Below are 53711 nucleotides of genomic sequence, written 5' to 3' on the forward strand. Positions count from 1 at the left end.
GGACTACCAATCCGACCACACCTTGCTTCAACGCATCGAACACGTCCTAATCCGAATCGGAAAAAATTATACGGTTACTTTTGCGTGACTACTTAACAGCCATTGCGAGGGCTTAGGCCCCACAAAAAAAGCGCCCTTTTGGAGCGCTTTTTTTGTGGGGCCTAAGTTGTCAATCAATTGTCAGCCTAATCGTAATTTGTTGGCTAACAACTGACAATGAACAACCCACTTACTTTCGCCCGGCTACCCGTGGCCCTATTTGTGCCGCCAGTTATAAAATTGCAGCGTGCGGATGGTATCGGGCCGCTTGCGAAAATTATTGGTCAGGCTGTCGAGCGTGGCCTCGCCGTAGAGCAGGAAGTTATAGAGGCGGTTGGCCCGCGTGGCGGTGGCCTGCTTAATGGTGGCCTTGGCGGCCCAGCTGGCAAACAGCAGGCGGCCGACGGTGTTGCCGTACTGGTTTTGCAGCACCCGGCGCTGGTTGCGCACGGCGTAGTACTGCTTCCAGGCGGCCGGCCACGGAATGCCGTCGCGGTCGAACGAGGCGGGGTGGTAAAACACGCTGCTGGGCACGGTCACGATGGGAAAGCCGTTTTTCTGGGCCCGGGTCATGTACTCCACCTCGTCGCCCCAAATGAATAGGTTTTTGTCGGGGATGCCGATGGTTTTTATCACATCGGCGTGCACCAATGTGCCGTTGAAAAACGACGCCACGTCGTACACCAGGTCCACGCCGGTCATGTCGCTCACCTTGCGGTAGGCGCGGTGGGGGCGGTCCACAAAAAACGCCAGCTCTTCGCGGCTGTTCACGCTCACCGACATCGAGTTTTTGATGCAGGGCCCCAGGTTCGGCGAAGCCAGCAGCGCGGCCAAAGCGTCGGGGGCGGCCAGGCAGTCGTCGTCCATGCACCACACCCAGGTGTGGCCGGCACGGTACGCCGTGTCGATGCCCGTGGCAAAGCCGCCCGCCCCGCCCAGGTTGGCCTGGGTGGTCACGGCCAGGCCGGGTTGGGTGGCCAGCCACTCAGCCGTGCCATCGGTGCTGCCGTTGTTCACCACAAAAATAGCGTCGAGCGGCCGGGTCTGCTGGCGCAACGTGTCAAGGCATTTTTTTAGGTCGGCCAAGCGGTTGTAGGTAACGACCAATGCAGCAACGGTTTCCATAATTTTTTTGATAGTCGGTATTGAGCAGCCAGTAGTCCGGGTTTTACGGCAATCAGCGTTGGGCAGTTAATACGGAAAACAGTAGATTGGAATAACCAGCAGGCAAACAGCCGCTTAATTACCAGCCGCGGCTTACCTGGTTCCGGGGTTCCTAAGCGCCAGCACCCGCGACTTGGTGAACGCAATGGCCTCGCGCAGGTGCGAAACCTTGATGACCTCGATGCCTTTCCAGCGCAGGTACACGTACATAGCCACCGTGATGTACAACTCGGTGATGACCAGCGCGTAGGCGGCTCCTACGTGCGCAAAGCGCCGAATCAGGAGCAGGTTCAGGGCCAGGCCCAGCACCGAGCCCACGGCCGTAACCGTGAAAAAGGCGCGGTCCATGCGCAGGTTGAGCATGGTGTGCAGGCCCAGCAGGTTGCTCATGCCGATGATGAGCGGCAGCACCGCCACCACCCGCAAAATGGTGACGGCCCCCGCGAACTTGGCCCCGTAGAGCAGCGTGATGACGAAGGGCCCCACCAGCCACAGCCCCGCCGAGACGCAGGCCATTACCAGAAACAGCGGGAAAAAGGTGGTGCGCACCATGCGTAGCCCCTGCTCGCGCCCCTGCCCAAAGGCCTGGGCCACAATGGGAAAGAACGCCTGGTTGAGCGCCAGGCCGACGAACGACTCGGCCATGCCCTCGAGCCGCGTGCCGGCCGCGTAAATGCCCACGTTGTAGGGCACACTGAGCAGGCCCAGGATGAACACGTTCGAGCTGGCGTAAATCGTAATCATCACCGACGAGAAAAACAGCGTGCGGTCTTCCCTGAAGCGGTTGCGCAGCTCGGCCCCCGTGGGCCAGGCGAAGGCGACCTTGAAGCGGCGCAGGGCCACGTACAACGCCGCCACGCTCACCAAAATCTGCGACACGCTGATGGCCAGGTTTTGGTACACGTAGTCGTCGGCCTTGCGGATGAGCAGCAGCACCGACAGCGAAAAGACGAGCTTCACGGCCAGGTTGAACATGGCCACCCGCCCGAGGTCTTCCATGGCCTGATAAAGCCAGAACGGCGAGAGCACCGTGCCGATGCACACCAGGTAGGTGCACAGGTGCAGCACGAGGTGCGCCCGAAACTCGGGGTTGGCGAGCGAGATGGTTAGGAAAATGGCCGTGGACAGCCCCCAGAGCAGGGTTTTGCCGACCATGACCTGGCTGAAGATGCGGTTGGTGTTCTCTTTGTCTTCGCGGCGGGCGGCAATGGAGCGCACGGCCGCCATGTCGAAGCCGTAGTTGATGAGCAGGCTGAAGTACAGCACGTAGGCCTGCGAGAAGTTGAGCAGGCCCAGCTTGGCCGGCCCGATGATGCGCACCACGTAGGGCACGGTGAGCAGCGGCAGCAGGAAGTTGGCAATCTGCACGCTGAACAGCGACGCCACGTTGAGGGCGAACCGCTTCATCACGGGCTTAGCCATGCCGGCCTCGTCTTTTACAATGGTAATCTCGTTATTCACCAAGAACGTGGCTAATGCATGAAATGGCCGGCCGGCGCTGCCCCGGGCCGGCAAGCGCCCTACATACGGCGTCAACCCGCTTTACGTCAGCCGCTTTCCAGTAAAGTTCTTTCCCTCTACCAAACCCGGCCCGTAGCCACACGCCTGCCCAAACGATTGCGCCTAACCGTAGAAGCCGCTAATCGTTACAGGGCAAGCCTTTTGCGAACCGCATCCCGCGCCCAATAAAATTTTGCGCTTTGTTTTTAAAACCCTTAAAAAAAGCGTGGCCCGGGCCCAAGTCTGCACGCGGCTGGCTCCGGCCCGGCCCGGGGATTGCGCCCAGGCCGTTACTTTACGGTCCTGAATTACCCTTATCCCCTTTCTATTATCTCTGTATGAAAAAGGTATTCCTCGTGTTGCTGTGCATCTTGCTGGGCCTGGCCGACTGCCCGGCCACGGTGGCGGCCGGCTTCCCCGCCGCCGACCACCACCCGCGCTACAAGTCCTACAAGTACCGGGGCCAGTCGCGCAAGCGCAACCAACGCCGGGGCCTGTTCAGTGCCTTCCGCCACAAAACGCACAAGCCGAAGCCCAAGCGCCACCGCGGCGTCATCAAAGTGGGCGACTTGAACGGCACCATGCCGGCGCAATAACTCCCTGCCCGGCCCACTGCCGCCAGGGCACATAAAAAACCGCCGCCCATCACTGGGCGGCGGTTTTTGCGTTTGCTCGGCCCGGGGCCAGGCCTCACCACGAAGCGCTGTTGTCGTCGGTGCTGTCGAAACCGCCCCCGCCGGTGTCGTCCGAGGAGGTATCGTCGTAAGACGAATTGTCGTCCGATGAGAAATAGTCGCCCGACGTGTCGCCACCCGCCGCGTCGTTATCGGAGAAGTAGTCGGGGGTGGTCTGGTCGCTCCCGGCGCTGCGTGAGGCGAAATAGTCGCTGGCCGCGCCCGTGCCGGCGGCCCCGGCAGCGGCGCCCGTCCCGAGCCCCGCATTGTTCGTGTCCAGGTTGCGGGCGTCGCCGGTTTCGTGGCCCGAGGCCATGCGGTTGCCGATATACGCCCCAGCGGCGGCGGCGGCCCCGGTGGCCAAAATGCCGCCCATGCCCATACCGCCACCCTGGTTGGGGGCCTGGCCGCCGTAGTTGGCCGGGCCGGGGCCGTAGTTGCCAGCTTGGGGCGAGTTAGGCAGGAAGTTGGGCGGGCCGCCTGGCTGGTTGGGGTAAAAGGCAGGGTTGTTGGACGCCTGGGGCCCGGCTGCGGCGTTGTCCGCGGCTTTACGCCGGAACACGCGAATTATTAAATACAACAGGCCGCCCATCACCAGCGCGCCGACGAGCAGCACGCCCGTGCCGATGCCCGGCGAAGACGGCTCTTCCGGGGGCACGTCGCTCAGGGGCCGCATGCCGGTGAGCGGCGGCGGCGTGGTGGTAGCGTTGTCAAGGGGCGTGGCGTTGTCGTTCGGGCTGGCATTGGCCAGGCTGCCGGCCCCCGCCCCGGCCCCCGCCGGTGCGGCAGCGGCCCCCAGGGCCGGCTTGCCCTGGGCCGAGCCAGGGTTGGCGGTGGCCATCAGCTTGTCGAGGCCCAGGCGCAGGCCGGCGAAGTAGTTGCCCTGCTTGAAGTTGGGCCGCATCTGCTCGCTGAGGATGCGGCTGGTGACGGCGGGCGTGACGATGCCGCGCAGCCCCGAGCCGGGCTGGATGGCCACGATGCGCTCCTTGGCCCCGATGAGCACCACGATGCCGTTGTTTTTGCCGCGCTGGCCCACGCCCCAGGCGTTGCCCAGGGCCCGGCTGTACTCGGCCACGTCGCGCCCGCCCAGGTCGGGCATGGTCACCACCACCACCTGGGTGCCGGTGTTGTCGGCGTAGCGGCGCAGGCCGCCTTCGAGCTTTTTGGCGTCGGCCGGGGCCAGCAGGCCGGCCTGGTCGTTCACGAACCTGAACGGCTTGGGGCGGGGGGGCAGGCCGTTGGCGGGGGCGGCCCCGGCGGGGGCCCGCAGCCCGGCCAGCAGCAGCAGGCAAGCAACAACGAAACGGTACATGGCGCGGCGGAATGAGGTGGGGAAACCAAGGGTTTCGCCCGCCTTTTACGGCCCCCGGCGGCCGGCGGCCACATTGCCGCGCCGGGGCCCGGCCGCTACGGGTTTTTGATGGCCCGCAGCATCGCCGCCAGCGCCGGGGCCGGGTAGGCGCGGCCGCGGAGCACCACGGCCGCAATCCGCTTCACGTTGGCGATGTCGGCCAGCGGGTTGGCGGCCAGCAGCAGCAGGTCCGCGTCCTTGCCCACCGCCACGGTGCCGGTGCGGCCCGCCACGCCCATGAACCGGGCCCCGTTGACGGTGGCCGCCCGCAGGGCCTGCGCGGGCGTGAGGCCGGCTTGCACCAGCAGCCCCAGCTCGGCTTGCAGCGAGGCCCCGGGGTAAACAAACGAGTTGTACGCCCCGCAGTCGGAGCCCGCCAGCAGGGTGACGCCGGCGGCCTGCATTTGCGGCACCAGCGTCATGAACTTGGCTTCCAGCTTTTGGGTGAAGGCCCGGGCGGCGGGCGGCTGCTGGCGGGCGCTGGCCAGCCGCCGGGCGTAGGTGGCCTGAATTTTCGGGTCGATGTAGGCCCGCAGGGTGTCGCGGGCGTGGTCGTGGTCGGGCAGCTCGGCCAGGGTTTTGCCGACGTAGAGCGTGGGCACCGCCGCCGTGTGGTGGGCGGCCATCAGCCGGAAGATGCGGTCGGCGGCGGCCGGGCGGTAGGTGTCGTACACGGCCGGCAGCAGGGCAAACAGGCCCAGCGGCTTGGGCGTGGCCAGGCTGGCCCGCACCAGCGCCGTGAGGCTGTCTTCCTTGCCCGAGCAGGCCTTAAACACGTAATACAGGTGCTCGGTGGCGTCGAGGCCGCGGGCCACGGCGTCGCCCAGCGTCACGGAGTAGGGCATGTGGCCGGTGGTTTTCAGGCCCCGCTGCTCGGCTTGCGAAATAGTATTTAGGTAAGCCTCGCCGGAAATCTTGCTGTCGTAAATCTTCACGAAGTCCACCCCCAGCCGTTGCAGCGAATCCAGCGCCCGGCCGATTTGGGCGGGCGTCTCCACTTCCAGCGAGCCCGGCCAGTAGGCCCCGGGCCCGTCAATCTTGGGCCCCGAGGTGAAGATGCGGGGCCCCGCCAGGGTGCCCGTGTCCTCGGCCCGCCGCCAGGCCAGCACGCTGGGCGTGAGGTCGCCGCCGCAGTCGCGCACCGTCGTGATGCCGTGGGCCAGGAACAGCGCCAGGCTCTTTTTATTGGCCGCCGCCAGGCTGTCGCCGCCCCGGAAGTGCACGTGCATGTCCCACAGGCCCGGCAGCAGGTAGCGGCCCCGCCCGTCGAGGGTGCGGCGGGCGGTGTAGCGGGCCGGGCCGGCGGGGCCCACCCGCACGATTTTGCCCGCCACCACGGCCACCAGCTGGTCGGCCCGCACCTGTCCGCGCTCCACGTCCACCACATTTACGTGGCTGATGACCAGGTCGTACACCGCCGGCTTAGCGGGCGGCCGACCGGCACCGAGCAGCAGCGCGGCCACGGGCAGCCCCAGGAGGAATCGGTATAATTTCATGCGCGAAGCGGGGCGAGGGCGAGCGGCAAATGTAGGCGGGCCCGGGCCGGACTTTAAAGAAAATCACGGGAAAGTACCCACCTGCCGCTACGCCGCGCCCGGGGCCGCGTCGGCGGCCGGCTCCACGGCCCGCTCGAAGCGCAGGTGGCCGTCGGCCCCGGGGCCCGTCACGTCGAAGCCGTTGCGGCGCAGCACCTGCTGCGAGGCGGGGTTGTCGGCGCGGGCGTGGGCCACCAGGCGGCGCACCAGGCCGGTAGCGGCGGCCTGCTGCACCAGCCCGCCCACCAGCTCGGTGGCCAGGCCCTGCCCGCGCCACTCGGCGGCAACGGAGTAGCCGATTTCGGCCGTGCCCGCCGCGTCCGGGGGCCCCATGAAGCCGCCCGAGCCCACGAGCGTGCGAGGCGCGTCGCCGGCGGGCTTGCGCAGCGCGTACCAGTTGTACCAGCCGGCGGCCGTGCGGCCCCCGGCCGTGAGCCGCTCCAGGAAGAACTCCATCGCCGCCCGGTCGTACCCGGCGGGGGGCCAGTCGGTGGGCAGGGCCGCGCCCAGCAGCACGGGAAAGTACCGGGGCTTGTGCAGCTCGGCCGTGAGCAGGGCCCGGCTGGCGGCCAGCAGCAGCAGGCGGGGCGTGTGGGTAATCAGCGGAATCATGGGTGCATTATACAAAAAACGCCCGAACGGCGGGGTTCAGCAATGGCAACCGCCCTGCGCTTGGCTGGTTGCGTAGCCGCCACCGCCGGGCAAGCGCCCTACAGGCCCAGCTCCGTCAGTCCCGGGTAGTCGGCTGGGCGCGGGCCCCCCTGGGGCCAGTGGAATTTCCGGTCGGCCTCGCTGATGGCCACGTCGTTGATGCTGGCTTCGCGGCGCTGCATGAGGCCCCGGGCGTCGAACTCCCACTGCTCGTTGCCGTAGGCGCGGAACCACTGGCCCTGGGCGTCGCGGTACTCGTACTGGAAGCGCACGGCGATGCGGTGCTCGTGGAAGCCCCACAGCTCCTTGATGAGGCGGTACTCGTGCTCCTGGGCCCACTTGCGGGCGAGGAAGGCCTGGATGGCGGCGCGGCCGGCGAAAAACTCGCCGCGGTTGCGCCACTGGCTGGCCTCGGTGTAGGCCAGGGCCACGCGGGCGGGGTCGCAGCAGTTCCAGGCGTCTTCGGCGAGGCGGGCTTTCTGGGTGGCCGTGGCGAAGGTGAACGGGGGCAGGGGCGGACGGGGGGCGTCGGACATGCGGGCGGGAAGGAATTATTTATTGAAAATGCTTTTCCTGCGCCTGGTGGCGCATTTTGCCTTTTTTATTGCTTCGTTGCTACCAGACTTGGTCCCATGAAAGACGACGAGCATTCGGCCAGGTAATTTTACGCTCAAGCTGCGGGTGGGCTTCGCGATTTCGCGTCCATTCACCGCTGCACCGGCTTAGTGCGTCAGCTTGACTGTCCGTTTGCCTTGGGCAGTGCTGATTTGTAGCAAGTACAGGCCGGCGGGCAGCGCAATTAAGTCGTGCAGTACTACTTCTTTGGTGACGGGCAGCCCGTACGTTTCGCTCTTGACGCACTGGCCCAGCGTAGTGTAGAGGGCCAGGGCTATCGGCCCGGAAGCGCTGGCGGGTAGCCCGACCCGAACAACATCTTCGAAAGGGTTAGGGGCAGCCGTTGCCGGCGCCGCGGGTGTGGCTGGCGTAGTTGCCAGGGCATTGTTGCAGGTGGGGCCAAAATGGTTAGTATCCTGCATGTTGCCGTTGCCCAACTGGCCGCTGTAGTTATGGCCCGTGCCGTACACTTGGCCATCCGCGGCCAGGGCCAGGGAGTGGTAAGCGCCCGCCGCTGCCTGAAGCCACTGCTGAGCCGGGGCGATGCGCACGGGCGTCGGCCGGGAGGTAGTAGTTCCGTCGCCCAATTCACCGTAGTAATTGTCGCCCCAGCCGTAAAGCGACCCATCGGAGCCAATGGCCAGCATGTGGGCATCGCCGACCGTTACTTGCTGCCACCGCTGGCCCACCGGCGGGGCCAGGCGCACCGGTGCCGGCTGGTCGGTGGTGTTGCCGTTGCCCAGCTGGCCACCGTTGTTGCGGCCCCACGTGTACAGAGAGCCGTCGGAGCACAGCGCCGCGGTGGACCAGAACCCCCCGGCCGCCTGCGTCCACGATTGGCCCGAGGGGGCGGCCACGCGCACCGGCGTGGGGCGCGCCGTGCGGGTGCCGTCGCCGAGTTGGCCGCTGTCGTTGTTGCCCCACGTGTACAGAGAACCGTCGTCGCACAGGGCCAGCGAAAAGTTGTAGCCGGCGGCCACCTGCACCCAGCTCCGCCCCGAAGGCGAGCGCAGCAGTTGGTGCGCCAGGGTGCCGGCGGTGCTGCCGATGCCGAGTTGCCCGTAGGAATTGTCGCCCCAGGCGTAGAGGGTGCCGTCGGCGCACAGGGCCAGGGTGTGGCCGAAGCCCGCGGCCACCCCCGCCCAGGAAGTGCCGGCCGGGGCCGCGATGCGGAACGGTACGCCGTGGTCGTTGCGGGTGCCGTCGCCGAGCTGCCCGTAGCCGTTGCTGCCCCAGGAGTACATTTCGCCGGCCGTGGTCAGGGCCGTTGAACGGAAGTCGCCGGTTGTTACCTGCGCCCATTGCTGGCCGGCCGGGGGCGGCAAGTACACGGGGCAAAGGCGCGCCGTGGTGGTGCCGTCGCCGATTTCGCCGCCGCGGTTTTCGCCGTGCGCGGCGATGGCCCCGCTCCGCACAAGGGCGATGCTGTGGCTGTAGCCGGCCGCAATACGCAGGGCCGAAAGCGACTGCGCCACCAACGGCAACGTACTGCCAAGTCCAAGTAATAAGTTGATAAATAATGCTTTGCTTCGTAAGGTAACGGTTGTTGTCATGGATGTGAGGTTTAACAGCTCTTCGCTTGCAAACGAATAAATAAGCCGCGAGAGGGGAAGGGCGTTGAAAGCGCGGGCTCGCCAGCCGAAGCCTTTGAGCAGATTAGCCGGGGGCGGCAGCAAACGCGAACGGCACGGGAGGTGACCTTTTGCGAAACGCGGTATTCACCGCCAGGCGCAAGCTAGGACTTTCACCTTTTATCCCGTTGGCTTATGACCTCCCCGCTCGAACAATGGCCGCTGCCCGGCCGGGTCGACCCCGCGCTTTCGCCCTGCGCCTTTTGCCGCCGCCGGCTGCTCATTGGCGGCCGGCCGGTTTTTACCTCCTGCGCGTGCAAAGCCTTGGGCCCCCCGGTCACGATTGGGGCGCTGGCGCTGGGCGCGGGGCTGATAGTGAGCGGGCTATGGTGGATTCTTGGCAAAAAGTAGTGCGGATTGCGGTTTGCACAATGCCAATAATTAGCTGACCTATAGTCATTCTTCACCCAACGGTAACATTCGCCGCCCGGCTCGCTTTTTAAAAAGCGGCCGGGCGGCTTCATTTTCGTGGTATGTGGAAAACTTCTAAACTTTTCCTTTGGCCTCGCCTAACCTTCGGAGTAATTTCCGGTCTTGAAACATCCCAATTTCCGGTGGAAATTGACTTCGATAGCCTTTCCCTTTGCTCACCCAAAGCCCTAAACTATGCTGGTAATTAAACGCGACGGCCGCCGCGAGTCCGTGAAATTTGATAAAGTCACGGCCCGGATTGAGAAGCTGTGCTACGGCTTGCACATGGATTTCGTGTCGCCGATTGAGGTGGCCAAGAAGGTGATTGACGGCATCTACGACGGCGTGACGACCGTGGAGCTGGACAACCTCGCCGCCGAAACCGCCGCTTCGCTCACCACCCGCCACCCCGACTACGCCATCCTGGCGGCCCGCATCGCGGTGAGCAACCTGCACAAGGTGACCTCGAAGTCGTTCAGCAGCACCATGAAGCGGCTGTACACCTACGAGGACCCCAAGAACGGCGAAAACGCCTCGCTGCTGGCCAAGGACGTGTGGGAAGTGATTCACAAGCACGCCGCCACGCTGGACTCGGCCATCATCTACGACCGGGACTACAACTACGACTTTTTCGGCTTTAAGACGCTGGAGCGCAGCTACTTGCTGCGCTTGGAGGGCAAAGTGGTGGAGCGGCCCCAGCACATGCTGATGCGCGTGTCGGTGGGCATCCACAAGGAGGACATTGATTCGGCCATCAAAACCTACAACCTGCTGAGCGAGCGGTGGTTTACCCATGCCACGCCCACGCTCTTCAACGCCGGCACGCCGAAGCCGCAGATGTCGTCGTGCTTCCTGCTGACGATGAAGGACGACTCGATTGACGGCATCTACGACACGCTGAAAAACTGCGCGCTGATTTCGCAGAGCGCCGGCGGCATTGGGCTGTCCATCAGCAACGTGCGGGCCACGGGCTCCTACATCAAGGGTACCAACGGCAACTCCAACGGCCTGGTGCCGATGCTGAAGGTGTTCAACGACACGGCCCGCTATGTGGACCAGGGCGGCGGGAAGCGCAAGGGTGCCTTCGCCATTTACCTGGAGCCCTGGCACGCCGATGTGTTCGAGTTCCTCGACCTGAAGAAGAACCACGGCAAGGAGGAGATGCGGGCCCGCGACCTGTTTTACGCCATGTGGACCCCGGATTTGTTCATGAAGCGGGTGGAGGACAACGGCGACTGGACGCTGATGTGCCCCCACGAATGCCCGGGCCTGGAGAATTCCTGGGGCCCCGAGTTCGAGAAGCTGTACCTGAAGTATGAGCGCGACGGCCGCGGCCGCCGCACCATCAAGGCGCAGGAGCTGTGGTTCGCCATCCTGGAAAGCCAGACGGAGACGGGCACGCCCTACATGCTGTTCAAGGACGCGGCCAACCGCAAGAGCAACCAGCAAAACCTGGGCACCATCAAGAGCAGCAACCTGTGCACCGAGATTCTGGAGTACACCGACAAGGACGAGATTGCCGTGTGCAACCTGGCCTCGCTGGCGCTGCCCCGCTACCTGGTGACGGACGCCAAGGGCAACACCACCTTCGACCACGCCAAGCTGTACGAGGTGACCTACCAGGCCACGCTGAACCTGAACAAGGTGATTGACGTGAACTACTACCCGGTGCCCGAAACGCAGCGCAGCAACTTCCGCCACCGGCCCATCGGGCTGGGCGTGCAGGGCCTGGCCGATACGTTCATCGCGCTGCGCATGCCCTTCGAGAGCGACGAGGCCTCGGGCCTGAACGAGGACATCTTCGAAACCATCTACTTCGCCGCCATGACGGCCTCGAAGGACCTGGCCGTGAAAGACGGGGCCTACGAAACCTTCCCGGGCTCGCCCCTGAGCAAGGGCCAGTTCCAGTTCGACCTGTGGGGCGTGACGCCCAAGTCGGGCCGCTGGGACTGGGACACGCTGCGCGCCGAAGTTGTAGCGCACGGCGTGCGCAACTCGCTGCTGGTGGCGCCCATGCCCACGGCCAGCACCGCCCAGATTCTGGGCAACAACGAGTCGTTTGAGCCCTACACGAGCAACATTTACGTGCGGCGCGTGCTGAGCGGCGAGTTCATGGTGGTGAACAAGCACTTGCTGAAGGACCTGGTGGCCCTGGGCCTGTGGAACGACGCGATGAAGCAGGAAATCATCGCCGCCAACGGCTCGGTGCAGGGCATTGCCCGGGTGCCGCAACACATCAAGGACCTGTACAAGACGGTGTGGGAGATTTCGCAGCGCCGCATCATCGACATGTCGGCCGACCGCGGGGCCTACATCTGCCAGAGCCAGAGCCTGAACCTGCACGTGCTGAACGTGAACTTCGGCAAGCTCACCAGCATGCACTTCCACAGCTGGAAGCGCGGCCTGAAAACCGGCATGTACTACCTGCGCACCAAAGCCGCCGCCGACGCCATCAAGTTCACGGTGGAAAAGCAAGCCGCCGAAACCCTGGAGCCGATGCTCGTCGCCGCCCAGAACCAAAGCGACATGAGCTGCTCGCTGGATAATCCGGAGGACTGCGAGGCCTGCGGGTCGTAGATTGATTCAATTAATTCTGCTGTTACATAAAAGAGGAAACCCAAGGGTTTCCTCTTTTATGTAACAGCAATACTACATCTTGATTATGAGTATGAAAGCATCAATCGATACAATAGCTTCCTTTTTAGATGGCAATTTGCTTGAAATGGCAAAGGATGCTAGAGATAAGCTGGGTGAATACGAACATGCTGAACTCACTATTAAGGAAGCCTATTCTACATTAAAACTATTGCTCGACCAACTAAAGGCATCAATTGAAAAAGGGTATTTAGAAAGAGTTAGTCAGAGCAGAAGAGTTGCTATTGGTGCGCAAATGACTATCATTAATCAGGCATTAGATATGCTCAACCAACATAAATACGAATCTAACTACCAGTCTAAGCAGTATCAATCTCAATACATTCAAGGCGTTTATGGATTAAAAGATGCTGTTGATGATGCGAAGCTATTTGAAATGTCAAAAAGTTTTGGTAATTATTATAGTTCTTTAGAAAAGTTATCTATTACAGAGAATCAGTATCAAGAAATATTATCCAAAATATCGGGAACAGAAGAGTTATATGAAAGTTCTTATAGTAGACTTGAGCTATTAAATGAGAAGTTAGAATTAGCAGAAAAAGCGTCGGAGGAATTGGAAATTCTAAAATCTACAGGTGAAAAAAATGAAATTAAAATAGATGGATTTTTAGATAATGCAAAAGAATATGTGCAGGATATGGAAGATAGAAGAGGGAGAATTGAGTCTTTTCATAAAAATATAGAAGATATGGAAGAGGCGGTTGAAAAGCTGAAAGAGGAAAATATAAAAAGTGTTAGCAATACAAAAAAGAATCTCCAAGATTTTTTTGAAAAATCACATGCCAATATTGACAAAGCTATAAAGAAGACTGACGGTATTATTGCAGACAACGAAAGCCTCAAAGAACAAGTAGCAGTTCTGCTGCAAGGTGCTACAGCTGGTCGATTAAATGCAGAGTTTAAAACAGAAAGCACTAAAATAAGTAATGAACTACGCTTTTGGCTTGCTGGAGTAATTATTATTAATATACTATTACTTTGCTTCTCATGTTTGATGATTTTTGGCTCAACCGTAATCAATATTCCAGCGATTGATTTAAAGTCACTAACTGCTGTTGCTTTTGTGAAAATTTTTCTAACAATCCCAATTTTATTACTTGATTGGTTTATGGTACGGCAATATAATATTAGAAGAGAGCTTATGGAAAAATACACTTTTAAGTCTTTGGTATCAATATCTTTAGTGCACTATAATGAATTGATTAAACAGCATATTGAAAATGAAGAGGCAGCAGCATTTATTATAAGTGCTATCGATAAGATATATTCATCGCCCTTTGACCTGCCTGATACTAAGATGGCGGCTGCAATAAACGCTTTCGCAGAAAAAGGAACGGGAATACTTGAAAAAGCTGTGGAGAAAGTGATTGATAAAGTGAAGTGAAACTGCTAAGTCTTCTTGGACGCTCTTGCCCCAGTAGCGGCTGGTTTGCGTTTGGGGTAGGGGCCCCGGGCGGGGTTTGTATCTTCGCCACATGGAAACTCCTATTTCGGCGGCCCACCCGCGCATTACCATTGACCCCACCATTTGCCACGGGCAGCCCACGGTGCGCGGCCTGCGCTACCCGGTGCAAAACGTGCTTGAATACTTGGCATCGGGCATGACCGAGGCCGAAATCCTGGCCGATTACGAGGACTTGGAAGTGGAAGACCTGCGCGCCTGCCAAGCCTACGCGGCTGATATTATGCAGGTGCGCTCCATTTACCGGCTGGCTTCGTGAGTCGTCCGGAGCCGTTGCGGGTAATTGTTGATGCCCAGCTACCGCGGCAATTGGCGCGGTAGCTGGCCTTTCACGCGGGCTATGATAGCTTGCACACGCTCGACTTGCCGGCGGCCAATCGCACGCAGGACGGCAGCATCACTCGCTTGTCGATGGAAGAGCAGCGGGTGGTCATCACCAAAGACGCGGATTTTGTAAACAGCTTTTTGCTGCACGGCCAGCCGCATAAGCTATTACTGGTTTCCACCGGCAACATCAGCACGGTCGATTTGCTGGAGCTATTTCGGAAGTTTCTGCCGCAGTTGACGCAGGTATTGACGCACCACGCCTACGTAGAATTATCTCGAACGCTACTAGTAACTCACCGGTAGTAACAGCAGGCTTCGCCAACCGCTGGGGCCCCGGTAGCGGCTGGTTTGCGTTTGGGTGTAGTTGGAAGTTCAACTCCAATTATATGTTATGGTCGTTAAGGCCGAATGCTGCTGCCAGCCCAAGGCCAAGAGAAGCTGGTTTAGTGTTCCGCGTTGGGTAACATCCTGTTTGAAAAAGGCCAGAGTTTCCTCAAATGCATAATGGGCTTCTGCTTCGGTGTCACCATAGGAGGATAATTCCAGCGCTGGGCAATAAGCAACGTATTGTCCGCTGTCATCACATAAAAGTTGGGTTATTACCTGTATACCTGTGATGGCACCATACTTGTCAGTTGTGAGCGTTTCCATTTCTAAAGGTAATGAGGGTCAAGTTGTAGTATCGCCCAGCCGCCCCAGCCCCGGGCGCGGCTGGTTTGCGTTTAGGGTAGGGTCCCCGGGCGGGGTTGGTCGCTGCGCCACCGGGAAACGCCGGTTTCGGCGGCCCACCCGCGCAGTAGTTTTGCTGGATGACGCTTCACGACAAGCCGCTGTTTGTGGCACCCAACAAGGTGCAGGACTACCTACTCAACCCTGACCATCCTATTGGTGGGGCCAAAGCCCGGTTTTTCCTCGGCATCGGTTATTCGCGGGAGCACTACGAGCAGCTGATTGCCGATTTGATTGAGCACGGCCACACGCGCCCCGTGACCGAGGAGAAAGATTCGCCCTACGGCGTTAAATTCGTGGTAGATGGCCCACTGCTGGCCCCCAACGGCCGGGAGTATCCGCTGCGCACCGTGTGGATGGAACAATCGCCCGGCACGTTCGTTTTGTTAATCACTGCCCACTTACTCGACCGCTGATGAAACCACCCTTTGCTGAATTAGAGATTGTGCAATTGCGGCAGGCGCACCCCGAATGCGGCTTGCCGGCGGGGGCCCCCGGTACCGTCGTGCTGGTGTACCGGCAAGGCGAAGCCTACGAAGTAGAATTTGTGCGCCCTGATGGTTCTACCCAAGCGGTATTGACTTTGCCAGCCGCCGAAGTGGCTGCCCCATCTGCCCATGCGGTGCGGCAAGCGGCTTAGCAGTGTTGTAATTATAGCATCGTCCAGCCGCTGGGGCCCCGGTAGCGGCCGGTTTGCGGTTGGGGGTAGGGGCCCCGGGCGGGGTTGGTAGCTGCGCCACCTGGAAACTGCTGTTTCGGCGGCCCACCCGCGCATTACCATTGACCCGAGCCGGGAAGTAGCTTTGCCGCATGTTTGAAGGCTACGAAATTGACTTTGGCAAGCTTAATCTCAACTGGCTGCACAGCGTCAGTATTGAGTTGGATGAGATAATCGACCTGATAGAAGTGGCCGAGCGGGCGCAAACGTACTTGCAGGCCAACGGGCAAATTGAGCTGGTCGGCTACACGAACCGACGCAAGTTTATTTCCGTTATTTTTACTATCAGCGGGCAGCAGCTCGTGGTCGATGATGTAAACCTTCCCCGTTATGAAACCATCCAGGACGTTATTCTCCGCCGACTTGCCGCCGAATCCGAGTAATCTTTCCATGAACGGCAAAACCGTCGAGGAATGGGAAGCTGGCCGTATCAGTGGGCCGCTCTCGAAGCGGGAGCTATTTGCGTACCTAAAGAAAATAGGCAAGCTGCCCGCCGACGCGCAGTACAAGCAGGCTTCTTAAATTAAAAGCAGCCGTTACGTTAAACAACACCCGCCACGCCTCTGCTTCCTTGGACGCAAGCGCACCAGGGCGGGTTTTTTTGTGTCTCCAGCTTCGCCGGCCGCTGGGGCCCCGGGAGCGGCTGGCCTGCGTTTGGGGTAGGGGCCCCGGACGGGGTTGGTAGCTGCGCCACCGGGAAACGCCGGTTTCGGCGGCCCGGCCTACAACTGGGCCCGCACCCGGCTCAGGCTTTCCGGCTTCACGCCCAAATACGTGGCGATGTGGCGCTGCGGCACCCGCCGAATCAGCTCGGGGTTTTGGCAAAGCAGGGCCAGGTAGCGGGTTTTCAGGTCGTCCATCTGGAACGCCCGCAGCCGCTCCGTCAGGCCGCACACCAGGTCTTCGTTGATGCGGCGGCCCAGCCGCTCGATGGGCGGCACGCGCCGGAACAGGCGGTTGAGGTCGGGCACCAGGATTTCGTGGGCCACCACGTCGGTCAGGCACTCGAAGTACAGCTCGGTGGGCACCTGGGCCACCAGGCTCAGCGTGTCGAAGCAAAACGACTCGGCCCCGTAAAACGCCGACGTGATGTCCTCGCCCCGCACCAGCCGGTAGGCCCGCGCCAGCCCGCTTTCGATGAAGTACAATCGGTCGGGCGGGGGCCCCGGGCGGAACAGCTCGGCGCCCTTGCGAAACGTGCACGGCCGCACCACGGCCAGCGTAAGGGCCAGCTCGGCATCGGTGAGGTGGGCGTGGTGCTGTAAATACGTGCGCATCGGTGGGGGGCCCAGCCCCGGCGGCTATGCCGCGCCGGCGCAATGGCCCCGCGAAGAAACGCTGAGAATGGCGTTGCGGCCGCGCGGCACGACGCCAAGCAACCAGCTGCACCTTTCCTAACCCGTTCGCGGCAGTTGCGTTACGGCACCCACCACTTCTTTGTAACTGATGATGCCTACTCCCGACCATTCCCTGGGCGGGCGGCTGCCGCTGCTCTGGTCCGCCGACCTCGACGCCGACCAAAAAAAGCTCTACCACGCGCTGGTCGATAAAATGGTGGGCTGGGCCAATAAGTCCGGTTTCCGGGCCGACACCGCCGACGGCCGCCTCATCGGGCCCTTCAACCCGATGCTTTTCAGCCCGCTCATCAGCCAGGCCACCCTCGACCTCACCGAGGCCGAAACCGCCCACACCGCCCTCAGCGAGAAAGTGCGCCAAGTGGTCATTCTCTGCGTGGGCGCGGTGTGGAAGGCCGACTACGAGCTGTACGCCCGCCTCGCCGTGGGCCAAAAAGCCGGTTTCGACGAGGCCACGGTGCAGGCGCTGGCGGCCGGCCAGCGCCCCACCGGCCTGTCGGCCGCGGAAGGCGTCGCCTACGATTTCACCCACCAGCTGGTGGCCGCGCACCGCGTGGACCAGCCGCTTTACCAGCGGGCCGTGGAGACGTTCGGGGCCAAGGGCGTGGTGGACATGGTTTACCTGGCCGGCAACTACATGACCGTCAGCGCACTGCTCAACACGTTTGCCGTGCCCGCGCCCGGGGCGGCATAAAATAAAAGCGGCTTGCTCCAGGTGGAGCAAGCCGCTTTTATTTTATGCCGCCCCAAAGACTTACTTTTTTTTCAAACCCAGCTCAATTAGGCGTTCGTTCAGGAATTCGCCGGCCGTGATGTCGGCTTCTTTCTTGGGGTTGTCGGCCGTCACCAAGTGCGGCAGGGCGGCCAGGCTCATTTCGGAGCGCGGGTGCATGAAGAACGGGATGCTGTAGCGCGAGGTGTTCATTTTCTCGCGGGGCGGGTTCACCACCCGGTGGATGGTGCTGCGCAGCACGCCGTTGGTGAGGCGCTGGAGCATGTCGCCCACGTTCACCACAATCTGGTCGGGCAGGGCGGTGATGGGAATCCAGTGGCCGTCGCGGCGCAGCACTTGCAGGCCGTCGGCGCTGGCCCCCATCAGCAGGGTTATCAGGTTGATGTCGCCGTGCTCGGCGGCCCGCACGGCGTCGGCCGGCACCGCGTCGGGGTCTTCGATGGGGAAGTAGTGGATGGGGCGCAGGATGGAGTTGCCGTGGCGCACCTTGTCGTCGAAGTAGTTTTCGGGCAGCTCCAGGTACAGGGCAATGGCGCGGAGCACGTCCTGGCCGGCGGCCTCCAGGGTGCGGTAGGCGGTGAAGGTGCTGTCGTGGAAACCGGGCACCTCCTGGGGCCAGATGTTGTCGGGGTACTCGCCTTTCACGGGGTCGGTGGCGTCTTCCACCTCCTGGCCCACGTGGTAAAACTCCTTGAGGTCGCCGGTGTTGCGGCCCTTGGCGTGCTCCTTGCCCTTGCTGATGTAGCCGCGCTGGCCGGCCAGCTCCGGCTTTTCGTAGGCCTGCTTGGCCGCGTCGGGCAGCTGGAAAAAGGCCTGCACGTTGGCGTATAGCTCCTTGGTTTGGGCATCGCTCAGGCCGTGGTTTTTGAGGGCGACGAAGCCGATGCTTTGGTAAGCTTCGCCGAGCTGCTGCACGAAGTGGGCTTTGCGCTGCGGGTCGCCGGAGCGGAAATCGGCGAGGTCGAGAGACGGAATCTGGTCCAGGAGTTGGTCTTGCATGGCCAAAAAGCAGAGGATGAAACGAGTAGGTAACCGGCCGGCGTGCGGGCACGCCGCCGGGCCGCAAGTTAAGAAACCGCCGGCGGGGCCGGTTGGTTTCCGGCGGCCCGCGCCAACCAATGCCAAAGTATTGCGTTCTTTACGCATTCGTTCTCCCGTCGCGCTTACTTCTTTCGCCTCTTCTCCTTATGAAACACCGCTTCGCTACTTGGTTGCCCACGGGCCTACCGCTGGCCCTGGCCTTGCTCGCCGCCACCGCCTGCGACACCAGCAAATCGACGGCCGACGCCGCTGCCTCCACGGGTAGCTCCGTGCCCATCACCACCCCCACCGACTCGCAGCGCAACTCCCTGGCGGCCGACGGGATGGAGAAAAACGGCATCCGCCTTACGCCCTTCAACGACTCGCCCAAGTTCCCCGAGGCCCAGATGCGCCTCACCTCGCCGGTGGCGGGGGCCACGGTGCCCAGCGGCGACGTGCGCTTCGTTTACCAGGTCAGCAACTTCCTGCTCACTAAGATGAGCGGGGGGCCCGAAATGGCCCAGATGGCCAACTCGGCCAAGGGCCAGCACATCCACAACATCGTGGACAACCAGCCCTACACCGCCCACTACGAAACCACGTTCGCCAAGCCCATTCCCGACGGCCAGCACGTGGTGCTTTCCTTCCTCTCGCGCTCGTACCACGAGAGCCTGAAGCAGCGCGGGGCCTACGACTTGCGCGTCATCAACGTGGGCAACGGCCCTGCACCCGCCACGCCCATCCTCGACGTGACCAAGCCCAACCTGTTCTACAGCCGGCCTAAAGACACGTATACGGGGGCCGACGCCAAAAAAATCATGCTCGATTTTTACCTGGTGAACACCACCCTCGACCCGGCCGGCAACAAGGTGCGGGCCACCATCAACGGCACCGAATTTATGCTCGACAAGTGGGCCCCCTTCCAGATGGAAGGCCTGCCCGCCGGCGAAAACACCGTGAAGCTGGAGCTGGTCGATAACAGCGGAGCCCTCATCCCGGGGCCTTACAACTCCGTGACGCGCACCTTCACGGTGGCCCGGTAGGCCCACGGCATTTACGGTCAATCGTCAGACAAAAGAGTCCCGTGGCCGTTTGGCTGCGGGACTCTTTTGTCTGACGGCCAAATGTCCCGCCTCCCAGCCGCCGCTGCCCTGCCAAGCGCTAAAAGCTATTCGGGTTGCATTTTCGATTCTCAGAACGGCGTAGAAACGCATCCTGGCATTTCGGGGGTGGACATCATACTTGAATAGTGCCCGGGCAAGCCGTGCAGGCTTCAGGCGCCTGGGGCGTCGTTGCCCCTCGCGGCCGCGAACCCCAACAGCTTCTTACTTTGCCGCATGGCCCCTCCCCGCCCCAAACCTGCCGAACCGGCCGCGCCCACCGCGCCGCTCACCCGCGAGCTGGTGCTGCGGGCCCTGCGGCAGATTGACCGGGCCGGGGCGGCGCTGCCGCCCAGCACCGTGTACGAGCTGGTGTACCGCGGCCGGCGCTACCCGCCCCGGGCCGTGGCCGAGTGGGCCCACCGCCTGGCCACCGGCGACGCCGCCGCCCGCTGGCCCCACCCCGCCGGTACGCCCACCAACACCGCCCTTGAAGCCCTCGACTTCACCATCAGCACCAAGCGCCCCGTGTTGGCCCCCGGCCACGCCGCCGACGCCGCCGAATCGGCCGACGGCCTCTACCTCGGGGGCCCCGAGCCCATGCCAGTTGCCGCCGAGCCGAAGGCGAAGTACGCGCCGGCCGGGCCCCCGCCCGCGCCCTACGCCAAAGCAGAGGCGTTGGCCGAGCTGCTGATTTCGGAGGAAGAGCTGGACGCGGCCCTGGCCGGCCTGGCCCGCCGCCGCAACCTGCTGCTGCAAGGCCCGCCCGGCACCGGCAAAACTTTTCTGGCCCGCCGCCTGGCCTGGCTACTGCTCGGGGCCCGCGACGAGAGCCGGCTGGAGCTGGTGCAGTTCCACCCCAGCTACGGCTACGAGGACTTCGTGCTCGGCTTCCGGCCCGATGCGCAGGGGCAATTCCGGCTGGTACCGGGCGTGCTGCCGCTGCTCTGCCAGCGCGCCGCCGCCGACCCCGCCCGGCCCTACGTACTGGTGATTGACGAGCTGAACCGGGGGCAGGTGGCCCGCATCTTCGGCGAGCTGCTGGGCCTGCTGGAGGCCGACAAGCGCGGCCCCGCCCACGCCCTGCGCCTGCCCTACGCCCCGCCCGACGCGCCCCGCTTCTTCGTGCCCGACAACCTGTTCGTCGTCGCCACCCTCAACCTGGCCGACCGCTCCCTCAGTCCGCTCGACTACGCCCTGCGCCGCCGCTTCGCCGTGGTGGAGCTGCGCCCGCAGTTCGGGCCCCGGCTGGGGGCCCTGCTGGCCGCCCACGGCGTGCCCACCGCCCTGGCCGGGCGCCTCACCGCCCGCCTCACGGCCCTCAACCAAACGATAAGCGACGACCCCGGCCTGGGCCCCGAGTTTGCCTTGGGCCACAGCTACTTCGTGCCCCCGCCCGGCCCCCTACCCAACGCAGCAGAGTGGCTACGCCTCGTCATCGACCAGGAAATAGCCCCCCTGCTGGCCGACTACTGGCGCGACGAGCCCGCCACGGCTGCCGCCCAGCTGCGCAAGCTGCGGGGGGTATTGGAGTAGCGGGAAGGGGGGGATGGGCCGCATTGCTGAGCGCGGGGATAGCGTTATGAAAGCTTTCTAGAATATGATTCGCTTTAGGGCCGGAAAGCAGTTGCCGAAATCAACCTTTTACGTACTTAATAAATGACCGTTCACAGTATGTAAAAGGAGTTATCAGCCTATTCTAACCACCGTTTTAATTTGAGCTATGAGAACCCTCACGCATCTACTCGAGTCCATAGAACACTCGTTCACGGCGGAACAGGAGAGGAAGGCTCTGCAGCTTTTTGATGCTCTATCCGAGGCTCAAATCGAGGAATTGACCTCCACCCAGTACGTTAAAAGCTGGCAGGCGGGCCTGGTAATGCGGCACTTGCCTGTGAGCCGGTTGGTGCCGTACGCGGCACCATTGCTGGTGCACTTGCAGGACCTGAATTGGCCTGCTGCGCCCTATGTTGCGGACGTGTTGGTGGCCATGGGTGCACCGATAGTCCCGGCCCTGCGCCGGGTGTTCGCGACCGACCCTAACGATGGCATCTGGATTATTAATCTCATCTACAACGTCATCCAGCGATGGGAGGCGCCGCTGGCCCGATTGCTCGAAGCGGAACTCATCGGCTACGTGCGGTACGCGGCCCCCGAAGGCGAATCTATCGCGGCTTTAGAGGCCTTGCAACGGCTGTTGCCGACGGAAGAACACCGGCAACTCTACGACTTCCTGCGCGAGGCGTACGAGCACAATGCCGCGCTTCTGGGCGAATTACGGGAGGCTTTCGATTGCGAATGACCACGGCCCTTTTTTTGGTCTGCTATTGGTTCGCACTGATTCCAGTCCCGGACAGCCTGCCATAAAGGCCCCCCCGGACCATTCTTTAACGCTCTTTTCTTTAAACGGCAGGAATCAACCGATACCAAATGTTTAGGTGCTCACTACGAGTCGGTACGAGTTTAAGAAACTCGTCTACGATTCAAAGTTCACTAAATGCCTGATGGGGTGAGTTTCGTAAACGCCCAAAATGGAGCTTGGTCTCCACCAAAATACCACGCCGGCCGCGCCCCGGACAGAAGCCAAACCCCGTCCTTGATTCCGCGAAGTGTCCAAGAACGTATGTTATGGTGAGTGCTTTATCTGAGAAGCAAATGGAAAAATTAAATTTCAAATACGCTAGGCAGACCACGCACCCTTTCGTAACCCAGCCGCCTCCCCCACATGGCCCCCACCGTTCCGCTCGCCACGCTCTACTACCTGCTGTGCTACGCCTGGAACCGCCTGCCCGCGCCCGCCGACTGGGCTCCGGGCGGGGCCGCGCCCTTCCACCGGCCGCTGGAGCTACTTACGCAACTGCTGCTGCAAGCCACGCGCCGGCTGCTGCGCACGGGCCTGCCGCTGGCCTTTGAGGAGCGCCAAGAAGTGCTGGGCACTTTGCGCGGGCGCGTCGAGCTGGGGCCCTCGCTGGCCCGGGGGCTGCTGCCGCAGGGCCGGGCCCTGTGCCGCTTCGCCGAGCTGGGGCCCGACGCGCCGTTGGCCCGCTTGCTGGCCGCCACGCTGGCCGCGCTGGCCGCCCGCCCCAGCCTGCCCGTGGCGCTGCGGCGCGAAGTGCAGCACCTGCGGCGGCGCTTACCCGGCGACGTAGCGGGGGCAGCGGCGGCCCCCACGGCGGCGGTATTCGGGGCCCTGCACCGGCAGCGGCCGGGGGGCGAGGCGGCGTTTGCCCTGCACCTGTGCGAGCTGATTTGGCGGCACGCGCTGCCCGCGCCCGGGGCCCCTGGGGCAGGGCGGGTGCTGGATTTTCGGCGTGACGAGGCCCTGATGGCGCGGCTCTTCGAGCAGTTCGTGCGCAACTTCTACCGGCGCGAGCAGCGCCAGTACCGGGTATTTGCCGAAACCATTGCCTGGCAGGTGGCCGACGCCGCCCCCGCCGCCCTGGAACTGCTGCCCACCATGCTCACCGACACGACGCTCGAAAGCCCAACCCGCAAAATCATCCTCGACACCAAGTACTACGCCGCTGCGCTGCGCCCGCGCTACGACCGCCAGCGCCTCGTGGCCCCCCACCTCTACCAGCTCTACGCCTACCTCCAAAACCAGCGCCCCGCCCCCGGCCAGGCCCTGGAGGGCATCCTGCTGTACCCCGCCGCGCCGGCCCCCGCGCCCGCGCTCGACGCCCGCTACACCCTCGGCGGCCACCCCGTGCGCGTGGCCACCCTCGACCTGCACCAGCCCTGGCCCGGCATCGCCGCCGACCTGCTGGCCCTGGTGGCCTGAGGCGGGCGCACAAAAAACCGCCCGGCTCTCCTTGCGGAAAACCGGGCGGCCCGGATGGGTAATTAAGCGGCGGGCGGTGCGGCCCGCCCGCTAATTACTTTTTCACTTCGGTGGTGGTGGTGGTGCCAGCGGCCGGAGCCATAGCGCCGTCCATTTTGGCACCGTCGGCGGGAGCCGCGGCCGGGGCCATGGCGCCGTCAGCGGCAGGAGCGCCAGCAGCAGGAGCGGCCATGGCGGTGGTGTCGGTGGTAGCCGTGGTGCTGGTTTCGGTGGTGGCCGGGGTGGTGGTGGTGGTTTCGGCGGTCTTCGACTCGCACGACGACAGACCAGCGGTGAGGGCGAGGCCCAGGGCAGCAAATTTAACGAGCTTGTTCATGTTGGGGTATTTTTGAAAAGTTTAACGGGTAACTGCCCTTTATCCGCCTTTCCGTAAAAGGTAACCCGCCCGGCAAAACTTTTTTTTCGGCGGGTTACTTCTCCCCCATCCGTGTATTAACCCCCAAAGCGAATGAGCAGAGGCGACTCTTCTTTTTCTTTTTCGACTCCCTTGGTGCCCGCGTCCGACGAAGTTTTAATTGCCGCCATCCGCGGCGGCGACGAGCGGGCGCTGGCGCAGCTCTACCGGCTGCACTGGCCCATGGTGTCGCACTTCGTGCTGCAAAACAGCGGCTCGGACGACGACGCCCAGGACGTGTACCAGGAAGGCGTGCTGGTATTTTACGAGAAGGTGCGCGACGGCTCCCTGGAGCTGAGCTGCCAAATCAAAACTTACCTCTACGCCGTGTGCCGCCGGCTCTGGCTCAAGCGCCTCACCAGCAAAAGCCGCTTCGGCGTGCGCTTGCAGGAAGACGACGACCTGGGCCCCCTGCACCACACCGGGGCCGAGGACGACCTGCTCGCCGCCGAGGAACAGGACCGCCGCTTCGACACCATGAGCGAGGCCCTCGACCACCTCGGCGAGCCCTGCCGGGCGCTGCTCGAAGGCTATTACCTGCGGGAGCGGTCCATGCAGGACCTGACGGCGGAGTTCGGTTACACCAACGCCGACAACGCCAAGAACCAAAAATATAAATGCCTCGTGCGCCTCAAAAAACTCTTTTTTGCCCACTACAAGGAAGCCCCTCTCTAGTCATTTAACAGTTATCAATCAACATTTAACAGGTGGCCGTTGCCCGTTTCCACGCGCTAAACACCGGAATTGTTAAATAATGATTGATAATCGTTAAATGAGCCCCTGTTATGCAAACCGAAGCCGATTACTACGCCTTATTTGACGCCTACGACCGCGGCGAGCTGGCCGCGCCCGCCCGGGCCGGCCTCGAAGCCCGCCTGGCCGCCGACCCCGCCCTGGCCCTGCGCTACGCCGACTTCGGCGAGATGACGGCCACGCTGCGGGCCACCGGCCAGCGCCAGGCCCTGCGCCGGCAGCTCCACGGCCTGCACGCCGCAATGGTGGCCGAAACCGCAGAGAAGCAATCGGTTGCCAAAGCACCTGCGTTGCGGGCCACCGTGAACCCGCTGCTGCGCATTTCGCGCACCGAGCGGGTGCTGCGCGAGTTTTGGAGCGGGCACCGGGCCACGGTGGGCGTGGCGGCCTCGGTGGCCGTGCTGGCCGTGTTCGCCTCGCTACTGGGCCTGGATTTGTGGCGCAACGCCAACACCAAGCCGTCGCTTTATGGCTACGAGGTGCTACGCCTGAAAATAAATCAATTGCAAAGCACCCAGCGGGACTTGACCCGGCAGCTGCGCAGCGTCGACGGTAAGAACGGGGCCACCGCAACGCCCACCAACAGCGGCAAGTTCAGCGGCACGGGCTTCGCCCTCACCGCCGACGGCTACCTGGTGACGAGCTACCACGTAATTCAAGGAGCTGACTCGCTGCTGATTGAAGGCCACGACCAGCAGCGCTACCACGCCGAAACCGTGTACGCCGACCGGGCCCACGACCTGGCCATCCTGCGCATCAAAGACAAAGGCTTCGACGGCTTCGGCCGCCTGCCCTACACCTTTAAGGCCGGGCAGGCCGAGCTGGGCGAGCGGGTGTTCACGCTCGGCTACCCGCGCGACGACGTGGTGTACGGCGAGGGGGCCCTGAGCGCCCGCTCGGGCTTCGGCGGCGACACGGCCTTTTACCAGGTCAGCATTCCGGTGAACCCGGGCAACTCCGGGGGGCCGCTGCTCGACGAGCGCGGCAACCTGATCGGTGTGGTGAGCGGCCGCCAGAGCGACGCCCAGAGCGCGGCCTTCGCCACCAAATCGTCGCTGCTGCTGCGCCTCGTCGATTCGCTGGCCAAGAAGCAGCCCATCGAGCCCTACCGCCTGCCCCGCTACAACCACCTGGCCGGTACCCCGCGCCCCCAGCAAATCAAAAAGCTCCAGGATTTCGTGTTCGTGGTGAAGGTGTTCGAGAAAGATTAAGCATTGGTTTTAAATCAAAAAGGCCCGGCCGCTCATCGAGCAGCCGGGCCTTTTACTTGCTTGTGAGTTCCAGTTACTTGCTGGGCATCAGCACAGCATCAATGGAATGCACGACGCCGTTGGTGGCGATGATGTCGGCTTTTTCCACAGTGGCCGAGCCGCCTTTGACGTCCACGATCATCACGCTTTCGCCTTGTTTCTTCACCGTCAGCATCTCGCCTTCCACGGTTTTGAGCTTCTGCCCGTCCTTGAGGGAAGCGGCTTTGTGGATGCCCGGCACCACGTGGTACGTGAGAATGCCGCTGAGCATTTTCTTGTTCGCGGGCAGTAGCAGGTTGTCCACCGTGCCGGCGGGCAGCTTATCGAAGGCTGCGTTGGTGGGCGCAAACACGGTGTAAGGGCCCTTGTCCTTGGCTTTATCGGCCAGGCCGGCGGCTTGCAGCGCCTTCAGCAGGGTGGTGTGGTCGGGCGAGACGGCGGCGCTGCCGGCCAAGTCTTTGTTGGTGGCCTGGGCAGCGGCCGTCAGCTGGGTGCCCAGCAGCAGCAACAATCCCAGAAAGGCGGTGAACAACGTTTGCTTGCGCATGAGGAAACGGGGGGTTGTGTGGAAGTACGAGACCAAAAGCCCGGCGCGGCACTTTTGTTTATTCCTAAAAGCTACTGCTGAGGTTATTAGGGAAGCGGTTATGGTATGAATGGCCAAAACGTACCGGCCCGCTTGGTCGTTCTGAGGCCGCCAGTTTAGGCCCCTTGAGCCCGGGCCGCAACTCAACGGGTACCGGGTGCCCCTCCGCGCGAGCGCTGTCCAACGGGCCGGGCTACCGCTTGAGTAGCCGCCTCAAAACCACTGCGCCGCCCGCTGCATTAGTTGCTCCAGGGCGGCCTGGTCGTCGGCGTCGAAATCGTTGAGCTGGTCGCTGTCCACGTCGAGCACGGCCACTACTTCGCCGTTTTTGAGGACGGGCACCACAATTTCTGACTTCGAATCGGAACTGCAGGCGATGTGGCCGGGAAACTGCTCCACGTCGGGCACGAGCAGGGTGCGGGCCTGGGCCCAGCTGCCGCCGCACACCCCCCGCCCCTTGCGGATGCGGGTGCAGGCAATGGGCCCCTGGAACGGCCCGAGCACCAGCTCGTCGCCTTTCACCAAATAGAAGCCCACCCAGAAAAACCCGAACGCCTGCCGCAGCGCGGCGGCCGTGTTGGCCAGGTTGGCGGTCAGGTCGGACTCGCCGGCGGTGAGGGCGTCGATTTGGGGCAGCAGCTCGGCGTAGCGGGCGGCCTTGGTGGCGGCGGTGAGGGCGAGGGTTTCGGCCATATTTAAGCAGCGCGAACGTTGCCGTTTGCGTTAGAAGCGTTAGGGTACGTTAGTTAGGGCAAGTAATTGGCGGCTAATGGGTGGCGCGGAGCCGCGAGCCGCAAAGTTCGCACGCTACCAATTCACGTAGCGAAACAGCTCGTCGTCGCCAACGTTTTCCACGCTACGCAAGCCGCTGAGGCCCAGGCGCGGGGCGGCCACGCCGGCCCCCAGCTTCTGGGGGCTGCGGAACACCCGGATTTCGTCCCACAGCCCCGCGTTCAGCAGGGCGTTGAGCACCGTGGGGCCCCCTTCTACCAGCACCGACTGCACCTGGCGCTGCCAGAGGTCGGCCAGGATTTGGGGCAGCAGGTCGTCGGCTTCGGAGAGGGTGGCGTAGGCGCGGTTGGGGGCGTCGGGGCGCTGGCGGTAGGTGTAGAAGAGGGTGGGTTGGTGGCCGTCGAGCACGTGGTGGGCGGGCGGCAGGCACAGGTTTTTGTCGAGCACCACGCGCAGCGGGTTGGGGCCGGGCCAGTCGCGCACGTTCAGGTGGGGGTTGTCGTGCAGGGCCGTGCGCGTGCCCACCAGAATGGCCTGCTCCTCGGCCCGCCACTGGTGGGTGAGCAGCCGCGCCTGGGGCCCGCTAATGGCCACCGGTTGAAAGTAGCGGCCGGCCAAAAAGCCGTCGGCCGTTTCGGCCCATTTCAGCACCAGGTAGGGCCGCTTTTTTTCGTGGAAAGTAAAAAAGCGCCGGTTGAGCCAGCGGCCTTCGGGGGCCAGCAGGCCGGTTTCGACTCGGGCCCCGGCGGCCCGCAGCTTGGCGTTGCCGCGCCCGGCCACCAGCGGAAACGGGTCGTCGTTGCACACCACCACCTCGGGCACGCCGTGGGCGATGAGCAAGTCGGCGCAGGGCGGGGTTTTGCCGTGGTGGGCGCAGGGCTCCAGCGTCACGTACACGCGGCTTTCCTTTAGCAACGACTGGTCGGCCACGCTGGCCAGGGCGTTTACTTCGGCGTGGGGCCCCCCGTGCTGCCGGTGCCAGCCCTCGCCGATGATGCGGCCCCGGTGCGTGACCACGCAGCCCACCAGCGGGTTGGGCCGGGCGTAGCCGGTGCCGAGCAGCGCCAAATCCAGGGCGCGGCGCATGAACAAGGAGTCGTCGGGAAGGTCGTCGGCCATGCCGCAAAAGTAACCGCGCCGCCGCCCCGGCCTACTTTTGCCCGATGACCACCCGCGCCCTCACCGACCGCCTCGCCGCCGCCCTGGCCGCCGCCTACCCCGCCCCGGAGGCCGCCGCCATCGCCGCGCTGGTGGCCGAGCACCTGCTGGGCCTCGACGCGCTCCAGCGCCGGATGCGGGCCCAGGAGGCGGTGCCGCCAGGGGTTGAGCAGCAACTGCCGGCCCTGCAAGCCCGCCTGCTGGCCCACGAGCCCGTACAGTACGTGCTGGGCACGGCCCACTTCGCCGGCCTGGACCTGGAAGTGACGCCCGCCACCCTTATCCCGCGCCCCGAAACCGAGGAACTGGCGCGGCTGGTGGTGGCCGCGCAGCCCGGGGCCCGCGCGGTGCTCGACGTGGGCACCGGCTCGGGCTGCCTGGCCCTGGCGCTGGCCCGCGCCCTGCCCCGGGCGCGGGTGCTGGCCGTCGATAGCTCGGAAGCCGCGCTGGCCGTGGCCCGCCGCAACGGGGCCCGCTACGCGCCGCAGGTAGTGTTCGAGCAAGTCGATATCCTGCAAGCCGGCCCCGCCGGCCTGGCCCCCGGGGCCCTGGACGCGCTGGTGAGCAACCCGCCCTACGTGCGCGAAAGCGAGCGGGCCCAGATGCGCGAAAACGTGCTGGACTGGGAGCCCGCCGGGGCCCTGTTCGTGCCCGACGCCGACCCGCTGCTGTTCTACCGCCGCCTGGGGGCCCTGGGCCGCGTGCTGCTGCGCCCCGGCGGCGGCCTCTACCTGGAAATCAACGAGGCACTTTCCGCCGAAACCGAGGCGCTGTTGGTTTCTCAGGGCTACGCGGAGGTGCGCGGGGTGGCGGACATGTTCGGGCGGCCGCGCCTGGTGCGGGCCGTTGCGCCGTAGTAGAAACAGCTTTGCGAAACTTGATTTTCACTTGGCGAAACCTTGTGCGCGAGCCATTAGCGCGGAGTTTTGCCAGGTTAAAAATTAAGTTTCGCAGTTGGTCACCTGCAACGAGGCCGGCGGGTACCGCGTGAATTCTCGGTCTTTTCCTGGCCGGCCCCCAAACTACGACCCTTAAAACTGCGTAGCTGCACAGTCACTCCTCACCCCCCAAACCCCCGCATCATGGTAAAAGTAGGATTATTGGTACGGCTCGAAGCCAAGCCCGGAAAAGAGCAGGCCGTGGCCGATTTCCTGCGCGGCGGCCTGGCCCTCGTGATGGAAGAGCCCGACACCGTGACCTGGTACGGCATTCAGATGGGCCCGTCCACGTTTGGCATTTTCGACACGTTTGCCGAAGATGCCGGCCGCAAAGCCCACCTCGGGGGCAAAGTAGCCGCTGCCCTCATGGCCCACGCGGAGGAGTTGTTTTCGGTGGCTCCAGCCATTGAGATGATTGACATCCTGGCCGCGAAGTAAGCCCCGGTGTAAATAAAACCGGCCCTTTCGGGGGCGAAATCCGGAGTGATTGCACCCGCAGGTTTCGCCCCCGAAAGGGCCGGTTTTTTGCGGTGCCTACCGCAGCAAAAACGCTTTCAGGGCCCCAAAATCCACCCCTATCGGTACGCTCTGCTTCGGGCGGCCCTGTAAGTGGCGCACGGCTTCGGGCAACTCGATTGGCTGGCCGATGATGGGCTCCACCACGTCGGGAAATTTGACGGGGTGGGCCGTGGCCAGCAGGAAGCCGGCTCCTTCGGGGTGCTGGGCCTGGTGGCGAAGCAAAGCGGCGTAGGCCACGGCGGCGTGGGGATCGAGCAGGTAGCCGTTTTCAAACCACACTCGCAAGATGGTGGCCACCGTGTCGGCGTCGCTCACCGTTTCGGCGCTCAGGGCCGCTTGCAGGGCCCCGTGGTCGTGGCCGAACAACTCCAGGACGCGCACAAAGTTGCTGGGGTCGCCCACGTCCATGGCGTTGGAGTGGGTGGCCACGGCCGGCAGCGGCGCGTAGGTGCCCGAGCGCAGGTAGCGCGGCACGGGGTCGTTGGCGTTGCAGGCGGCGATGAAATGGCCCAGCGGCAGGCCCGAGGCCCGCGCCAGCAGCCCGGCGCAGAGGTTGCCGAAGTTGCCGCTCGGCACGCTCACCACGGGCGGCGCGGCCCCGGCCGGCCACTGCTGGGCCGCGAAGCAGTAGTACAGCTGCTGGGGCAGCCACCGCGCTACGTTGATGGAGTTGGCCGAGGTGAGGACGCGATGGGCCGCCAGCTCAGCATCCAGAAACGCCTGCTTCACCAGGGCCTGGCAGTCGTCGAAAGTGCCGCTAACCTCCAGGGCGGTAATGTTTTGGCCCAGCGTGGTGAGCTGCAGCTCCTGCACCGGGCTCACCTTGCCCCGGGGGTAGAGGATGACGACCTCCACGCCCGGCACGCCCAAAAAGCCGCTGGCCACGGCCCCGCCGGTGTCGCCGGAGGTGGCCACCAGCACCGTCATGGGCGGGGCGTCGCCGCGCTGGGCGAAGTAGCCCAGGCAGCGGCTCATGAAGCGGGCCCCCACGTCCTTGAACGCCAGCGTGGGCCCGTGAAACAGCTCCAGTGCCGCGATGCCGGGGCTCACCGGCACCAGCGGAAACGGGAAGTCCACGGCCGCGGCGCAAATCGCGCGCAGGTCCGCGTCGGGGATGGTGCCGCCCACGTAGAGCCGCATCACGGCCAGGGCCAGGTCGGCGCGGTCCAGCCCGGGCAGCTCGCGCAGAAAGTCGGCCCCAAACCGCGGGATGGTTTCCGGAAAATACAACCCGCCGTCGGGGGCCTGGCCGGTGATGGCCGCCGTACGAAAGTCAACCGGGGGGGCCTGGCGGCGGAGGCTGTAGTACTGCATCAGGGGGAGAAGTGGCGCGATAGAAAAACAGTTAAAATCCTGCGTTCAGGGATTTGTCAACCGGCGAATGTACAGCCGAAACACCGGTCATCCCGTTAATTAACAAACTGTTAATTAACGGGATGACCGGGCTACTCGGCCACCACGTGGGCCCCTTTCGCGGCCACCGGCCCCACGTACAGGTTGAACGCAAGGCCCAGTTCGGCAAACACGCTGCCCAGGGCCTCGGCCACGGCGTGGGCAGTGGCCTCGTCGCGGTTCAGCATGAACAGCGAGGGCCCCGAGCCCGAGATGCCGCCGCCCAGGGCCCCCGCCGCCAGGGCCCGCCGCCGCGCCTCGGCCAGCCCGGGGATGAGCGGGGCCCGGGCCGGCTCCACGATGTAGTCGCCGAGCGAGCGGCCAACCAGGGCGTAGTCGGCGGTGAGGAAGCCGGCCACCAGGCCGGCCACGTTGGCCCACTGGCGCACGGCCAGGCCCAGCGGCACGGCGACGGGCAGCACTTGGCGGGCGTCCTTGGTTTTAATCTCAATTTGGGGGTGCACCACGGCCACCCACAGCGCCGGCGCGGGCAGGGCCACGATGTCGGTGGCCGGCTCCAGGGCCCGCACCACCGTGAAGCCCCCGAAAATGGCCGGCGCGATGTTATCGGCGTGGCGGGCCCCGGAGGCCACGGCTTCGCCCGCCATCGCAAACTCCACCAGCTCCAGCTGGCTGAACCGGTTGCCCAGCAAGGCGTTGGCCGCCACCACGGCCCCCGCCGCGCTGGCCGCGCTGCTGCCCACCCCGCTGCCGGGCATAATGCCCTTGGTGATTTCCATGTCGAAGCCCACGGCCTCGGGCACGGCGGCCAGCAGCGCCAGCAGCGCCACGCCGGCCACGTTGCGGGCCGGGTCGGTGGGCAGGCCGTAGCCGTCGAGGTGCCGGATGCGCACGCCCGGGGCCTCGGTGCGGCGCAGGCGGATGGTGTCGTAAGGCGCGGCCAGCGCCAAGCCAAACACGTCAAAGCCGCAGCCTAGGTTGGAGAGCGTAGCAGGCGAGTGAACGAGAACGGAATCGGGGAGGGGCATAAGAAATGTTCGCCAGTTGTTGTTAAAGCTTACCTAGCTGCTTCGGGGCATTTTTCTGGCAAATACGTCTTGCAATACCTCTGGCAACCAGTCGCCTGTTGTGAGATTTTGGCTGTCAGAATAAGAAGAGAAACGGGTTTCTAACGTTTCCTGACCGTCTGGTTTCAGCTCTCCGCCGGTAATTCGTGCCTCAAAAACAGTCATCACGTAGGCCACTTCGTCTCCATTCTGGTACCGTACTCGAAAGGCAGGCCCGCCGTACACCCCAAGTATTCCTAGCAGCTCTACCTCGCAGCCGGTTTCTTCCCGCATTTCTCTTCGAGCAGCCTGCTCCGGTGTCTCATCTACTTCTATCATGCCGCCCGGGGCTACCCATACATTGTTATTGGCGTGTCGCACGAGTAGAACCTGCCCTTCTGTGTTAAAGGCTAAAACGGTCACAGATGGCAATAGCAGAAGGTCATGGCCGACCTTGTTGCGGAGCTGCACTAAGTAAGGAGACATCAGTGTTGAGTAAAAATTAAAGCCGGGCGGCGCGAATAATATCCGCAAATACGCCGGCCGCCGTGACCTCCGCGCCGGCCCCCGCGCCCTTTATCACCAGCGGCTGCTCGCTGTAGCGGTCGGTGTAGAAGAGCACGATGTTGTCTTTGCCGCGCAGCTCGTACACGTCGTGGCTGGGCAGCACGGCTTGCAGGCCCACGGCGGCGGTGCCGTCGGCGTAGCGGGCCACGAACTTGAGGCGCTTGCCGGCGGCGGTAGCCGCGTCGTACAGGGCTCGGAAGTGGGCTTCGTGCACAGCCAGTTGCTCATAAAAAGCTTCTACGTCGCCCTCCAGGCAGGAGGCGGGCAGGAACGACTCGATTTGCACGTCGCTCATTTCCAGCGGGTGGCCGGCTTCGCGGGCCAGAATCAGGATTTTGCGGGCCACGTCGGTACCGCTTAGGTCCAGGCGCGGGTCGGGCTCGGTGTAGCCCTCGGCCTGGGCCTGGCGCACCACCTCGGCGAAGGGCCGGCTGCCGTCGTAGTTGTTGAACACGAAGTTGAGGGTGCCCGAGAGCACGGCTTCCAGGCGGCGCACCACGTCGCCGCTGCGCGTGAGGTCGCCGAGCGTGCCGATGATGGGCAGGCCCGCGCCCACGTTGGTTTCGAACAGGAACCGGGTGTTAAAATCCTGCGCCAGGCCCTTGAGGCGGGCGTAGTTGGCGTAGGCCGAGGAGGCGGCTACTTTATTGCAGGCCACCACGGCCACGCTCTTTTCGAGCAGGGCGGCGTAGTGGTCGGCCGCGGCGGGGTTGGCCGTCACGTCCACCAGAATGGAGTTGCGCAGGTTGCGGCTTAAGATGAGTTGGGTAAACTCGTCCAGGGTGCAGGGCCCGGCGGCGGCCAGGGCGGCGGGCCAGGTGGCCAGGTCCAGGCCGTTTTCGTCCACCACGCAGTGGCGGCGGTTGGCGATGGCCACCACGCGCACCTGCAGGCCCAGCTGCTGCTGCAAGTGCGCCTGCTGCTGCGCCAGCTGCGCCAGCAGTTTGCCGCCCACGTTGCCGGGGCCCAACACGTACAGGTTCACCTGTTTATAAGCCGGCTCGAAGAAGGCCTCGTGCAGCACGTTGATGGCCTTGGGCACGTCTTCCGACCGGATGACGGTGGAGATGTTGCGCTCCGACGAGCCCTGGGCAATGGCCCGGATGTTGACCCCGTTCTGCCCCAGGGCCCCGAACAGGCGGCCGCTGATGCCGGGGTGGTTCTTCATGTTTTCGCCCACCAGCGCCACGATGGCCAGGCCCAGCTCGGGCCGCAGCGGCGCGATGCGCCCGGCCCCGATTTCGGGGGCAAACTCGGCATCGACTACGGCGCGGGCGGCGGGCACGTCGGCGGCGGCCACGCCCACGCAAATCGAGTACTCCGACGAGCTTTGGGTGATGAGCACCACGTTGATGCGCTTGCGGGCCAGGGCCTCGAACAGCCGCTTCGAGAAGCCGGGGATGCCCACCATGCCGCTGCCTTCCAGGTTGAGCAGCGCCAGCTGGCCGATGCTGGAGAGGCCGCGCACCACGTCGGGGCTGTGCGGCGGGTCCACTTCCACCAGCGTGCCGTAGTCGGCCGGGGCGAAGGTATTTTTAATCCAGAGCGGAATACCGCGCTCCATAACGGGCTGAATGGTAGGCGGGTAGAGCACCTTGGCCCCGAAGTACGACAGCTCCATCGCCTCCTGGTACGAGATGCCGGCGATGGGCCGGGCCCGCGCCACGAGGCGCGGGTCGGCGGTCATCATGCCGCTCACGTCGGTCCAGATTTCGAGCTTGTCGGCGTCGAGCGCGGCGGCCAGCAGGGCGGCGGTGTAGTCGGAGCCGCCCCGGCCCAGGGTCGTCGTCGTGCCCTCGGCATCGGCCCCGATGAAGCCCGGCACCACCCACAGTGCATGAGCGTGTTTCTGCCCGAAGGCTTGCACCAGCTGCCGGGTGGCGGCCGGGTCCACTTCGGCCTTCCCGAAGCACGAATTGGTGCGGATGAGCTGGCGGGCGTCGGCCCACGCGGCTGGGGTTTTACCGCCAATGACTGCGCACACCAGCTGTGAAGAAAGCAGCTCGCCGTAGCTCATCAGCCGGTCCAGGGTGCGGGCCGACAGCTCGCCCAGGGCAAATACGCCGTCGCAGAGCTGCGTCAACTCCGAAAAGCCCTGGGTAAGCGTGGCAGTGACGTCGGGCTGGCCGGCCGGGGGCAGCAGGGCCTGGGCGGCGGCCAGGTGCCGCTGTTGCAGCTGGGCCAGGGCCTCGCGGTAGCGGGAATCGCCGCTGGCCGCCGCGCGGCCCGCCCCGATGAGGGCGTCGGTGGTGCCGCCCAGGGCCGATACCACCATCACCACGGGGCCCCCGGCCAGGGCATGGAGCGCAATGGCGCACGATTTTTCGATGTTTTCCGCGGAGGCAACGGACGTGCCTCCGAATTTAAGCACTTGCATTTAAGGTGGCGGTTGGGGATGGGGCCGGGTGGATGGGCCGGCAAAGAGCAGGGCGGCCGACACCGGGCCCGACAGCGCCGGCCGGCTGCGTGCTTTTGCCGCACCGCGGCAAGAAGGAACGCCCGACCCAAACGGCGCTGTTTGAATCCAGTATCTTTGCAAACCTACAGACTATTTTTTTCGACCACCCCAATGCTGGACAAATTAGAAGCCATCCGCCTGCGGTACGAAGACGTGAACCACGAGCTGATGCAGCCCGAGGTCATGTCGGACCTCAAGCGCTACAAGTCGTTGAACAAAGAGTACAAGGACTTGGGCAAAATTGTGGTCGAGTACCGCAATTACCAGCAGGTGCTCAGCAACATTGAAAACGCCCGCCAGGTTATCTCCACCGAAAAAGACGAGGACTTCCGCGAGATGGCCAAGGCCGAGCTGGACGAGCTGATGCCCGAGCAGGACCGCCTGGAGTCGGCCATCAAGGACCTGCTCATCCCCAAAGACCCCAACGACTCGAAGGACGTCATCATGGAAATCCGGGCCGGAGCCGGCGGCGACGAGGCCGCGCTCTTCGCCGGCGACTTGCAGCGCATGTACCTGCGCTTCGCCGAAAAGCAGGGCTGGAAAATGGAGCTGGTGGACGCCATGGAGGGCACCGCCGGCGGCTACAAGGAAATTATCCTGGCCGTGAAGGGCGAGGACGTGTACGGCAAGCTCAAGTTTGAGAGCGGCGTGCACCGCGTGCAGCGCGTGCCGGCCACCGAAACCCAGGGCCGCATCCACACCAGCGTGGCCTCGGTGGTGGTGATGCCCGAAGCCGAAGAGTTCGACATCGAGCTGGACATGAACGACATCCGCAAGGACCTGTTCATGTCGAGCGGCCCCGGCGGCCAGTCGGTGAACACGACCTACTCGGCCGTGCGCCTCACCCACCTGCCCACCGGCCTCGTGGCCCAGTGCCAGGACCAGAAGTCGCAGCTCAAGAACTTCGACAAGGCGCTGCAAGTGCTGCGCTCGCGCATTTTCGAGATTGAGCTGGCCAAGAAGAACGAGGCCGAAGGGGCCATCCGCAAGAGCATGATTGGCAGCGGCGACCGCAGCGACAAGGTGCGCACCTACAACTACCCCCAGGGCCGCGTGACGGACCACCGCATCGGCTACACCGTGCACAACCTGCCCAGCGTGATGGACGGCAACGTGGACGACTTCGTGGAAAACCTGCGCATCGCCGAAAGCGCCGAGCGCCTGAAGGTGGGCGTGTCGTAGAGGAAATAACGGGGCCCCGGGGGAACCTCACGAAACCCCTACGGGGCGGGCCCCTCTCCTGCGGAGAGGGGTGCGTTCAATTTGCTTGTTGAATTTGCCCGTTCAGGTACTGGCACCCCTCTCCGCAGGAGAGGGGCCGGGGGTGAGGTTCCCCCGGGCCAGGGCCCCCACGCACCAACCCCCTTCATGCGCCATTTTTTCCTCGCCTTCATTCTCCTCGGCTGCTTGTCGGCGCTGCTGCCGGGCTGCGAGCCCAAGGAAGACCTGGTGCAAACCTCGGGCAGCCTGAGCTTTGTGCAGGACACCGTACTGTTCGACACCGTGTTCACCACGGTGCGCACGGTGACGAAGCGGCTGTGGGTGTACAACCGCAACCGCGGGGCCCTGAAAACCGACATCAGCCTGGGCGGGCTGGGCACGAGCCCGTACGCGCTGGTTATCAACGGCGACGCGGGGCCCGGGGCCAGCGGCGTGACCGTGCGGGGCAACGACAGCCTGCTGGTGCTGGTGCGGGCCACGGTGGGCGACAACGGCACGGCCACCGCCGCCAAGCAGTTTCTGGTAACGGACCAGCTCAACTTCCTCACCAACGGCAACGCCCAGAACGTGAAGCTGGTGGCCTACGGCCAGAATGCCTACTTCCACTACGGCGAGGTAATCGGCCAGAATACGACCTGGAAGACCGACAAGCCCCACGTCATCGTGAACAGCAGCTTTGTGAGCGGGGGCCAGACGTACATCGGCGGGGTGGTAGTGGCGCAGGGCGTCACGCTGCGCATTCCCCGGGGGGCCCGCGTGTATTCGCACGCCGGGGCCACGCTGCAAGTCGATGGGCAGCTGCTGGTGAACGACTTGACCGAGCCCAACGCCTTCGCGCCCACCGACACCGTGAAGGATACCAACGCCAACATTGTGCGCTTCGCCGGCGACCGGCTCGAACCGTTCTACGCCGATGTGCCGGGGCAGTGGGGCGGCATTTTCTTCACGCCCACCAGCCACGACAACCGCATCCGCTACGCGGAAATTAAAAACGCCACCTACGGGCTGCTGCTGCTCAACCCGAAAAGGACGCTGCCGCGCCCCGGCGTAGCCGTTGACAACACGGTTATCAAGAACATTTCCGGGGCCAACGTCTCGTTTGCCAGCACCGCCCAGTCGGCCGTTTCGCTCGATACCGGGGGCGGCATCATCAGCCTCGGGGGCAACGTGGCGGCCACCAACTGCCTGCTCACCAACTGCGGCGAATACGCCATCCTGGGGTACGGCGGGGTGTACGACGTCAATTTTTGCACCATCGCCAACTACACGCCGGCTTTCCTGCGCAAGACGAATTCGCTGACGTTCACCGATAAATCCACCGACGCCGACGACAAAACCCCGTCGTCTCCGCAAATCACCCTCCGCAACAGCATCATGTGGGGCTCGATTGCCGACGAACTGTTCTTTGACGACAACGACGCCTACCGCGGCTCGCTCACGGTGCGCAACTCGGTGCTACGCACCACCTACTACGCCGGTACCGTGCTGGCCACGCCCGGCAATCCCGGCCTGCTAGACCCCGCGCTGGGCAACTCCCTCGCCGACCCGCTGTTTCTGCGCTCGCCGACCAACGCAGGCGGCAAATACGACTACTCACTGCAAGCCACCTCGCCGGCCCTCAAACTAGGGCCCACGTTCGGCAGCAAGCCCCCCCGCGACCTGCGCAACCTGCCCCGAGCGGCTTATACGGTAGGCGCCTACGAGCACAAGTAGCGCCCCGGGCGTGGGCTGCCGGCTTTTTCGCCGGCTGCCCGCTAATCGCTGAAGAAGTATATGACCCACTGAAAACCGGCCGGCAACGCGCGGCCGCTGCCCGGCCTGGCCTACTGCACCTGCCCGGCCGCCGCGTAGCGCAGCGTGTCGAATAGCACTAGCTTCTGGGTGCCCTGCACGGCGTAGCCGGCCAAGCGGCCCTGGCGCAGGTCGAGGCGCAGGTGCTTGTGGGCCGTGAACAGCGCGTTTTGCTGCTCCACGTCGGCCGTGATTTCCTCGGGGGCGGCCCCGGCGCTGAGCACGTTCAGGCGGGTTACCGGGGCGATGTCGTGGTCCGGCAGGCGGGTGTAGGTGCGGCGCAGCCGCCCGTCGGGCAGCCGGGCCGAATCCACGGCGTAGGCCCCGCGCAAGGCGGCTTTGTTGATGTCGGCCTGGAAAAACAGCTGTAGCTCGTCGGCCCAGCGCACGGCGGGCACGCGCACGGTTTCGGGGGGGCCGCCGCGCAGGCGCACGTACTTGAGGGCCGCGGCGTGGGCCTGGTCGAGCTGCTTAATCTGCTGGTCGAGCAGGCCCTTCACGTCGAAGTACAGGGGCCCGGCGGCGCGGGGCGCGGCCGCTTCGGGGCCCCCGCAGCCGGCCAGCAGCAGCGCCGCGCCGGCCGCCCACCGGGCGCTACGCACCGGCGGGGCGCAGCAGGTTCAGGCCGGTCATCTCGGCGGGCTGGGGCAGGCCCATCAGCGCCAGGATGGTGGGGGCCAGGTCGGCCAGCTTGCCGTCGGCGAGGGTGCCGCGGTAGTCGTCGTCCACCAGAATGCAGGGCACCAGGTTGATGGTGTGGGCCGTGTTGGGCGAGCCGTCGGCATTGCGCATGAACTCGGCGTTGCCGTGGTCGGCGATGATGAGGCTGGCGTAGCCGGCGGCGCGGGCGGCCTCCACCACGGCGCGGGCGCAGGCGTCGGCCGTTTCCACGGCCTTCACCACGGCCCCGAACACGCCGGTGTGGCCCACCATGTCGGGGTTGGCGAAGTTGAGGACCACGAAGTCGGCGGCCTGGGCTTGCAGCTCCGGCACCAGGGCATCGCGCAGGTCGGCGGCGCTCATCTCGGGCTGCAGGTCGTAGGTGGCCACCTTGGGCGAGGGGCACATGATGCGCTTCTCGCCGGCAAACTCCGCCTCGCGGCCCCCCGAAAAGAAGAACGTGACGTGCGGGTACTTCTCGGTTTCGGCGATGCGGATTTGCGTTTTGCCGTGGGCGGCCAGCACCTCGCCCAAGGTGTGGTCCAGGTTGTCTTTCTCGAACACCGGCGTCACGCCCACGAAGCTCTCGTCGTAGTTCGTCATCGTGAGGTAGTGCAGGTTCAGGCGCTGCATCTGGAAGGCGTGGAAGTCCTGCTGCGTCAGGGCTTCCGTAATCTCGCGGCCCCGGTCGGTGCGGAAGTTGAAGCACAGCACCACGTCGCCCTCCTGAATCACGGCCAGCGGCTGGTCGTCGGCCCCCGTCTTCACAATGGGCTTCAAAAACTCGTCGGTGATGCCTTCTTTGTATTGTTCCTGAATGGTTTGAATCAGGTTGTGCGAGGGCGTGCCCACGCCGTTCACCAGCAGGTCGTAGGCCACCTTCACCCGCTCCCAGCGCTGGTCGCGGTCCATGGCGTAGTAGCGGCCCACTACGGAGGCAATCCGGGCCCCGGTGCGCTCCACGTGCTCCTCCAGGTCGTTGATGTAGCGCACGCTGCTCTTGGGGTCGGTGTCGCGCCCGTCGGTGAAGGCGTGCACGAACACCCTGGGCACGCCCGCCTCGTGGGCAATGGTGCAGAGGGCCTTCACGTGGTCGATGTGCGAGTGCACCCCGCCGTCGGACAACAGCCCGATGAGGTGCAGGGGCTTGTTGTTGGTGCGGGCGTACTCGAAGGCTTTCACCAGGGCAGGCATCTGGCCCAGCTTGCGCTCGCGCACGGCCCGGCCGATGCGCACCAGCTCCTGGTCGATGACGCGGCCGGCCCCGATGTTCATGTGGCCCACTTCGGAGTTGCCCATCTGGCCCTCGGGCAGGCCCACGGCTTCGCCCGACGCCTGGAGGGTGCTGTGGGGGTAACGCGCCAGCACTTCGTCGTAGAAGGGCGTCCGGGCCTGGTCCACGGCCGAATCGGTCGTGTTCTGGGTCAGGCCCCACCCGTCCAGAATGACCAATAATACCTGTTTGTTCATGCCCCAAAGATACGGGGGCCCGGGGCAAGGGTTGGCTGGCCGGGGCCCGCTCCCCCGGTTTTCGGCCCAAATACTGCCGCGCCCGGGCCCAACCCCCGCGGGCCGGCGCACGTAAGTCCGCCCCGTTCGGGGCCGACTGGCCCGGTTTTCGCTACTGCCTCCGCCGACCCGATAACCCGTTCTATACCCTTTCTTATGAAACCCTTTTTACTGCGGATGCTGGCCGCCGCGTGGCTGCTGGTGTTGGTGGGCTTTACGGCGCAGGCCCAGGCCGATTTGGGCCCCGTGCGAAGCGCCCTTCGCGGCGGCTCGTCGCACGACCTGGCCCAGTACCTGGCCCCGGCCGTGGAGCTGAGCTTCGACGGCGACAAGCAAAACTTCAGCGCCACCCAGGCCGAGCTGGTGCTGAAAGACTTCTTCGCCAAAAACGCGCCTACCGGCTTCGACTTCATTCACCAGGGGGCCAGCGGCGAGGGCATTCAATACGCCGTGGGCCGCTACGCGAGCCGCACCGGCACCTACCGCGTGTACGTCAAGCTAAAGCCCTCGCGCGGGGCCCCGGTAATTGACAACCTTGATTTTACCAAGGAGTAGCAAGGCTTTGCGGTTAAAAGTGAGGAGTTGAAACCCGATGGTCGGGTTTCAACTCCTCACTTTTAACTTTTAACCCGGCTTCCACTTTGGCGGGGCGTTGCCGTGGCCGCCCGTGGCGCTTTCGCGGCCCGGGCCCCCGGCGTACCTTTGCCGGGTGCAACCGCTTCCCCCTTATTTGACCGACGAGGCCCTGGCCGTGTTCATCCGCGCGGCGCTAGCCGAAGACGTGGGCGACGGCGACCACTCGGCGCTGGCCGCCGTGCCGGCCGACGCGCACAACCGCGCCCGACTGCTGGTGAAAAGCCCCGGCGTGCTGGCCGGCGCGGCGCTGGCCCCGCGCATCTTCGCCGCCGTCGACGCGGGCCTGCACGTGCGCGACGCCCTGCCCGACGGCACCCGCGTGCGGCCCGGCGACGTGGCTTTCGTGGTGGAGGGCCCCGCCCGCAGCATCCTCACCGCCGAGCGGCTGGTGCTCAACTGCATGCAGCGCATGAGCGGCATCGCCACCTACACGGCGCACCTCACCGGCCTGCTGGCCGGCACCCGCGCCCGCCTGCTCGACACCCGCAAGACCACGCCCAACTTCCGCCTCTGCGAGAAGTGGGCCGTGCTGATTGGCGGCGGCGTGAACCACCGTTTCGGCCTCTTCGACATGGTGATGCTGAAGGACAACCACGTGGACTACGCCGGCGGCGTGGCCCCGGCCCTGGCCGCCACACAGGCCTACCTGGCTAGCACCGGCCGCCAGCTGCCCATCGTCATCGAAACCCGCAACCTGGCCGAAGTGCAGCAGGCGGTAGAAGCCGGCGGCTTCCAGCGCCTGATGCTCGACAACATGGCCCCCGCCCTGATGCGCGAGGCCGTGGCCCTGGTGGCCGGCCGCTTCGAAACCGAGGCCAGCGGCAGCATCACCGAGCAAACCCTGGCCGAAGTAGGAGCTACCGGCGTCGACTACATCTCGGTGGGGGCCCTCACCCACTCGGCCGGCATCCTGGACCTAAGCTTGAAAGCGTTTTAAGATTAATTGCTGATGGTCTCATTATTAAATTGTTGAAGGCTAAATTGTTGTTCGCGTCAGACTGCTTTTTTATTCAACGAATTAACCATTGAACGACTCAACAATTTAACCCCCAGCAATTCAACAATTCAATTATGAACCAACCCAACCAACGGGGCGGGGGCGGCGGCTTCCGCCAGCAGCAGCAGGCGTCGCCGCTGGCCATCGTCACCAAAAAAACGCAGTTCGACACCAACGCTTATACCAAGCTGGCGATGGCCGAGGTGTGGCGCAAAGACTGGGTGTACGCCCTCGTGCCGTTCGCCCTCGGCCTGCTGCCGGCCATCGTTTGGCACTCGTGGTGGTGGCTGGCGCTGAGCTTCGTGCTCACGCTGCTGTTCGTGCTGCTGCGCTCGGCCCAGGTCACGGGCGTCACGCAGTTGGAGCAGAGCAAGCCCTTGTTCGAGCGCATGAACTTTGAGATGGACCAGAAGCAGCTGCTGCTGCGCGTGAGCAAGGAAAAAGCCATGCAGCTGACCTGGGACATGATTGGCAAGGTGCGCCGCGACGACGACGCCTACCTGCTCTACCTCAAGCCCGGGGCCCCGCCCGCCGACACGGCCGGCTGGCGCTTGTGGATTGCCAAGACGTTCGACGTGCCCGTGTTTTTGCACCTGCCCCTGCGCGTGTTCAACTCCGACAACGACCGCAAGCTGTTCGAGGCCCTGCTGCGCCGCAAAAGCCTGCTGGCCTAGACTGGCCCGGCCGGGCCAAAAAGTACCGCTAGCGCCACCCAACCGCCCGGCCTTACGTACCGCTTCTCAATTGCTATTGCTTAACCACCGACCCATGAAATTCTGCACCCCCCGCCTGCTGGCCCTGGCGGCCGCCGCCCTGGCCCTGAACGCTTGCAGCAGCGAGCCCTCCGACTGGCGCCCCGACGAAAAAGTATCGGTGGACATGGTGGCCCCCGGCACCCGGTCCGACGAAGTGTTCCGCACCGACTCGGCCGACATGCCCAACGCGGCCAAAAGCGCGGCCATCCCGCGGCCCATCAACTCGTCGGAAAAGCTGGACGAGCGGGCCATGCCCGACGCGAACGAAACCACGTCGGCCGACGCCGCGAGCCTGAAGGGCGAAGAAAAGATGAACGACGCCAGCCAGGCCAAAGAAGCGGCCGACGACCGCTCGGCCGGCGGCAAGCCGAAGCGCTAAGCCGCGCCGCCCGGTCCTTTTTGCCGCGGCCGCCTGCCCCGCCGGATGGCGCGGGGCAGGCGGCCGCTTTTATTTTGCGCCCTCGCGGATGTGGATTGCCATTTTTGTATTGCTGGGCACGGTGCTGGCGGCGGGCTGGGCCGCCGGCCGGGTGCCCGCCGCGCTGGGCCAGGCGGCGCTCGTGCCGCTGCTGGCCTTCAGCGGGGCCTACTTGTTCACGCTCACCGTCACCCACTTGCTGCCCGAAGCCTGGCAGCTGGTGCCGGGCCAGGGGCCCCGGGTGGGGTACTGGGTGCTGGCGGGCTTTTTTGGGCAGGTGCTGCTGGAGGTCTTCTCGCAGGGCGTGGAGCACGGCCACGTGCACCCGGCCGGGGCCCGCGCCGGCCGGGTGCCGCTGCTGCTGCTGGCGGCGCTGGCTGTGCACTCGTTTTTGGAGGGTAGCATCTTGGTGCCGGCGGCGGGTGGGGCGATAGGGTCGGCGTACTACGCCGTGGTGGCCGGGGTGGCGCTGCACCACATTCCGGCGGCGTTTGCGCTGGCCACGCTGCTGCACCAGCGCCCGGGCCCCGCGCGGGCGGCGTGGCCCGGGCTACTACTGTTCGCGCTGGCCGGCCCGGCCGGCATCCTGAGCAGCAACTACCTGGTGCTGCACGAACGCCTCGGGGCGGGGGCCTACGCCGCCCTGCTGGGCCTGGTGGCCGGCAATTTCCTGCACGTTTCCACCACCATCCTCTTCGAAAACAGCCCCGGGCACCGCCTCAACTGGGCCAAGCTGGGGGCCACGGCCGTGGGGGCCACATTGGCGCTGGCCATTGCCTGAATTCAATGAGGAATTAGCAATGAGGAATAAGCAATAAACAGTGAGCAATAAGTGGTCATCGACTCGGTTGCTAATTCCTCATTGCTCATTGCCAATTGAAATTCATCCGTCCAGCAGGGGGCCCCGGCCGTGCAGGAACTGCTCGAGCTGGCGGGCCCGGGCGGTTTCGTGGGCCAGGGCGGCCTGCAGGCCCAGCAGGCGCTGGCGCATGGCCAGCACCAGGTCGAGGGCTTCGGTGGGCACGCCCAGGCCGTGGTGCAGGCGGGCCAGGCGGGGCAGCAGCTCGTCGGGCTCGTCGTCGATTTCTACCGCGTCGGGCGCGGGGGCGGGGCGCAACAGCCCGAACGACACAAAGCTGCGCAGCTCCTCGGCGTTCAGGCCGTAGCGAACGGAGCATTCCTGGAAGGTGAGGACGAACATAAGCGGGAGGGAAAAAACCGAAGTCGAAAGGAAAGAAACGCTACGCCTGGGGGGCCCGGAGGGCCGCCAGCTGCTGGATAAGCCCTTTTTCCTCGTCGGTGAGGTGCTGGGGCAAGGCCACGGTGAGGCGCAGGTAAAGGTCACCGAACTGGCCGGGCTGGTCGTACACGGGGAAGCCCTTGCCGCGCAGCCGCAGGCGGGTGCCGGTTTGGGTTTCGGGCTTGATTTTGATTTTCACCGGGCTGCCCAGCGTGGCCACGGTCTGCTCGCCGCCGAGCAGGGCGGTGTACAGGTCCACGGGCACGTCCTGGGTGAGGTCGTTGCCGGTGCGGGCGTAGCGCGGGTCGGGCGCGAGGCGAAATGTGAGGAGCAGCGCCCCGTCGGGCCCGCCGTTGCGGCCGGGCCCGCCCTGGCCGCGCAGGCGAATGGTTTGGCCGTCGGCCACGCCCGGCTTCACGGTCAGGCGCAGGTTTTTGCCGTTCACCGTGATGGTGCGGGGGCCCCCGGCGTAGGCGTCTTCGAGGCTCAGCTCCAGCTCGGCCTGGTAGTCCTGGCCCGCGCCGGGGCGGGTGCCGCGCCCCGCGCCGCCGCCGGTATTGCCAAATATGGAACCGAAGAAATCCGAGAAATCGCCGCCTTCATTGCCAAACGGGCTGCCACCCCCGCCGCCCTGGGCGTACTGGCTCCAGTCGAACCCGCCGCCCGCGCCCGCCGCCCCGCCGAAGCCGCCGCGCCCGCCGGCTGCGCCCCGCCCGGCCCCTTGCTGCTCGTAGCGCTGCCAGTCGGCCCCCAGCTGGTCGTATTTCTGGCGCTTTTCGGCGTCGCTCAGCACCTCGTTGGCTTCGTTGGCTTCCTTGAATTTCTGTTCGGCCCCCGCGTCGTTGGGGTTCACGTCGGGGTGGTACTGCCGGGCCAGCTTGCGGTACGCCTTTTTTATTTGCTCGGTGGTGGCGGTTTTCTCCACGCCCAGCGTTTTGTAATAGTCCTTGTATTCCATTATCGGTGAGCGAATGCGTGAGGGTTGAATGATTGAATGAGGAGATGGAATAGGGCAGCACTCATTCACTCGTTCGCCCACTCACTTTTTGAGTGGGTCGTGGCCCCAGTTCATCAGCGAGTAGCGCCAGGGGGTGTGGGCCACGTCGCCGGCCGGGCGCTGGGCCGCGTGGCGGCTGATGTAGGAATGCACTTTGTGCAGGTGGGCTACGTCGTCGGCCGTGAGGGCGGCCTGCTTTTTATGCAAAATCTCGACGATGCGGGCGCCCGAGTGGTGGCCGATGCTCTCGCCGTCGCCGCTGGCCTGGCCCACGCTTTTCGACTCGTCGGTTTGCAGCCACTTTTCCAGCACCGCCGCCGTCATGTTGACTTGTTGCCGGAAGGCGCGGTAGAGTTCGTCGTCGGATATTTTAGCGGCCATGGTAGAAAGGAAGCAAGCACGGAGCCGTCGGGAAGCTCGGCAATGGTTAAACGTAAGCAGGCCGGCCCGCGTTTCCGCGCCCCGGCCCGGGCAGTTGGCCCCGGTTTTGCAAAGAAGGCGGAAGGGTTTGAAAAGAACGTAATATCTTCGCCCAGTCCGCGTTCAGGTTACGTAAATAAAACTTTTTTAAGTACAATTAATTTCCAATTCTACCATTATGGTCCGCTCGCTTCGTTTTGTAATTTTAGGGGCCCTGCTGCTCGGGGCCGCCGGGGCCCAGGCCCAAACCAAGCTGGCCCCGCGCCGCACGGTGCTGCCGCTGCGGGCCCGCGCCGCCGCCGCTGCGGGCACCGCCGCCACCCCCGCCGCGGGCGTGAAGGACGGCCTGGCCATGACGAACGGCCGCGTCGTGCTCACCGAGCAAGGCCTGGCCAACCCCCTCACGGCCGACAAAAAGCTGCTCAGCGGCTATACCGTCAGCCCCACGGGCCTCGTGACGTCGCCCACCGGCACCACCACCCAGATGGCCGACGGCGACGTGGCCTCGCTCACGGGCCGCGTCACGGCCAAGCGCACGCTGGCCGCGCAAGACAGCCTGCTGAAAGTGCAGCAGTACGACCTGAAGTACCCGGGCAAGCGCGAAAAGCTGGAGAAAGAGCGCAAAGAGAAAGAAAAAGAGCAGGCCAAGAAAGACGCAGAAGCTGAAAAAGCCAAGGCCAAGCTCGACAAGCAAAAGAAGGGTTAATCCCCTCACCCTGGCGCGGGTGCCCACGGGGCCGTTCGGTACGCACCGGGCGGCCCCGTGGCTTGACGGGCCGATTAGGCCCGGGCCGAGTACCAGGCCAGCACCGCGAGGCCGACCGCGTCGTCGTCGGCCTCCACCACCTCGTCGAGCACGGTCTGGACTTCTTCTTCCGACCAGTCCTGGGCCTCGGCGGCCCGCACCCAGTGGTCGAGGGCGGCGAAGCGGCCCAGGCCGGGCGGGCAGGTCCAGGTTACTTTCTTGCGGATGTTCATGGGGCAAACATAGCTAGCGGCGGGCGGCCCGGGGGGCCGCCCCGATGACTTCGAGGCGCACCGGCACCACGCCGGCCCGCTTCAAATCGAGCTGGTTGGCGGCCTTGCCCGACACGTCCACGATGCGCCCGGCCACGTGGGGGCCCCGGTCGTTCACGGTCACCTTCACCGAGCGGCCGTTGCGCACGTTCGTCACCCGGATGCGGGTGCCGAAGGGCAGGGTGTTGTGGGCGGCCGTCATCTTGCCCGGCCGGTAAATGGCCCCGCTGGCCGTGGGCCGCCCGTTGAATTTGTCGGCGTAGTACGAGCCCTGGCCCGTCTGCGTGAAGCCCACCCGGCTGCTGCCGCAGCCCCCGGCCAGCAGCCCCGCCGCCAACAAAACGCCGGCCAGGGCCGCCCGACGGGACCATTTTGCGCCGTACAAAATTTGGCTGTTTAAAATATTCTTCATCTTCTGTTCAGGTCTGCCGCCCACCTTTCGGGACATTTCAATTTTTTATTACCCCTTTTTCAACATTCCCATGAAAACCACCCTGAAACTCGTTGCCGCCCTTGCCCTCACCGCTTCGTTCTTCAGCGCTTCGGCCCAAGGCGACGACAAAATGGCCAAGAAAGACGCCAAGATGACGAAGAAAAGCGAGAAGGCGATGGCCAAAAAAGACGGCAAGATGATGAAGAAAGACAAAATGAAGGACGGCGGCACCATGACGCCCGCCGCTGCGCCCAAAATGTAGTTGCCTGGCCCGCCCGGGCCCCACGGAAAGCCGCCCGGCAGCAGTGCGTTTCGCAGTGCCGCCGGGCGGCTTTTTTATTACCGGCCCGCTTACCGTCCGGCGGGCTTGGCCGCCGGGGCCGCGGGCACCCGCAGGGCTAGCAGCGCGGCGTAGCTGCCCTGGAACACGTTAAAATCGACTGCGCCGCGGATGCCGGGCACGTAGGCCTCGTCGGAATGCTGCCAGATAATCCACTTGCTGGCCGGCAGAGCGGGGCGGTCCACCTCGTAGTGGGCCAGCCACAGGGGGTAGCCGTCGAAGTGCCCGGCCAGGTGGCGGCGGTAGAAGCCGTGGTTGGAGTAGAGGATGGGCGTCACGCCGTAGTGGGCCTCCACCAGGCGCAGCCAGGTGGCCACCTCGCGGCGCATCACGGCCACGTCGTGGAACTGGGCGGCCTCCACGTCGAGCACCGGGGGCAGGTCGCCGGGGGCCAGCGGCACGGTTTGGATGAACAAGCGGGCCTGCTCTTCGCCGCTGCGGTCGGGCCGGAAGTAATGGTAAGCCCCCCGGCAAATGCCCGCCGCCCGTGCCGCCCGCCAGTTGTGGGCAAAGCGCGGGTCGCGCAGGCTCGCGCCCTCGCTGGCCTTGATGAAGGCGAAGCGCACCGCGTGGCGGGCCACCTCGGGCCAGTCGATGCGGCCCTGGTAGGCCGACACGTCGATGCCGTGCACCGAGAAGCCGGCCAGCAGCGGCGTGCGCTCGCGGCCCGTGAGGCCCCCGCGCGTGAGCGTGGCCCAGGCCCGGCGGGCGTAGCGGTTGAGCTGCCCGGTGTGGCGGGCGTAGAACACGCCGGCCCCCAGCAGGCCCACCAGCAAGGCCCCGGCCAGCCAACGCGCCGCCGGGCCCCGCCCCGGGGGGCGCGGCGCGGCAACGGGCGCAGGGGGCGTGGGGCGGAGGCGGGGCATGAAACGCGGGCTTGGCCAAAAATAACGCCGGCCCGGGCGGGCCGCGTACTTCGGCAACCCGGTTTGTGCCAACTTTGTCCCCCCGTACCCACTTTTCTTACCCCGCCGCCGTGCCCCTTCCTGCCGACGCCCGCGACGAAGCGGGCTACCTCATCCGCGAGCTGCACGGCGTCACGCTGGCCGCCATCCTCGACTATTTGCTGGCGGCCTACGGCTGGCCGGGCCTCGATGAGCGCTTGAAAATCAACTGTTTCGCCATTAATCCCAGCATTAAGTCGAGCCTAATTTTTCTGCGCCGCACGCCCTGGGCCCGCACCAAAGTGGAAGACCTGTACGTCCGGGCCCGCACGGCCGACGTGCTGGGCCGCCCCCGGCCGTAATTTTCCGTCACCTTTTCTTCACCCAACAAACCGGTATGGCCGACGTGCCCAAAAAAACCGCCCCCGCCGCGTGGCTGGTCGGCCTGCTCGGGTTCGTGGCTTTTGAAGTCGTCGCTTACTACGGCTTGCGCTGGCTGGTGGCGGGCCTGGGCGAAAGCAACCAGCGCCAGGCCGACAACACCATCGTGCGCAACTGGGTGAAGGCCATGGCCTTCGCGGTGCTGCACCTGGCCCTGGCCATCGGGGCCCTGCTGGGGCTCAGCAACCGCCTGCCGCGCCGCTACCGGGGGCAGGTGCTGGGCTGGTTCTACGTTGCCCTGCTGATGAGCTTCGTGCTGCTGGTGCCGTTGTTCTGAACCCGGCCGGGCAAAAAAATTCCTGGCGGCCCACCGGACCGCCAGGATTTAAAAGCCGGGGCGCCGCGCTAGCGCCGCCGGCCGAAAATGCGCAGCAAAAACAGGAACAGGTTGATGAAGTCCAGGTACAGGGTGAGGGCCCCCAGCGTGGCGGCCCCGTGGTCGGCATCCTCGCCCTCCGTCAAGCCGATGAAGGCGTACTGCTTGATTTTCTGTGTATCATAAGCCGTCAGGGCCACGAACAGCAATACGCCCACGAACGACACGATGATGGACAGCGTGGAGTTGGCCCAGAACATGTTGACCACCGAAGCCACGATGAGTCCAATCAGGCCCATGAACAGCAGGTTGCCCCACTTCGAGAGGTCGGCGTTGGTAAGCAGGCCGTAGGCGCTCATCACTCCGAAGGTGGCCCCGGCAATGAAGAAGGTGGAGGCGACGGAAGCCGTGGTGTACACCATGAACACGAAGCTGATGGTGAGTCCGTTCAACACGGAATAGCCCACGAACGCGGCCGTTACCTGCGCCGGCGTCCAGCGCAGGGCCCGCGCCGACAGGAAACCCACGATGACCAGTTCCAGCAGCAGCAGTCCCAAGAACACCAAGCGGTTGCCAAACACGAGCTGCTGCAAGGCAGCCGACGACGAGGCGAACAGCGCCACGCCCCCGGTGATGCCCAGGGCGGCGGCCATCCACCCGTACACCCGCGTCATGAAATGGGACTGGATACGGGCCGCTTCTTCGGCCGAAAGCTGAACGGTGCGGGGCCCTAGTGGGGCCGGCGAATTTTGAGAATTTTCCATGGTTACAACGGGAAAGGGCCGGAAGGCCGGAATGACAAGCAAGCTACCACCGCCGGGCCTCTCAGGTTGTAGCCGTTCAGAAAAAACCACCGCTGGTGGGCGGTGGGCAAGCATTCGGAGGGAAGAAAGGTGGCCGGTCGGTCCCGGCCCTATCATCGGACGGCGGTGCCGGTCGGTCCCGGCGGTATAAAAGGACGATTACTCGCCGTGGCGGATGTTCAGCTCGCGGGGCTCGTCGTTGAGGCGGTTGTAAGGGATGCGCACGCGCAGCTCGGAGCCGTGCTGCACGGCGTCGATGCGGGCCACGTCGAGGTTGGCGGGCAGGTCGAGCACGCGCACAAACAGCGGGGCCGACAGCTCGTCGTCGGGCTGGTGGCGGTAGGCGCCGTACACGGTCAGGCGCTGGTTGTGCAGGGCCACGTGGAAGGTTTCGGGCGAGGCCGAGGGCAGGGCCACGCGCAGGATAACGCCTTTCTCGCGCTTGTCGAGGCGCACCTGGGGCTGGGCCACGCCCCCACCGATGGTGTTGAGCAGGTCGAGCTGGGGGGCGAAATCGCGGATGGTTTTCGAGCTGATAAGTTTCATAGCGGGGAGCCGGTTACAGGGTCGGCCACGCACCAGTATTATCAAAGCCCGTACCATATCCGCGGGGGCCCGGGCGGCCGCCGATTTCAGCCAATCTGGCTGGCTATTATTTTTGCTAATGCAGCCATTCGGCCAATCTGGCTAGTAATTGGCCATCCACTCGCGCCATGGCAGCCTGCCCCGCCTCAAAACCGGTTGGTGATGCCAAAATGAATCTTAGAATTGCCCAGTGCGAAGCGTTGGTTGGCGCTGCTCGACTGGCCCACCGAGTACACGAACTGAAACAGCCCCGCCGGCGTGCGAAAGCTGAGGCCCGCGCCCAAACCCGTGGGCTGGTCGTGGAGGTTGCCCGGGTTGCGCTCCGAGAATTTCTGCTGCAAATACGCCTGGTCGGCAAACAAAAACACGTACGATTCGGGCCCGATGAACTGCCGGTACTCGGCCGTGGCCACGGCGTAGGCGCTGGCGTAGAACTGGTTCTCGTTGAAGCCCCGCAGCGAGTTCAGGCCCCCCAACCGGAACATCTCGTTCAGGAACAGGCGCTGGTTGGCCAGGCTTTCGCCGCGCACGCGCAGCATCAGCACCCCCGCGCGGCCCACGGCCGTGTAGCGCTCAACCCGCAGCGCCAGCGCCACCTGCGTGGAGCGCAGCGGCAGACGGGTGTATAGAGTGTCGTTCAGGTCGGGGTTTTTAGTGATAGTCTTGGTGCCCACGGCGGCCTGGCCATTCAGCAGGTAGCCGCGGTGCGGAAAGAACAAGTCATCGAGCGTGTTCCAGGCGTAGCTGAGGCCGTAGGAAGTGTATTGGGAATCAATGTTTTCGGGCAGCGCCGTGAGGGCCCGGGCGGCGGCGCTGTCGGTGAAAAGCCGCGAGTTGCGCTGCTCTACAAAAAAGGTGAGCCGCCCGGCCCGCGCCGTGGGGTAGGTCACTTGCAGGCGCGGCCGCACTGTCAGAAACGCGTCGGTCTGCTTGTACAGGTTGAAGCTGCCGGCCACCTCCAGCGGCGTGCCGAAGAAGTTGGGGTGCACGTACTGGAGGTCGAGCAGCTGCGAGAGCGCATCGACCTTGCGGAACTGCAGGCCCACCTGCTTGCCGCCGCCCTTCAGGTTGCGCAGGTTGATGGTGACGTCGCCGGTGAACTGCACGCCCTGGCCCGTGCCGGTACTGGGCAGCACGCCCACGATGGCGTCGAACTGGTTCGACGGCCGGTCGTCGAGCAGCAGGTACACCCGCGCCCGGCCCCGGGCGAAGCGCACCTCCGGCTCGGCCCGCACCTTCAGGTAGGGCAGCTGGCGCAAGAGCTGGGCGGCGGCCTGCACCCGCTGCTGGCTGTAGGGCTGCCCCGGAAATATTTGCACGTACTTGGTCAGGAACTGCTTGCGCGTTTTGGTCGAGCCCACGATTTGGATGGAGTCGAACACAATGGCCCGGCCGCGCTTCAGCACCACGCGCCCGGCAATGGTGTGCCCGTCGAGCCGCACCGAGTCCAGGCCCACCGTGGCGAAGGGGTAGCCCTGGTTTTCGGCCTCCGCCAGCACCCGTTCCTGTAGCTGGGCCCACTCGGCGGGCCGGAACGGGGCTTGGCGATACAGCTTCTCGCGGTAGCCGGCCCGCGTCAGCAGGCCGTCGCCGAGGTTGCCGTTGCGCAGGTAGGCCCACCGAAACGGCTCGCCCACGAAAATGCGGGCCCGCACCGTGTCGGGCCCCCAGCGAATTTCGTCGGCCGAGGCCGTGAGGTACGACTCGCCCTGCAAAGCCAGCACCAGCTCCCGGATTTCGCGCAGCGCACTCAGCGAGTCGGGCACGGCGGGCCGGGGCTTGTAGCGACGCAGCCGGGCCGCATCGGCGGGGGCGGCGTCGAGGCGCAGCACGCGGGGGCGCACCAAGCGCTTGGGCACCGTGGGGCCGGGTGGGGCGGGCGGCGGCACCGGCGGCGGGGCCAGCCCCGGCTGGTTGGGCGCGGCGGGGTCGAGGGTGGGCGTCTGGGCCAGCGCGGGGCCCCGGCCCAGCAGCCACACCCAGCCCAGCAGCCAGCCAAAACGCAGGAAAAACCGGACGTACATTCGGGGACGATAACGCGCCAGCCGGCGTTTAATTTCCCGAATGTAAAACGGCCGCATCCCCCGTTTTGCCGCCCATGCCCGGCCTCTACCTCCACGTCCCGTTCTGCAAGCAAGCCTGCTCGTACTGCGACTTCCACTTCAGCACCTCCCTGGCCCTGAAGGGCCGCTTGGTGGACGCCCTGGTGCAGGAAATTTCCCTGCGGAAAAATTACCTGGGGCCCCAGGCGACGCTCGATACCATTTACTTCGGCGGCGGCACACCTTCCTTGCTAACGGCCAGCGAATTGGGGCTAATATTTGAAGCCATTCACCGCCATTTTGCCGTAGCCCCGGGGGCCGAAATCACCCTTGAGGCCAACCCCGACGACCTCACGGCCCCCCAGCTGGCCGCGCTGGCGGCTTCACCCGTCAACCGCCTCAGCATCGGCCTGCAAAGCTTCTACGAGCCGCACCTGCGGCTGATGAACCGGGCCCACACCGCCCAGGAATCGGCCACGGCCGTGCGCCGGGCCCAGGACGCGGGCTTCGAAAACCTGTCCATCGACTTGATTTACGGCGTGCCCGCGCCCGGCCACCACATCTGGGAAGCCGACCTGGCCAACGCCTTCGCGCTCGGCGTGCCCCACATCTCGGCCTACGCCCTCACCATCGAGCCCGGCACGCTGCTGGGCCGCCGCCAGGGCAAGGGCACGTTTGCCGCGCCCCCCGACGAGTTCGTGGCCGTGCAGTTCGAGCGGCTGCTGGCCCAGATGCGGGCCCACGGCTACGGCCAGTACGAAATCAGCAACTTCTGCCGGCCGGGCCGCGAGTCGCGCCACAACGGCAGCTACTGGCGCGGCGTGCCCTACCTGGGCCTGGGCCCCAGCGCCCATTCGTTCGACGGCACCAACCGCCAGTTCACCGTGGCCAACAACCCGCAGTACGTGGCCGCCGTGCTGGAACGCGGCGAAGTGCCC

59 protein-coding genes (1 of these 59 running past the window's edge) are annotated in these 53711 nt (G+C 64.6%); 30 read left to right on the forward strand and 29 right to left on the reverse strand.

Annotated elements, in window-relative coordinates; all coding sequences use genetic code 11:
• Positions 1-255: 255 nt before the first annotated feature.
• Both HNP98_RS07785 and HNP98_RS07790 read right to left on the reverse strand, forming a co-directional pair.
• Complete coding sequence (locus HNP98_RS07785) at positions 256-1164, reverse strand: glycosyltransferase family 2 protein (RefSeq protein ID WP_173809503.1); 909 nt, start codon at positions 1162-1164, stop codon at positions 256-258.
• A gap of 132 nt (positions 1165-1296) precedes the next feature.
• Positions 1297-2664 carry a flippase gene (locus HNP98_RS07790; RefSeq protein WP_317171063.1) on the reverse strand — a complete coding sequence of 456 codons (1368 nt, stop codon included), beginning with the start codon at positions 2662-2664 and terminating at the stop codon, positions 1297-1299.
• Positions 2665-3041: 377 nt separating this feature from the next.
• Between HNP98_RS07790 and HNP98_RS07795 the strand changes: the two genes are divergently transcribed.
• Positions 3042-3299: a hypothetical protein gene (locus HNP98_RS07795; protein ID WP_173809504.1), complete on the forward strand. Its 258-nt coding sequence runs from the start codon at positions 3042-3044 to the stop codon at positions 3297-3299.
• A gap of 94 nt (positions 3300-3393) precedes the next feature.
• Here HNP98_RS07795 and HNP98_RS07800 read toward each other — a convergent pair whose 3' ends face one another.
• From HNP98_RS07800 to HNP98_RS07820, 5 genes are all read right to left on the reverse strand, one after another.
• Positions 3394-4692: a TPM domain-containing protein gene (locus HNP98_RS07800; protein ID WP_173809505.1), complete on the reverse strand. Its 1299-nt coding sequence runs from the start codon at positions 4690-4692 to the stop codon at positions 3394-3396.
• A 95-nt stretch (positions 4693-4787) separates the two neighbouring features.
• Entirely contained in the window at positions 4788-6227 is a 1440-nt protein-coding gene (locus HNP98_RS07805) for an amidohydrolase family protein (protein ID WP_173809506.1), read from the reverse strand.
• A gap of 87 nt (positions 6228-6314) precedes the next feature.
• On the reverse strand, positions 6315-6878 hold the full coding sequence (locus HNP98_RS07810; protein WP_173809507.1) for a GNAT family N-acetyltransferase: 564 nt from the start codon (positions 6876-6878) through the stop codon (positions 6315-6317).
• Positions 6879-6976: 98 nt separating this feature from the next.
• Positions 6977-7453, reverse strand: a complete 477-nt coding sequence (locus tag HNP98_RS07815) for a nuclear transport factor 2 family protein (protein ID WP_173809508.1) — start codon at positions 7451-7453, stop codon at positions 6977-6979.
• Between the two features lie 186 nt (positions 7454-7639).
• Positions 7640-9085, reverse strand: a complete 1446-nt coding sequence (locus HNP98_RS07820; RefSeq protein ID WP_173809509.1) for an RCC1 domain-containing protein — start codon at positions 9083-9085, stop codon at positions 7640-7642.
• Between the two features lie 684 nt (positions 9086-9769).
• Here HNP98_RS07820 and HNP98_RS07825 point away from each other — a divergent pair.
• The 4 genes from HNP98_RS07825 (at position 9770) to HNP98_RS07840 (ending at position 14321) form a co-directional block, all read left to right on the forward strand.
• Entirely contained in the window at positions 9770-12151 is a 2382-nt protein-coding gene (locus tag HNP98_RS07825) for a ribonucleoside-diphosphate reductase subunit alpha (RefSeq protein WP_173809510.1), read from the forward strand.
• 91 nt (positions 12152-12242) lie between these two features.
• Positions 12243-13613, forward strand: coding sequence for a hypothetical protein (locus HNP98_RS07830; protein WP_173809511.1), 1371 nt, complete (start codon positions 12243-12245; stop codon positions 13611-13613).
• 91 nt (positions 13614-13704) lie between these two features.
• On the forward strand, positions 13705-13950 hold the full coding sequence (locus HNP98_RS07835; RefSeq protein ID WP_173809512.1) for a DUF433 domain-containing protein: 246 nt from the start codon (positions 13705-13707) through the stop codon (positions 13948-13950).
• Positions 13951-14012: 62 nt separating this feature from the next.
• Positions 14013-14321: a DUF5615 family PIN-like protein gene (locus HNP98_RS07840; protein ID WP_262889101.1), complete on the forward strand. Its 309-nt coding sequence runs from the start codon at positions 14013-14015 to the stop codon at positions 14319-14321.
• 69 nt (positions 14322-14390) lie between these two features.
• Here the strand turns inward: HNP98_RS07840 and HNP98_RS07845 are convergent, their stop codons facing one another.
• A complete protein-coding gene (locus HNP98_RS07845; protein ID WP_173809513.1) occupies positions 14391-14669 on the reverse strand; it encodes a type II toxin-antitoxin system HicB family antitoxin in 279 nt (92 codons plus the stop codon).
• 158 nt (positions 14670-14827) lie between these two features.
• Here HNP98_RS07845 and HNP98_RS07850 point away from each other — a divergent pair, with 158 nt between their 5' ends.
• From HNP98_RS07850 to HNP98_RS22205, 4 genes are all read left to right on the forward strand, one after another.
• On the forward strand, positions 14828-15163 hold the full coding sequence (locus HNP98_RS07850; RefSeq protein WP_173809514.1) for a DUF6883 domain-containing protein: 336 nt from the start codon (positions 14828-14830) through the stop codon (positions 15161-15163).
• Positions 15163-15387, forward strand: a complete 225-nt coding sequence (locus HNP98_RS07855; protein WP_173809515.1) for a DUF4926 domain-containing protein — start codon at positions 15163-15165, stop codon at positions 15385-15387. The genes HNP98_RS07850 and HNP98_RS07855 overlap by 1 nt, the downstream gene beginning before the upstream one ends.
• 170 nt (positions 15388-15557) lie before the next feature.
• Positions 15558-15848, forward strand: coding sequence for a hypothetical protein (locus HNP98_RS07860; protein WP_173809516.1), 291 nt, complete (start codon positions 15558-15560; stop codon positions 15846-15848).
• Between the two features lie 7 nt (positions 15849-15855).
• Positions 15856-15987, forward strand: coding sequence for a hypothetical protein (locus HNP98_RS22205; protein ID WP_262889099.1), 132 nt, complete (start codon positions 15856-15858; stop codon positions 15985-15987).
• A 200-nt stretch (positions 15988-16187) separates the two neighbouring features.
• Here HNP98_RS22205 and HNP98_RS07865 read toward each other — a convergent pair whose 3' ends face one another.
• Entirely contained in the window at positions 16188-16742 is a 555-nt protein-coding gene (locus tag HNP98_RS07865) for a Crp/Fnr family transcriptional regulator (RefSeq protein ID WP_173809517.1), read from the reverse strand.
• A 169-nt stretch (positions 16743-16911) separates the two neighbouring features.
• On the opposite strand from HNP98_RS07865, the gene HNP98_RS07870 reads away from it, so the two are divergent.
• Positions 16912-17514 carry a carboxymuconolactone decarboxylase family protein gene (locus tag HNP98_RS07870; RefSeq protein WP_217425695.1) on the forward strand — a complete coding sequence of 201 codons (603 nt, stop codon included), beginning with the start codon at positions 16912-16914 and terminating at the stop codon, positions 17512-17514.
• Between the two features lie 60 nt (positions 17515-17574).
• On the opposite strand, the gene HNP98_RS07875 is transcribed toward HNP98_RS07870, so the two are convergent.
• Entirely contained in the window at positions 17575-18552 is a 978-nt protein-coding gene (locus HNP98_RS07875; RefSeq protein ID WP_173809518.1) for an isopenicillin N synthase family dioxygenase, read from the reverse strand.
• 188 nt (positions 18553-18740) lie between these two features.
• Between HNP98_RS07875 and HNP98_RS07880 the strand changes: the two genes are divergently transcribed.
• From HNP98_RS07880 to HNP98_RS07895, 4 genes are all read left to right on the forward strand, one after another.
• Positions 18741-19616, forward strand: coding sequence for a hypothetical protein (locus HNP98_RS07880; protein ID WP_173809519.1), 876 nt, complete (start codon positions 18741-18743; stop codon positions 19614-19616).
• Positions 19617-19910: 294 nt separating this feature from the next.
• On the forward strand, positions 19911-21209 hold the full coding sequence (locus tag HNP98_RS07885) for an McrB family protein (RefSeq protein WP_173809520.1): 1299 nt from the start codon (positions 19911-19913) through the stop codon (positions 21207-21209).
• A gap of 187 nt (positions 21210-21396) precedes the next feature.
• Positions 21397-21975: a DUF5071 domain-containing protein gene (locus HNP98_RS07890; RefSeq protein WP_173809521.1), complete on the forward strand. Its 579-nt coding sequence runs from the start codon at positions 21397-21399 to the stop codon at positions 21973-21975.
• Positions 21976-22398: 423 nt separating this feature from the next.
• Positions 22399-23454 (forward strand): 5-methylcytosine restriction system specificity protein McrC, encoded by a 1056-nt coding sequence (locus HNP98_RS07895; RefSeq protein ID WP_173809522.1) that lies wholly within the window; start codon positions 22399-22401, stop codon positions 23452-23454.
• A 94-nt stretch (positions 23455-23548) separates the two neighbouring features.
• Here the strand turns inward: HNP98_RS07895 and HNP98_RS07900 are convergent, their stop codons facing one another.
• Positions 23549-23830: a hypothetical protein gene (locus HNP98_RS07900; protein ID WP_173809523.1), complete on the reverse strand. Its 282-nt coding sequence runs from the start codon at positions 23828-23830 to the stop codon at positions 23549-23551.
• Between the two features lie 132 nt (positions 23831-23962).
• On the opposite strand from HNP98_RS07900, the gene HNP98_RS07905 reads away from it, so the two are divergent.
• Both HNP98_RS07905 and HNP98_RS07910 read left to right on the forward strand, forming a co-directional pair.
• A complete protein-coding gene (locus tag HNP98_RS07905; protein ID WP_173809524.1) occupies positions 23963-24583 on the forward strand; it encodes an RNA polymerase sigma factor in 621 nt (206 codons plus the stop codon).
• 110 nt (positions 24584-24693) lie between these two features.
• Entirely contained in the window at positions 24694-25872 is a 1179-nt protein-coding gene (locus HNP98_RS07910) for a S1 family peptidase (protein WP_173809525.1), read from the forward strand.
• A gap of 73 nt (positions 25873-25945) precedes the next feature.
• Here HNP98_RS07910 and HNP98_RS07915 read toward each other — a convergent pair whose 3' ends face one another.
• The 3 genes from HNP98_RS07915 to ribD all read right to left on the reverse strand — a co-directional run bounded on the left by HNP98_RS07915 (position 25946) and on the right by ribD (position 28348).
• Positions 25946-26458: a fasciclin domain-containing protein gene (locus HNP98_RS07915; RefSeq protein WP_173809526.1), complete on the reverse strand. Its 513-nt coding sequence runs from the start codon at positions 26456-26458 to the stop codon at positions 25946-25948.
• A 252-nt stretch (positions 26459-26710) separates the two neighbouring features.
• On the reverse strand, positions 26711-27190 hold the full coding sequence (locus HNP98_RS07920) for a GAF domain-containing protein (protein ID WP_173809527.1): 480 nt from the start codon (positions 27188-27190) through the stop codon (positions 26711-26713).
• Positions 27191-27304: 114 nt separating this feature from the next.
• The gene (gene ribD, locus HNP98_RS07925) at positions 27305-28348 is read right to left on the reverse strand and encodes a bifunctional diaminohydroxyphosphoribosylaminopyrimidine deaminase/5-amino-6-(5-phosphoribosylamino)uracil reductase RibD (protein WP_173809528.1); all 1044 of its coding nucleotides are present in this window, start codon (positions 28346-28348) and stop codon (positions 27305-27307) included.
• Between the two features lie 44 nt (positions 28349-28392).
• On the opposite strand from ribD, the gene prmC reads away from it, so the two are divergent.
• Positions 28393-29244 (forward strand): peptide chain release factor N(5)-glutamine methyltransferase, encoded by an 852-nt coding sequence (gene prmC, locus HNP98_RS07930; RefSeq protein ID WP_173809529.1) that lies wholly within the window; start codon positions 28393-28395, stop codon positions 29242-29244.
• 225 nt (positions 29245-29469) lie between these two features.
• Positions 29470-29763 carry a putative quinol monooxygenase gene (locus tag HNP98_RS07935; RefSeq protein ID WP_173809530.1) on the forward strand — a complete coding sequence of 98 codons (294 nt, stop codon included), beginning with the start codon at positions 29470-29472 and terminating at the stop codon, positions 29761-29763.
• A gap of 96 nt (positions 29764-29859) precedes the next feature.
• On the opposite strand, the gene thrC is transcribed toward HNP98_RS07935, so the two are convergent.
• The 4 genes from thrC to thrA form a co-directional block, all read right to left on the reverse strand.
• Positions 29860-31158, reverse strand: a complete 1299-nt coding sequence (thrC, locus tag HNP98_RS07940) for a threonine synthase (protein ID WP_173809531.1) — start codon at positions 31156-31158, stop codon at positions 29860-29862.
• A 131-nt stretch (positions 31159-31289) separates the two neighbouring features.
• Complete coding sequence (locus HNP98_RS07945) at positions 31290-32225, reverse strand: homoserine kinase (protein ID WP_173809532.1); 936 nt, start codon at positions 32223-32225, stop codon at positions 31290-31292.
• Between the two features lie 33 nt (positions 32226-32258).
• Positions 32259-32729 (reverse strand): NUDIX domain-containing protein, encoded by a 471-nt coding sequence (locus HNP98_RS07950; RefSeq protein ID WP_173809533.1) that lies wholly within the window; start codon positions 32727-32729, stop codon positions 32259-32261.
• Positions 32730-32745: 16 nt separating this feature from the next.
• Positions 32746-35187 carry a bifunctional aspartate kinase/homoserine dehydrogenase I gene (gene thrA, locus HNP98_RS07955; RefSeq protein WP_173809534.1) on the reverse strand — a complete coding sequence of 814 codons (2442 nt, stop codon included), beginning with the start codon at positions 35185-35187 and terminating at the stop codon, positions 32746-32748.
• A 192-nt stretch (positions 35188-35379) separates the two neighbouring features.
• Between thrA and prfA the strand changes: the two genes are divergently transcribed.
• Together prfA and HNP98_RS07965 are read left to right on the forward strand one after the other, a co-directional pair.
• Entirely contained in the window at positions 35380-36450 is a 1071-nt protein-coding gene (prfA, locus tag HNP98_RS07960) for a peptide chain release factor 1 (RefSeq protein WP_173809535.1), read from the forward strand.
• Between the two features lie 186 nt (positions 36451-36636).
• Complete coding sequence (locus HNP98_RS07965; RefSeq protein ID WP_173809536.1) at positions 36637-38202, forward strand: hypothetical protein; 1566 nt, start codon at positions 36637-36639, stop codon at positions 38200-38202.
• 110 nt (positions 38203-38312) lie between these two features.
• Here HNP98_RS07965 and HNP98_RS07970 read toward each other — a convergent pair whose 3' ends face one another.
• Complete coding sequence (locus tag HNP98_RS07970) at positions 38313-38882, reverse strand: hypothetical protein (protein ID WP_173809537.1); 570 nt, start codon at positions 38880-38882, stop codon at positions 38313-38315.
• Positions 38875-40410 carry a 2,3-bisphosphoglycerate-independent phosphoglycerate mutase gene (gene gpmI, locus HNP98_RS07975; RefSeq protein ID WP_173809538.1) on the reverse strand — a complete coding sequence of 512 codons (1536 nt, stop codon included), beginning with the start codon at positions 40408-40410 and terminating at the stop codon, positions 38875-38877. The genes HNP98_RS07970 and gpmI overlap by 8 nt, the downstream gene beginning before the upstream one ends.
• 195 nt (positions 40411-40605) lie before the next feature.
• Here gpmI and HNP98_RS07980 point away from each other — a divergent pair, with 195 nt between their 5' ends.
• From HNP98_RS07980 to HNP98_RS08000, 5 genes are all read left to right on the forward strand, one after another.
• Positions 40606-41004 (forward strand): DUF4783 domain-containing protein, encoded by a 399-nt coding sequence (locus HNP98_RS07980; protein WP_173809539.1) that lies wholly within the window; start codon positions 40606-40608, stop codon positions 41002-41004.
• A gap of 154 nt (positions 41005-41158) precedes the next feature.
• Entirely contained in the window at positions 41159-42022 is an 864-nt protein-coding gene (gene nadC, locus HNP98_RS07985) for a carboxylating nicotinate-nucleotide diphosphorylase (RefSeq protein ID WP_173809540.1), read from the forward strand.
• Positions 42023-42156: 134 nt separating this feature from the next.
• Entirely contained in the window at positions 42157-42756 is a 600-nt protein-coding gene (locus HNP98_RS07990; protein ID WP_173809541.1) for a YcxB family protein, read from the forward strand.
• A gap of 94 nt (positions 42757-42850) precedes the next feature.
• A complete protein-coding gene (locus HNP98_RS07995; RefSeq protein WP_173809542.1) occupies positions 42851-43216 on the forward strand; it encodes a hypothetical protein in 366 nt (121 codons plus the stop codon).
• Between the two features lie 88 nt (positions 43217-43304).
• Positions 43305-44036, forward strand: a complete 732-nt coding sequence (locus tag HNP98_RS08000; protein ID WP_173809543.1) for a ZIP family metal transporter — start codon at positions 43305-43307, stop codon at positions 44034-44036.
• Between the two features lie 102 nt (positions 44037-44138).
• Here the strand turns inward: HNP98_RS08000 and HNP98_RS08005 are convergent, their stop codons facing one another.
• From HNP98_RS08005 to HNP98_RS08015, 3 genes are all read right to left on the reverse strand, one after another.
• The gene (locus tag HNP98_RS08005) at positions 44139-44456 is read right to left on the reverse strand and encodes a hypothetical protein (RefSeq protein WP_173809544.1); all 318 of its coding nucleotides are present in this window, start codon (positions 44454-44456) and stop codon (positions 44139-44141) included.
• Between the two features lie 40 nt (positions 44457-44496).
• Positions 44497-45453, reverse strand: coding sequence for a J domain-containing protein (locus HNP98_RS08010; RefSeq protein WP_173809545.1), 957 nt, complete (start codon positions 45451-45453; stop codon positions 44497-44499).
• Positions 45454-45534: 81 nt separating this feature from the next.
• Complete coding sequence (locus HNP98_RS08015; protein WP_173809546.1) at positions 45535-45873, reverse strand: DUF3140 domain-containing protein; 339 nt, start codon at positions 45871-45873, stop codon at positions 45535-45537.
• A 217-nt stretch (positions 45874-46090) separates the two neighbouring features.
• Here HNP98_RS08015 and HNP98_RS08020 point away from each other — a divergent pair, with 217 nt between their 5' ends.
• Entirely contained in the window at positions 46091-46618 is a 528-nt protein-coding gene (locus tag HNP98_RS08020; RefSeq protein WP_173809547.1) for a DUF6799 domain-containing protein, read from the forward strand.
• A gap of 74 nt (positions 46619-46692) precedes the next feature.
• Here HNP98_RS08020 and HNP98_RS08025 read toward each other — a convergent pair whose 3' ends face one another.
• Both HNP98_RS08025 and HNP98_RS08030 read right to left on the reverse strand, forming a co-directional pair.
• Positions 46693-46890, reverse strand: a complete 198-nt coding sequence (locus HNP98_RS08025) for a hypothetical protein (protein WP_173809548.1) — start codon at positions 46888-46890, stop codon at positions 46693-46695.
• Positions 46891-46903: 13 nt separating this feature from the next.
• The gene (locus HNP98_RS08030) at positions 46904-47314 is read right to left on the reverse strand and encodes a septal ring lytic transglycosylase RlpA family protein (protein ID WP_246275035.1); all 411 of its coding nucleotides are present in this window, start codon (positions 47312-47314) and stop codon (positions 46904-46906) included.
• A 97-nt stretch (positions 47315-47411) separates the two neighbouring features.
• Here HNP98_RS08030 and HNP98_RS08035 point away from each other — a divergent pair, with 97 nt between their 5' ends.
• Positions 47412-47624: a hypothetical protein gene (locus HNP98_RS08035; RefSeq protein ID WP_173809550.1), complete on the forward strand. Its 213-nt coding sequence runs from the start codon at positions 47412-47414 to the stop codon at positions 47622-47624.
• An 89-nt stretch (positions 47625-47713) separates the two neighbouring features.
• Here HNP98_RS08035 and HNP98_RS08040 read toward each other — a convergent pair whose 3' ends face one another.
• Positions 47714-48568 (reverse strand): glycoside hydrolase family 25 protein, encoded by an 855-nt coding sequence (locus HNP98_RS08040; RefSeq protein WP_173809551.1) that lies wholly within the window; start codon positions 48566-48568, stop codon positions 47714-47716.
• Between the two features lie 110 nt (positions 48569-48678).
• On the opposite strand from HNP98_RS08040, the gene HNP98_RS08045 reads away from it, so the two are divergent.
• Positions 48679-48948, forward strand: coding sequence for a VF530 family protein (locus HNP98_RS08045; RefSeq protein ID WP_317171064.1), 270 nt, complete (start codon positions 48679-48681; stop codon positions 48946-48948).
• Between the two features lie 35 nt (positions 48949-48983).
• Positions 48984-49304, forward strand: coding sequence for a hypothetical protein (locus tag HNP98_RS08050; protein WP_173809552.1), 321 nt, complete (start codon positions 48984-48986; stop codon positions 49302-49304).
• 68 nt (positions 49305-49372) lie between these two features.
• On the opposite strand, the gene HNP98_RS08055 is transcribed toward HNP98_RS08050, so the two are convergent.
• The 3 genes from HNP98_RS08055 to HNP98_RS08065 form a co-directional block, all read right to left on the reverse strand.
• Complete coding sequence (locus tag HNP98_RS08055) at positions 49373-50107, reverse strand: Bax inhibitor-1/YccA family protein (RefSeq protein WP_173809553.1); 735 nt, start codon at positions 50105-50107, stop codon at positions 49373-49375.
• 198 nt (positions 50108-50305) lie between these two features.
• Positions 50306-50692 (reverse strand): Hsp20/alpha crystallin family protein, encoded by a 387-nt coding sequence (locus tag HNP98_RS08060; RefSeq protein WP_173809554.1) that lies wholly within the window; start codon positions 50690-50692, stop codon positions 50306-50308.
• Between the two features lie 185 nt (positions 50693-50877).
• On the reverse strand, positions 50878-52755 hold the full coding sequence (locus HNP98_RS08065; protein WP_173809555.1) for a BamA/OMP85 family outer membrane protein: 1878 nt from the start codon (positions 52753-52755) through the stop codon (positions 50878-50880).
• Positions 52756-52829: 74 nt separating this feature from the next.
• On the opposite strand from HNP98_RS08065, the gene hemW reads away from it, so the two are divergent.
• On the forward strand, positions 52830-53711 hold the 5' portion of the coding sequence (gene hemW / locus HNP98_RS08070; protein WP_173809556.1) for a radical SAM family heme chaperone HemW. The gene runs 276 nt beyond the window's last position; only the first 882 of its 1158 coding nucleotides appear in the window; its start codon is at positions 52830-52832; its stop codon lies off the right edge, out of view.

The organism is Hymenobacter caeli, from assembly GCF_013294115.1.
Taxonomy (GTDB): Bacteria; Bacteroidota; Bacteroidia; order Cytophagales; family Hymenobacteraceae; genus Hymenobacter; species Hymenobacter caeli.

Coding starts and splice junctions, on each gene's coding strand:
- HNP98_RS07785 (WP_173809503.1), bottom strand. CDS start 1,164: ATGGAAACCGTTGCTGCATTGGTCGTTACCTACAACCGCTTGGCCGAC.
- HNP98_RS07880 (WP_173809519.1), top strand. CDS start 18,741: ATGAAACACCGCTTCGCTACTTGGTTGCCCACGGGCCTACCGCTGGCC.
- HNP98_RS07875 (WP_173809518.1), bottom strand. CDS start 18,552: ATGCAAGACCAACTCCTGGACCAGATTCCGTCTCTCGACCTCGCCGAT.
- HNP98_RS07980 (WP_173809539.1), top strand. CDS start 40,606: ATGAAACCCTTTTTACTGCGGATGCTGGCCGCCGCGTGGCTGCTGGTG.
- HNP98_RS08015 (WP_173809546.1), bottom strand. CDS start 45,873: ATGGCCGCTAAAATATCCGACGACGAACTCTACCGCGCCTTCCGGCAA.
- HNP98_RS07935 (WP_173809530.1), top strand. CDS start 29,470: ATGGTAAAAGTAGGATTATTGGTACGGCTCGAAGCCAAGCCCGGAAAA.
- HNP98_RS07850 (WP_173809514.1), top strand. CDS start 14,828: ATGACGCTTCACGACAAGCCGCTGTTTGTGGCACCCAACAAGGTGCAG.
- HNP98_RS08050 (WP_173809552.1), top strand. CDS start 48,984: ATGGCCGACGTGCCCAAAAAAACCGCCCCCGCCGCGTGGCTGGTCGGC.
- HNP98_RS07820 (WP_173809509.1), bottom strand. CDS start 9,085: ATGACAACAACCGTTACCTTACGAAGCAAAGCATTATTTATCAACTTA.
- HNP98_RS07855 (WP_173809515.1), top strand. CDS start 15,163: ATGAAACCACCCTTTGCTGAATTAGAGATTGTGCAATTGCGGCAGGCG.
- HNP98_RS07825 (WP_173809510.1), top strand. CDS start 9,770: ATGCTGGTAATTAAACGCGACGGCCGCCGCGAGTCCGTGAAATTTGAT.
- HNP98_RS07815 (WP_173809508.1), bottom strand. CDS start 7,453: ATGTCCGACGCCCCCCGTCCGCCCCTGCCCCCGTTCACCTTCGCCACG.
- HNP98_RS08005 (WP_173809544.1), bottom strand. CDS start 44,456: ATGTTCGTCCTCACCTTCCAGGAATGCTCCGTTCGCTACGGCCTGAAC.
- prfA (WP_173809535.1), top strand. CDS start 35,380: ATGCTGGACAAATTAGAAGCCATCCGCCTGCGGTACGAAGACGTGAAC.
- HNP98_RS07835 (WP_173809512.1), top strand. CDS start 13,705: ATGGAAACTCCTATTTCGGCGGCCCACCCGCGCATTACCATTGACCCC.
- HNP98_RS08020 (WP_173809547.1), top strand. CDS start 46,091: ATGGTCCGCTCGCTTCGTTTTGTAATTTTAGGGGCCCTGCTGCTCGGG.
- HNP98_RS08025 (WP_173809548.1), bottom strand. CDS start 46,890: ATGAACATCCGCAAGAAAGTAACCTGGACCTGCCCGCCCGGCCTGGGC.
- HNP98_RS07865 (WP_173809517.1), bottom strand. CDS start 16,742: ATGCGCACGTATTTACAGCACCACGCCCACCTCACCGATGCCGAGCTG.
- HNP98_RS07895 (WP_173809522.1), top strand. CDS start 22,399: ATGGCCCCCACCGTTCCGCTCGCCACGCTCTACTACCTGCTGTGCTAC.
- HNP98_RS08000 (WP_173809543.1), top strand. CDS start 43,305: ATGTGGATTGCCATTTTTGTATTGCTGGGCACGGTGCTGGCGGCGGGC.
- HNP98_RS08010 (WP_173809545.1), bottom strand. CDS start 45,453: ATGGAATACAAGGACTATTACAAAACGCTGGGCGTGGAGAAAACCGCC.
- HNP98_RS07800 (WP_173809505.1), bottom strand. CDS start 4,692: ATGTACCGTTTCGTTGTTGCTTGCCTGCTGCTGCTGGCCGGGCTGCGG.
- HNP98_RS07965 (WP_173809536.1), top strand. CDS start 36,637: ATGCGCCATTTTTTCCTCGCCTTCATTCTCCTCGGCTGCTTGTCGGCG.
- HNP98_RS07910 (WP_173809525.1), top strand. CDS start 24,694: ATGCAAACCGAAGCCGATTACTACGCCTTATTTGACGCCTACGACCGC.
- HNP98_RS07810 (WP_173809507.1), bottom strand. CDS start 6,878: ATGATTCCGCTGATTACCCACACGCCCCGCCTGCTGCTGCTGGCCGCC.
- HNP98_RS08035 (WP_173809550.1), top strand. CDS start 47,412: ATGAAAACCACCCTGAAACTCGTTGCCGCCCTTGCCCTCACCGCTTCG.
- HNP98_RS08040 (WP_173809551.1), bottom strand. CDS start 48,568: ATGCCCCGCCTCCGCCCCACGCCCCCTGCGCCCGTTGCCGCGCCGCGC.
- HNP98_RS07950 (WP_173809533.1), bottom strand. CDS start 32,729: ATGTCTCCTTACTTAGTGCAGCTCCGCAACAAGGTCGGCCATGACCTT.
- HNP98_RS07915 (WP_173809526.1), bottom strand. CDS start 26,458: ATGCGCAAGCAAACGTTGTTCACCGCCTTTCTGGGATTGTTGCTGCTG.
- thrC (WP_173809531.1), bottom strand. CDS start 31,158: ATGCAGTACTACAGCCTCCGCCGCCAGGCCCCCCCGGTTGACTTTCGT.
- HNP98_RS08060 (WP_173809554.1), bottom strand. CDS start 50,692: ATGAAACTTATCAGCTCGAAAACCATCCGCGATTTCGCCCCCCAGCTC.
- HNP98_RS07860 (WP_173809516.1), top strand. CDS start 15,558: ATGTTTGAAGGCTACGAAATTGACTTTGGCAAGCTTAATCTCAACTGG.
- HNP98_RS07890 (WP_173809521.1), top strand. CDS start 21,397: ATGAGAACCCTCACGCATCTACTCGAGTCCATAGAACACTCGTTCACG.
- HNP98_RS07945 (WP_173809532.1), bottom strand. CDS start 32,225: ATGCCCCTCCCCGATTCCGTTCTCGTTCACTCGCCTGCTACGCTCTCC.
- HNP98_RS22205 (WP_262889099.1), top strand. CDS start 15,856: ATGAACGGCAAAACCGTCGAGGAATGGGAAGCTGGCCGTATCAGTGGG.
- ribD (WP_173809528.1), bottom strand. CDS start 28,348: ATGGCCGACGACCTTCCCGACGACTCCTTGTTCATGCGCCGCGCCCTG.
- HNP98_RS07905 (WP_173809524.1), top strand. CDS start 23,963: ATGAGCAGAGGCGACTCTTCTTTTTCTTTTTCGACTCCCTTGGTGCCC.
- HNP98_RS07795 (WP_173809504.1), top strand. CDS start 3,042: ATGAAAAAGGTATTCCTCGTGTTGCTGTGCATCTTGCTGGGCCTGGCC.
- HNP98_RS07920 (WP_173809527.1), bottom strand. CDS start 27,190: ATGGCCGAAACCCTCGCCCTCACCGCCGCCACCAAGGCCGCCCGCTAC.
- HNP98_RS07870 (WP_217425695.1), top strand. CDS start 16,912: ATGATGCCTACTCCCGACCATTCCCTGGGCGGGCGGCTGCCGCTGCTC.
- HNP98_RS07990 (WP_173809541.1), top strand. CDS start 42,157: ATGAACCAACCCAACCAACGGGGCGGGGGCGGCGGCTTCCGCCAGCAG.
- HNP98_RS08055 (WP_173809553.1), bottom strand. CDS start 50,107: ATGGAAAATTCTCAAAATTCGCCGGCCCCACTAGGGCCCCGCACCGTT.
- HNP98_RS07900 (WP_173809523.1), bottom strand. CDS start 23,830: ATGAACAAGCTCGTTAAATTTGCTGCCCTGGGCCTCGCCCTCACCGCT.
- HNP98_RS07805 (WP_173809506.1), bottom strand. CDS start 6,227: ATGAAATTATACCGATTCCTCCTGGGGCTGCCCGTGGCCGCGCTGCTG.
- gpmI (WP_173809538.1), bottom strand. CDS start 40,410: ATGAACAAACAGGTATTATTGGTCATTCTGGACGGGTGGGGCCTGACC.
- HNP98_RS07830 (WP_173809511.1), top strand. CDS start 12,243: ATGAAAGCATCAATCGATACAATAGCTTCCTTTTTAGATGGCAATTTG.
- HNP98_RS07845 (WP_173809513.1), bottom strand. CDS start 14,669: ATGGAAACGCTCACAACTGACAAGTATGGTGCCATCACAGGTATACAG.
- prmC (WP_173809529.1), top strand. CDS start 28,393: ATGACCACCCGCGCCCTCACCGACCGCCTCGCCGCCGCCCTGGCCGCC.
- HNP98_RS07995 (WP_173809542.1), top strand. CDS start 42,851: ATGAAATTCTGCACCCCCCGCCTGCTGGCCCTGGCGGCCGCCGCCCTG.
- thrA (WP_173809534.1), bottom strand. CDS start 35,187: ATGCAAGTGCTTAAATTCGGAGGCACGTCCGTTGCCTCCGCGGAAAAC.
- HNP98_RS07885 (WP_173809520.1), top strand. CDS start 19,911: ATGGCCCCTCCCCGCCCCAAACCTGCCGAACCGGCCGCGCCCACCGCG.
- HNP98_RS08065 (WP_173809555.1), bottom strand. CDS start 52,755: ATGTACGTCCGGTTTTTCCTGCGTTTTGGCTGGCTGCTGGGCTGGGTG.